The following is a 57,671-nucleotide window of genomic DNA, read 5'->3' on the forward strand; positions in this document are numbered from 1 at the left end:
AGATCATGTTGCTCCAACTTGCAAGAACAAGTGGCAGATGCTGATCTTTCTTTCGGACTGTCCGGCCCGTGCGACCCGCTCTCGCGTTTCGCTCCGTTGGCCTGACGAGTGATTACATTACGCAGAGACCCTGCGGCACACAACTCGGGGTACATCCCGGGCGTGTCGACCTCTCCGGCCCGCTGCCTGGCGGGCCACCGGCACTGGTGTCACCCTGCGTAGACCCGCCGCGCGCCGCCGTCGAACTTCTCGAGTGCGCCTGTCTCGCCGGCCCGGACCGCGCGACCGCCGAGCCAGAGCGCGTAGACGAGGTAGAGCGCAAGCGCGGCAGCCCCGATCCCGATCTTCACCGGCCACGGCCAGTCCTGCCTCGTCACGAACCCCTCGACCAGGCCGGAGATGAACAGGAAGATCGTCGTGCCGATCGCCACGACGATGAGCGCACGTCCATCGTCAGCCAGAGACTGCATGCGCGTCTTCGCGCCAGGGGCGACCCACGCCCAGAAGATGCGAAGCCCAGCGCCCGCCGCAACGAACACCATCGTCAGTTCAAGCAGTCCGTGAGGCGCGATCCAGAGGAAGAACACATCGAGGTGCCCGTGCGCGCCGAGCACCGCGGCGCTCTGGCCGAGCCCGAGCGCATTCTGCACGAGAACGACCGGCACCCACAGGCCGGTGATGCCGAATGCGATGCACTGCGCGGCGATCCATGCGTTGTTCGTGAAGACCCTCGCCGCGAAGCTGGATTCCGAGAACTGCGAGTAGTAGCCGACGAAGTCCTCTTCCGCGTACTGCTCCAGCGCGGCCTCGGAGCCGAGGAATCCGAGGATCTCCGGGTTCGCCGTGATCCACCAGTAGCTGAGCACGCCCACGAGCAACGTGAACACCGCTGCACCGAGCGTCCACCACCGAACGCGGTAGAGCGCAGCGGGCAGGGCAAGAGTGAAGAACGTGCCGAGGACCAGCAGGATGTTGCGCCCTGCCCCAGTGAACCTGCCCCGCGCCCGCGACAGCTGCACGGAGAGGAACTCTCCCTCGCGGGTCTCGCCGTAGCTCGTTCGGAGGGCCGAGAGCTCGGTCGACGAGTCCTGGTATCGCGTGATGAGCTCGTCGATCTCGGCGCCGGTCAGATTCCGGTGCCGAGCCAGCGCCCCCAGGCGCCGCCAATCCGCCGAACGGGCGGTTGTGAGAGCTTCAAGATCCATCTGTTTCAATACTGCCATGGCCACTCAGACGAGACCACGGGAACGCCTGAGCGTCAGCGACGAACAGCTTGTCGCCGGCGAAGGCGTGCATCTCGACGTCCGGCCAGCGGGGTTCGCGCTCCGCGCGGCATCGGCCGCCCTCGATGCGCTGGTCTACATGGTCGGATACGTCGGCCTCCTCATCCTGACCATGACGGTCCTCTCGAGCGACGACTTCCCGTTCGCCATCGACGAGGCGCTCATGAGCGCCATCGCCCTCTCGCTTCTCGTCGTCTGCCTCGTCATCGCTCCGTGCGTCGTCGAGACCCTCTCGCACGGCCGATCGGTGGGGAAGCTCGCCACCGGGCTGCGCATCGTTCGCGACGACGGGGGCGCGTCAGGGTTCCGGCAGGCGCTCATCCGCTCCCTGCTCGGATTCATCGAGCTGTACGGCACCTTCGGCGGCATCGCCATCATCACCGGCCTCGTCAACGGCAGGGCCAAGCGGCTCGGCGACATCCTGGCGGGCACCACCTGCCAGCGCGAACGTGCCCCGAAGCTCAGAAGCCACCTCGGGCCGATGCCCCAGCAGCTCATCGCCTGGGCCGGGATCGCCGACGCCGGGAGGCTGCCGGACCGAACCGCTCGCCGCATCCTGGACTACCTCGACCAGGCTGAGCACCTCACGCCCGCGCACCGGGACCGAGCTGCCGGCGAGATCGCGCGCGAGACACTCCCCCACGTGCACCCGATCCCCGACGTCGACGCCGACACCTACCTGCGAGGCCTCGCCGTGCTGCGCCGCGATCGAGAGCTCGCCGCGCTCTCCGCCATCGGCCGTCGGGAGACGGCGCTGGCCCCGACGCTCAACGGCATGCCCCACTCGTTCCCGGACCGAGGCTGAGCCGCGGGTCAGAGCTCGGTTCCCGGGCGGGCCGTGTTGGGACCCAACGGCGCACTGCAGCGCGAACAGCCGCAGCCCGCCAGGGTTCTCCCCTGTCGGGCTGCGGATTGTCGCGTGCCTGCCGATGCGCGGCGGGCGAGATTCAGTACCGGTAGTGGTCGACCTTGTACGGGCCGTCGACGGCGACGCCGATGTAGTCGGCCTGCTCGGGGGTCAGCTCGGTGAGCTTCACGCCGAGGGCATCCAGGTGAAGACGCGCGACCTGCTCGTCCAGGTGCTTCGGCAGCACGTGAACACCGAGCGGGTAGGCGTCGAGGCGCTGCCAGAGCTCGAGCTGCGCCAGCACCTGGTTCGTGAAGGAACTGCTCATGACGAAGGAGGGGTGACCGGTCGCGTTGCCGAGGTTCAGCAGCCGCCCCTCGGACAGCACCAGCAGCGAGCGCGAGTTCGGGAGGCGCCACTCGTGCACCTGCGCCTTGATCTCCACGCGAGTCGCACCGGCGAGGCCCTCGAGCCCGGCCATGTCGATCTCGTTGTCGAAGTGCCCGACGTTGCCGACGATCGCCATGTGCTTCATGCCGAGCATGTGCTCGAGCGTCAGCACGCTCTTGTTGCCCGTGCACGTGATCCAGATGTCCACCTGGTCGAGGACGTCCTCGACCTTGGCGACCTGGAAGCCGTCCATCGCGGCCTGCCACGCGCAGATCGGGTCGACCTCGCTGACGATGACCCGAGCGCCCTGACCGCGAAGGGCTTCGGCCGCACCCTTGCCGACATCCCCGTAGCCGACCACGAAGGCGGTCTTGCCGCCGATGAGCACATCGGTCGCGCGGTTCAGCCCGTCGGGCAGCGAGTGGCGGATGCCGTACGTGTTGTCGAACTTCGACTTCGTCACCGAGTCGTTGACGTTGATGGCCGTGAACTGCAGCTCGCCCCGCTCGGCGAGCTCGTACAGGCGGTGCACGCCCGTCGTCGTCTCCTCCGTGACGCCGCGCACCTCGTCTGCGATGCGGCTGAAGTGGCCGGCGTCGACGGCGAGCGAGGCACGGATGGTGTCGAGGACAACCCGCATCTCGACGCTGTCGGCGTCGCTCGCGTCACGGACGGCTCCGGCGATCTCGGCCTCCCGGCCGAGGTGCACGAGCATCGTCGCGTCGCCGCCGTCATCGAGGATGAGGTTGGGGCCGACGGCACCCTCTGCGCTCCAGTCGAAGATGCGCGAGGTGCACCACCAGTACTCCTCGAGCGTCTCGCCCTTCCAGGCGAACACGGGGATGCCCTTCGGCTCCTCGACCGTGCCGTCGGGTCCGACAGCGACGGCAGCAGCGGCTTCATCCTGCGTGGAGAAGATGTTGCAGCTGGCCCAGCGCACCTCGGCACCGAGGTCGGTGAGGGTCTCGATGAGCACCGCGGTCTGCACCGTCATGTGCAGCGAGCCGGCGATGCGTGCGCCGGCGAGCGGGTTCTGTCCCGCGTACTGGGCCCGCAGCGCCATGAGCCCAGGCATCTCGATCTCTGCCAGACGGATCTGGTGGCGCCCCGCCGGCGCGAGCGCCAGATCTGCGACGACGAACGGACGTTCGGTGGAGAGCTCGATACCTGACGTTGGTGCCATGACTGCTGCTTCCTTGCTACGGGTGTGGTGGATGCTGCGGGCCTGCTACTCGGCCCGGATGAGGCCGAGCACCTGGTCGCGCAGCGACTGCAGGCGCGCCTCGTCCTTCGCCTCGGCGTTCAGGCGCAGGAGCGGCTCGGTGTTGGAGGCTCGCACGTTGAACCACCAGAAGCCGGTCTCGTCGGAGCCGCGGACCGTGAGGCCGTCGAATTCCTCGAACTCCGCGGTGCTCGCGAAGGTGTCGACGATGCGCGCGAGCGCCGCAGGCACGTCGGCGACCGTCGAGTTGATCTCACCGGAGGCGAAGTAGGGGTTCTCGAGCCCGCCGATCTCCGAGAGCTGCTTGTCGGAGCCGCCCACGGCTGCGAGCACGTGCATCGCCGCGAGCATGCCGTTGTCGGCACTCCAGAAGTCGCGGAAGTAGTAGTGCGCGGAGTGCTCTCCGCCGAAGACCGCATTCGTGGCAGCCATCTGCGCCTTGATGAGCGAGTGACCGACCTTCGTCTGGACGGCCTTCGCGCCCTCCTGCCTGATTGCCTCCGGAACGTGACGCGAGACGATGAGGTTGTGCAGGATGGTCGGCTCGGTCTCGCCGGCTGCACGGACACGCGCGATCTCGCGGCGCGCGACGATGGCGGTCACGGCGCTCGGCGAGACGGGCTCACCCAGCTCATCGATGAGGAAGCAGCGGTCCGCATCGCCGTCGAAGGCGAGGCCGAGATCGGCGCCATGCTCGATGACGGCCGCCTGCAGGTCGACGAGGTTCTTGGGGTCGAGCGGGTTGGCCTCGTGGTTCGGGAACGTGCCGTCGAGCTCGAAGTACATGGGGATGATCTCGAGTGGCAGGGCTCCGAGGCCGGCCGCCTCGCCGAGCACGGCGGGGACCGTGAGGCCGCCCATCCCGTTGCCGGCGTCGACGACGATCTTGAGCTGGCGGATGCCCGAGAGGTCGACCAGTTCGCGCAGGTAGGCCGCGTAGTCGGCGAGCACGTCGATGCGCTGCTCCTCGCCCGGCTGCTCGACGGCGGCGATGCCCTCATCGAGGAAGGCTGCCGCGCGATCGCGGATCGCGGAGAGGCCCGTGTCGAAGCTCAGCGCCTTCGCGCCGGCGAGCGACAGCTTGATGCCGTTGTAGGCGGCAGGGTTGTGGCTGGCGGTGAACATCGCGGCGGCCGCGTCGTACCGGCCGGACGCGAAGTAGTCCTCGTCGGTCGAGCAGAGCCCGATATGCGTGACGTTCGCGCCCCTCGCGGTCGCGCCGCGAGCGAAGGCCGCCGCGAAGCCCGGAGAGGAGTCGCGCATGTCGTGGCCGACGACGACCGTCTGGCCGGACAGCGCGAATTCGTCGACGAAGCCGGCGCCGAGCGCCGTCACGAGCGTCTCGGTGAGCTCGCTGCCGACGAGCCCCCGAACGTCGTAGCTCTTCACGACACCAGAGAGAGAACCCCGCTCGTCACTCGACGCGGGTGCGATTGCCACAGAAGTCATGAACCCAAAACTACCGGACGCATCATGCTCCAGCCCTGCGGTGGCGTCGAGCGCTCCGCGTGGCGCGCGCACAGGTCGTAGCTGTGGGGTTCGGCAGCGAGCGCAAGCGGGCCGATGACGGCGAGCTTGTCCTCGTAGTCGAAGGTCAGCGTGTACTCCGCCTTGCGGGTGCACGCGACTCGTGAGCATGGTCGATTGGACATCGGCGCAAGTCTACGCCGGGCGTAAACTCGCAGGCATGCCACGTCGCCGCCGGGAGAAGAAGTCCGAGAACGCCAGGAGGCAGGCCCGCCCTGAGCGGGGCCTTGCCCGCGGCAGGCACGGCAGGGGCATCCGCTCGAGTGTCGCCGGACCGTACCTGCCGATGCTCACGGGTCGGGTGGTCCGGTTCGAGAACCACGTGGCCGATGCGATGAACTACCTGCGCGCAGCCAACCCCGAGCGGCTCGCGAATGTGCAGGTGGACATCGCGAACGTGCCGAAGACCCTGCAGCATGCGGATGGCATGGATCGTTGGCACGTCGAGTCGCCGAACCGCATCATCCTGTACCGGGTCGCGATAGATCGCCTCGCACGACTGCATTGCGAGGACCCGGTCCACTACCGGATGCTCGTGGAGCGGTGCGTGCTGCAGGCCGTCGCCGAGCTGCTCGGCTCCGACCCGTGGGACATCGCGCCGGAGCGCTTCGGCGACGAGTAGCTCCCCGCCGCCTGCCTGCCTCAGCGGTAGACGGTGATGACCTCGGCGAGCGGGTTTCCCGCGTAGCTCGGGATGGCCGCGAGCTGACCGTCGCCCGCGTAGGCGAGCTGGACCGAGACCCGGTCGAGCCCCTCGAGCCGGTACTCGCGCGAGGCCTCGACGTCGATGGACGTCGTGCCGTTGGCCGGAATCGTGACGGCTGTCTCCGTGCCGTCCTCCGCGATGAGCGTCGCGGTCTTCTCGACCCCGTCGGCGTCGGCGAGCTGCAGCTTGGGAGACGGGCCGTTCGGCACGGCGACGACCTGGCTGTCGCTCAGGACGGGGACCGGCAGGTACCAGGCCAGGTCCGATGCTGTGGCGGTGGCGGTGGTCTGAACGGCAGCGACGACGGGGTTGCTCGCTTCGATCCCGAGCGTGTACTGGCCGATCGGATACCCCGTCAGCGGGATCTCCGTGGTCCGTCCGCCCTCGATGGTGAGCGAGATCGGCTCCAGGGCGGTGCCGGCCGCGTCGCGCACGTCGACGGTGAGCTCCGTCTGCTCGTCTCCGGGCGCGAGGACTCGCAGCGTCGCGCCGCGCTCGAGCACCAGCGTGCCCTCGGCTTCCGACGCAGTGCTCGTCGAGGGGACGCCGACGATCGCGAGCGAGGTGCTCGGCGCATCCTGGGCCCCGATGATCTCGATGCCGCTCGGCGTCGCGCCTGAGGTGCGGGTCTGGTGCAGCGTCGAGATGATGCTTCCGGAGACGGCTTCCACGTGCACGACCAGATCGCCTCGATCGGGCGCGACCCCCTCGAGGCTCACGACCTCCCTGCTGCTCGCAGGCACGACGATCTCGCGGATCGTCGGAGCCTGCACGACGCCGTCTGCCGTCGAGACCGTGACGCGCACGTCGGCGGCCTGGTCTGCGGAGTTCACCATCACGAGCTGCGTGCTGCTGCCCTCCGCCGTGCTGCCACCGACCAGCCACTGCTCTGCGGATGGCATCCGGCAGGCCGTGGCTGCGAAGCCCCCGGCCGAGGGCTGCGCGAGCTCGAGCGTCTGGGCCGCAGCGAACGCCGTCGGCGACCCGTCCTCGGTCAGGCCGGGCACCGTGAAGCGCACGGGCGCGAGCGCCTGCTGCTGGTCGGCCGCAGGCGTGGAGGCGACGACCGGCTCGACCTCGAGCCCGCCTTCGTCGCCCGCGAGTCGGATGCTCGTGGTGCCGAGCGTCGCGGGGAGCGTCGGGTCGTCGGTCGCGAGCCCGAGCAGCGTGAGGGGGCCGGGGCACACGCGATCCTGCGCGCTCGCGACAGGGCTCACGAGGACGGAGTTCGCGGAGGCGACGACGACGCCCTCCGGCGCGAGCTGCACGGCCGCGACGACGCCCCCGACCGCGACGATGGCGGCGCCGACGCTCAGGGCGCGCCAGACCGGCCGCCGTGCGTGCCGCTTTCCGGGCACCTTGCGGGCTGCGTCGTCTGCGGCACGCGCCTCGGCGATCACCTTCGACTCATCGAGCGTCATGGTCGCCTCCCCGTGCACCTGTGCCGAGCACGTCATCGTCGTCGTCGAAATCGTCGACCGTCAGCGCGGTGACATCGCGCCGCAGCATCCGCTCGTCGCCGTCCGTGTCACCGTCGAGGTCGTACCACGGGCGCCCGCTGGTCTTCTCCCGGCGGCGCACATCGGCGGCGCGGGCGCTGAGCCCTCCGGTCGGGAGGGCGGCGAGGAGCGTCAGGGCAAGGAGCACACCCTGCACGATGAGCATCGACCGACCGAGCGTGGTTCCGGTGTTCGCGGTATCGAGCGGACCGGAGACACTCGGGTCGGTCGGCTCCAGCGTGGGGCCGACGACCTGCCAGAGGGTGCCGAACTCCGTTGCCCCGGCCGGGCGCAGCCCGAAGTTCGCGTCGAGGGAGGAGACGAGGCGCCCCTCCATGGTCGCGGCGTCGCTCCCGCCCTCCGGGACGAGCAGGTAGCTGATGCCGAGCGCGTGCAGCTCCTCGGTCGGGCGGTACGAGGAATCCGAGGCGAAGTTCACGGCCAGCTCCGCCAGGCGCTGGTCGCCCGCGGAGAAGCCGACGCTCGTGGTGCGCAGCGTCGACTGCGAGTCCAGGCTGTCGCCGGTGCCGCGCTCGAGACGCACCTCGACGGCGCCGCTCGCGAGCGGCGCGATCACGAGGGTGCCGACCTCGTCAGAGGCACGGCCCTGAGCATCCACGATGGCGGGCAGCGATCGGCCGTCGCCGGCACCGACCAGCGCGTCGCCGCGCAGCAGTGCCGTCGCGGGAAGAGCAGCCAGGAGCACGATGCCGACCAGCGTGACACCGGCGAAGACCTGCGAAAGCCGGGGGCGGAGCGCGCCGAGCGTTGCCGCGGCCGAGATCAGGGCACCCAGCCACATGAGCGACTGCGCGCTGCCGGGCCACAGCGAGATGCTCTCGACCCCGACGTGCGAGAAGCCGAAGCGGCTCGCCGCCGCCGCGGTCACGAAGCCGAGCAGCAGCAGCTGCAGGCCGAAGAGCGACGCGCGCCAGTTTCGGCTGCCGGGGGCGAGCAGCGCCAGGAGGAAGAGCGGAGCCACCAGGGCCGCGGCGACGATGGGGACCGCAGGGGAACCCTCGAGCAGCCCGCCAGCCCAGCTCGGGTCGTCGAGCAGGGACCCGGGGAAGCCGAGGAGCATCTGCCACGCATCAGGAGCAGTGCTCGCGAGCGGGACTCCAGGGTCCGCGAACAGCGCGAGCGGGCGCCCCCGGTTCCACTGCGCGACGGCGAGTGGCGCGAACAGCACCAGGGTCGGCACCGCGGTCAGCAGGCGCTGGACGAAGCCCCGCCCGCCGATGACGAGCCATACGAGCCACACGATGGCGATGGGCAGTGCCAGGATCGGGGCGGCCGCGATCGCGATCGCCGCGAGCAGCCCCGTCGCAGCCGCGCGCGACCAGTTCCTCGACGCGCTCAGCGCGGAGAAGATGAGCCATGGGAGCACGAGGTGCGCGATGACGGCGGCGATGCGCCCTTCCGCGAGCGCGACGACGAGCGGTGGCGCGAGCATCCAGGCGAAGGCGGCGAACGCCCGCAGCCCGGCCCGGTTGGTGAGGCGCGCCACGAGGAGCCATGCCCCCATCGCGGCGAGCGGGAGCGCGAACAGCCACAGCAGCACGATGCTGAGGCTCGGGTGCCAGAAGGTGAGGGTGCCGAGCACCGCGAGCACGTAGGTGAAGGGATCGGCGACGCCGAACGCGCCGTCCCCGACATCTCGGACCCCGTACCCGGTGCGCCCCCAGAGCGTGCCGATGGAATCGGCCAGCGGCAGGAGGCCACCGCCGGAGAGCGTCGACTGGCCGATGAGGGACAGGCCAAGGCCGAGGCCCAGGACGGTCGAGACGAGCAGCACCCAGAGTCCTCCGGAGCCGACGAGCGAGTACCGCTCACGCTCCTCGTGCGTGAGGGCACGCAGCTCCTCGCGCTGCAGACCGAGCGTCTTCTGGTTCTCCTCGGCGCTCACGAGCAGCGGCTCGATGACGGTCCACGGCTCGGTGCGCGTCTTCGCGAACTGCGCCCTCGAGCGGGCGGCCCCGGTCTTGCCGAACGTCACGCGCGACGCGGAGCGGAGCTCGGCGAGGATACGGCGCGGACGCTTCCGCACGAGGTGCCAGATGCCCTTGAGCAGAGCGATCGGGATGAGCAGCAGCCGCAGGACGCCGAACGCCGCTGCTGGGGTCTTCGTCAGACTGCGGTGCACCCTGGCGGTGTCTCTGGCAGCTTCCACCGCCGAGGCGCTCATCCCGGGGTTCATCGCGGCCGTCCCCGGCGCTTCGGGGTCGCAGGCGACTCGCGCTGAGGGGGTCAGCAGCACGCGGCCGCCGGCAAGCCACACCCGCGTGCAGAAGTCGAGCGCGTCATCGACGGCGGGAAGGCCAGGATCGAAGCCCTCGAGCGCGAGCCACGGCTCGCGACGAACCAGCATGCCGCCGGCCGCGACGCCGAGGACGTCCGAGTCCTGGTCGAACTGACCCTGGTCCAGCTCGTCTTCGCGGAGTCGCAGGCTCTCGCCGTTCTGCAGCATCGACTGGCCGAACTCGACGAGCGTCGCGGCGTCGTCGCTGCGGACGAGCTTGGGGCCGGTCACCTCGAGCGAGGGGTTCCGCTCGGCGGTGTCGAGGAGCTGCTCGAGCGCATCGTGCTCTGGAGCGTTGTCGGCGCTGAGCAGCCAGAGCCAGTCGCCCTCCGACTGCAGCCCCTGCTCCTCGAGGACGGCCACCGCCTCGGCGAGCGCGGCACCGAACGTCGTCTCGGTCTCCAGCGTCAGCAGGATGTCGGGTTCGGCCGCGCGCATGACCTCGAGCGTCGAGTCCGTCGACGCGAGATTCACCATCACGACGCGGTCCGGGATGCGCGACGATCCCTCGAGCGCGGCGATGGTGCGCTCGAGCGAGCGCGACGCATCTCGCGCGACAAGGATTGCGGTGACTCCGGGACGCATTGAACGAATGGTATTCGGCTCCCCCGAGCGATGCCGCATTGCGAGCGGCAAGCCGCGAACACGCGCACCCCGGTGTCACCGCCAGCGGACGCACGAAGGGCCCCGCACGACCGAAGTCGTCACGGGGCCCATCAACGTGGCCTGCTCGGTCACGCGGACCGAGCTCTCGGCGGTTACGCGAGCTTGCGCAGCTTGCGCCGCTCGCGCTCGCTCAGCCCACCCCAGATGCCGAAGCGCTCGTCGTTGGACAGCGCGTACTCGAGGCAGTCGCTCCGGACCTCGCAGGAGTCGCAGATCCGCTTCGCGTCACGCGTCGACCCACCCTTCTCCGGAAAGAAGGCCTCTGGGTCGACCTGCGCGCACAGCGCGTCAGCCTGCCATGCGAGCGGGTTGTCGTCGCCGACATTCCTTCGAACTCCTGGGACGCCGAGGTTGACCGGGTCGACATACCAGTCCTCCGGAACCGAGGGGTTCCTCCCTGGAATTGCCATATCACGTTCTCCCCACGTTACTTGCGGGCACCTGCCCGCGCGTCGGAATCATTACATCGTTGTAATTCACCCCGCGTCAAGTCGAAAGCCCTCAACACTAAGCCCGGTCTTGAGACTTTTCGGAGAAGCCGCGCGCGATTCGCGGCGGCGTGTCGCCGAGGATCCCCCGCGAGGTGGCGGGCTGGACCACCCCGGGGGCTCGCAGACCCCCGCGACGAAGATTCTCAGCTAGTCGGCGTGTCGCATCGGCACCGTGTCGCGACGGTCGAGCCCCGGCCCGGCCGCGAAGAGGTCGACGGAGCCGATGACGCGCACGGGCAGCTCATCGGGCGTCACGAACACGGACTCGCCAGCGCTGATCTTCGCCGTCGACTTCGCTCCCTCGAGACGCGCCTCCCCCTCGAGGCACAAGAGCATCGTCGGGCCGTCGAGGTGGATGGTCTTCACCGCTTCATCCGGGCCGGGAACGACCCGCACGAGCCGGAAGTCGGGAATCTCGGGCCGGTACTCCTCCACGCCCTCCTGGATGCGCGTCGCGGCGATGTAGGGCGGCGGCACCGGGGCGAAGTCGAGCCGCGCGAGCAGCTCCGGGATGTCGATGTGCTTCGGCGTGAGCCCGCCACGCAGCACGTTGTCGGACGCCGCCATGATCTCGATGCCGAGGCCCCGGACGTAGGCGTGCATGTTGCCGGCGGGGAGGAAGATCGCCTCTCCCCTCCTGATCGTGATGTGGTTGAGCAGCAGCGCTAGCGCGATGCCGGGGTCACCCGGGTACATGCGCGCCAGCGTGGCGATGATGCCCCGCTCCCGAGCGAAGCGCTCGGACTGGTCTCCGGACTCGTCACCCGCGAGCGCTACTCCGGAGACCGCCGCCACGAGATCGCCGACGGCGTCGCCACCCTCGAGGAGCCAGGTCACGAGGGACTGCAGCTCCTCCCCCGTGGAGAGCGACACGACCCGAGCTTCGAAGTCCGCGAGCGCGGCGCGTCCTGCGGGCGGCTGCTCGGCGTCCGACTCCGCGCGGCGCGCGAAGTCGCCGACAACCGCGGCGACCTCGGCGAAGTCGCGGAACCCGGCAAGCGCATCCATCGTCTCGCTGAGTGCGAGGAGCATCTCGGGCTTGTGCAGCGGGTCCTTGTAGTTGCGCTCCGGCGCGCTGAGGGGAATGCCGGCCTGGTTCTCGCGCTCGAACCCGAGACGCGCGTCCGTGAGCGTCGGGTGCACCTGCAGCGACAGCGGGGTCGCGGCAGAGAGCACTTTCAAGAGGTACGGCAGCCGTGGGCCGTCACCCTCGCGCAGCCCCATGGCGTAGCGGCCGAGCGCGGCCACCGGAGCCTGCTCGATCCAGGCGTCGAGGGTGGCGGCGCCGCCCGCGAGCTCGGGGTCGACGATGCGGCTCGGGGCACCGGGATGCGCGCCCAACCACAGCTCGGCCTGGGGCACTCCCTCCCAATCGGCGTCGTCGAGGGTGCAGGCGCCGGTCGTGCCGAGCAGCTGCGAGATCGATCCTGGCGCACCCCAGGCGTAGTCACGGGGGGCATTCTTCAGTGGCAGAAACATCACGCGAAGGCTACCGAATCTCACCGCCTCTGTGGGAGCGGTGCGGCGAACTGCAGGGCAGACACAAGAGCCCGACCCCGAATCGCGACCAACTTCGCGGATTCCGCCAAGGCGCTGGCGTGAGCATGGTGACGCTTCGTAGGCTCGCGGAGCGCTCGCTTCGCCGCCGCAGCCGGTGCCGCCGGTCCGACGATCGCGGAGCGCCTTCCACCCGCGCGACTCGGAACAGGACGGTCATGGACGACAACGAACTGCAACTTCTGCCTGGCGACTTCACGGGGCTCGAGGCCGAGCTCTCGGCCGAGGAGAGGGGTCTCATCGCCAAGCTTCGCGAGTACCTCGAGCGTGACGTGCGACCCGTCATCGACGAGCACTGGGAGGCCGCGACGTTCCCCACCGAGATCGTCAAGGGTCTCGCTGAGGCCGGCGTGGTCGGCCTCGCCTTCGAGGAGACGCGCCCGTTCCCGAACTCCGCCGTCTTCCGCGGGTGGACGGCCCTCGAGCTCGCCCGGGTCGACGCCAGCGTCGCCACCTATGTTGGCGTGCAGAACGGCCTCGCGCTCGGGGCCATCGGACTGTGCGGTTCCGACGCCCAGCGTGAGCGATGGCTTCCGGCACTCGCCTCCGGCGAGCTCATCGGAGCCTTCGGCCTGACCGAGCCGGGCTCAGGCAGCGACTCGGCCAGGGGCCTCACCACCACGGCGGAGCGAGTCGGCGACGAGTGGGTGCTGAACGGCGCGAAGCGATGGATCGGGAACGCGACGTTCGCCGACATCGTCGTCATCTGGGCCAAGGACATCGCAGACGGTCAGGTCAAGGGCTTCGTCGTCGACACCTCGCTCCCCGGGTTCACCGCCACCACGATCGAGCGCAAGGTGTCGCTGCGCATCGTGCAGAACGCCGACATCACGCTCGACGGCGTCCGGGTCCCGGCCGACGCGAAGCTGGAGCACGCCAACTCGTTCAAGGACACCGCCACCGTGCTGCGTCAGACCCGGGCCGAGGTCGCCTGGCTCGCGACCGGCATCGCGGTCGGCGCCTACGAGGCCGCCCTCGCGTACGCGAAGGAGCGGATCCAGTTCGGCGCTCCCATCGCCGCCAGGCAGCTCATCCAAGAGCGACTCGTCGACGCGCTCGGCCTCATCACGTCCAGCATCACGCTCTGCGTGCGCATCTCGCAGCTCGGCGATGCCGACGCGCAGAAGGACGAGCACTCGGCGCTCGCGAAGGCCGTCGCGACGGGCAACATGCGCAAGGTCGTCGCCCTGGCCCGCGAGGTGTGCGGCGGCAACGGCATCGTCGCCGACTACGGGGTCGGCCGGTTCTTCGCCGATGCTGAAGCCATCTACTCGTACGAGGGGACCAGGGAGATGAACACTCTCATCGTGGGCAGGTCGATCACCGGCCACGCAGCCTTCGTGTGAGCACCCCTCCTGCACGCATCGGGGGCTGCATGCGGGGCAGAGGACCCGGGGCGTCCGCAAGTGCGCGAGAATAGGCCGGTGAGCTCCACCCGAACCCCCGCTGAATCTGCCGCGACTGAGCGCGCCCCCTGGCGCCGATTCTTCGCGCAGGTCCCGGGCAGCCCCGGCCTCACCGCGTTCGCGACCTTCACGTTCTTCACAGCGTTCGCGGGTGACTTCTGGCGGAACCTCGTGACCTGGTACGGCTTCGGGGTCATCGTCCTCGTCATCATCGGAATCTCCATCTGGCTGCTCGCGAGCAAGAAGCCGCTGCCGAAGATCATGCACTTGCCCTCGGCGCTCATCGCCTTCGTCGCCTGGTGCGCGCTGTCCATCATCTGGTCGATCTACCGCCCCGAGTCGCTCCTCGGCTTCGGCATCCAGCTCGTGACCGTCATCGTGGCACTTGCCATGGCCGTCTCCCTCACGAAGCCGCAGTTCCTGCGGGCGTTCAGCGCGGCGATGCGGTGGATCCTCGGCCTCTCCCTGGCCTTCGAGGTCGTCGTCGCCCTCTTCTTCCCCGGCGGGGTGCTCCCCCTGGCGCTGCTCATCCCCGGCGAGCTCGAACGCGTGACCGGCATCCCGGGAGCAACCGCCGAGACCGTCCCGGCCGCCTTCCTCTGGAGCCAGGGCCACATCTTCGCCGGAAGCGCCATCCAGGGCATCCTCGGCAATCGCAACCTGCTCGCCATGGCCGCCCTCCTCTGCGTCATCGCCGTCGCCGTGCAGTGGTACGCGAAGCAGATGCGGCGCTGGCCCGCCCTCACCTGGATCGCCCTCGGCCTCATCGCCATCCTGCTGTGCAAATCGGCGACCGTCTTCGTCGGCTGCGCCGTCGTGCTGCTCGCCGTCGCGCTCGTCTTCGTGGCGAGACCGCTGAGCAACGCGCAGCGGTGGGGCATGTACGGCGCCGTCTTCGCGATCATGCTCATCATCGGCTGGGTCGTGCTGCAGTTCAACACGCAGCTGTTCGGCCTCATCAACCGCTCGAGCGACATGTCGGGACGCGGCGACATCTGGGCGGAGGTCGGACGCCTCGGCAGCGAGCATTGGCTGACGGGCATGGGCTGGATCAGCTACTGGGCACCATGGGTCGAACCCTTCAAGGGGCTCCTCGTCGTCGACGGAGTGCACTTCCTGCAAGCCCACAACGCCTACCTCGACGTCTGGATGCAGACGGGCCTCATCGGAGCGTTCTTCTTCGTCGGCATCGTGCTCTCGACCCTCATCCGCACCTGGTGGCTCGCCGTCGATCGGCCGCAGACCGACGCGAGCGGCCCGCGGGACTTCCCGCCGACGGCCATGCTCGCGTTCCTCCTCATGGTGGCGCTCACCGTGCAGTCGCTGACCGAGTCGAGGCTGCTCGTCGAGGGCAACTGGCTGCTGCTCTGCTATCTGGCGATCTACTCGAAGCTGCGCATCCAGGACCTCCCGGCGCTGCCGAGGCGCACCATCTCGACCAAGACCGGACCGCTGCCGATCATCGAACGCAATCGACTCGAGGGCATTGACTGACGCTGTGACTTCTCTTCACCACACGACGGAACCCATGCGCGGACGCAAGACGTGGATGGACCTCCTGCGGGGGTCTGCGATCCTGCTCGTGATCCTGTTCCACGCCTCGGCGCTGCCGGTGATCCTGATCTTCGTGCCGCCCACTGAGTTCGTCGCCGACCTCAACACGTTCTTCGGCCCGTACCGCATGAGCATGCTGCTCGTGCTCTCCGGCATGCTGCTCGGGCGGTCGCTCTCGAAGCCGGCAGGCGTCTACTACGTCAGCAAGGTGCGGACCATCGTGTGGCCGTACCTCGTGTGGGCCGTGATCTACTGGCTTGTCTCCGGGCAGGAAGAGTGGATGGATCCGAGCGCCTGGATCGCGACGAGCTGGCTCTGGTTCCTGTTCTTCCTTGCGATCTACTACGCGGCAGCTCCCCTCCTCGCACGCGTCCGCGGGCCCCTGTTCGCGATCGTCCCCGTCGTGCTGTGGAGCTTGAGCGTGCTGCTCCCCGACGGGGACCTGACGAACCTCGCCTACTACGGCGGGTTCTTCTTCGCGGGGCACTTCGTCGCGACGTGGCGGGCGACCTTCACGCGATTCGAGACGATTCCGTGGATGCTCGGCCTCCTCGCCATCGCCGTGACCTTCAGCCTGCTGCTCGTGGCTCAGGACCACGCCTACTACTTCGGCCTCGGCGGCCACCTCGGCGTCTCCCCTGGGGGTCCTGGCGAGCTCGTCGATGCGCTCGACGGCCCCACCATAGACAACCCGACCGGCGAGGTCGCAGGTGCCGACAACGGCACCGTGATCGATCGGCTGTCCGTGCTGTGGATCCCGGTCGTCCTCGCGGGCATCGCTGGCATCATCATGTGGGTCCGCCGAGTCACGGGTGCTCTCGAGGGGCGCGGCGCTGACGCCGCCAAGTGGCTGCAGTACATCGGCCGCAACTCCGTGGTGTTCTACGTCGTCCACTACCCGACGCAGATCTGGATCACCTTCCGAATGGGTGAGGCCGGCGTCGTCGACTCGAACACGACCTTCTGGGCGTGCACGCTCGGCGCGCTCGGGATGAGCTACCTCGCCTGCTGGCTGCGCCGCTTCCGACTCTTCGATGCGTTCTTCGTCTTCCCGAAGCTTCGCAGCACCACCCCTGCTCAGCAGCCCAGGGTGACCAGCAGCCCCTAGGTGCCTGGCTGCTGCAGAACGTCGGAGCAGCGGATATCGAATTTGCGGAACTCGGGCGCCGTCTCGAACTGGTAGATCGCGGCCGGGTTCGCCTCGCAGACGGTGAGCGCCTGGCGCCATTGCGGGGTCCACGCCGCGCCTTCGTCGCGAGCGTTGTCGACCTCCGGCCACTGCATGGCGATGTAGGCGAAGAACAGCAGGGTGACCCCGAGGGCTGCGACGCGACTGAAGACGGGCAGCTTCGGACTCACTCTCGAGACGAACGCCGAGGCTGCGAAGGGAAGGCACGCAAGCGCGAACATGCCGGCTGATGCGCCGTAGCGGAGGTTGAGCAGCACCAGGAGCCAGACCTCCCCTTCGATGTCCGCGAATCTGAAGAACCAGAACGGGTTGACGATCAGGGACCCGCCGAACGTCGCGCCGGAGACCAGCAGGAGCGTGACCAGCGCGAAGCGCTCCGGATTCTTGCCGCATACCAGGGCGATGACCGCTGCGAGCGCGAAGGGGATGAGCCCGAGCCACAGGAACCAGGTGCCGTTCTCTGCGAGGTACACGGCGTTGGCCTCGACGTCCCCGTTCCAGATAGGGAGAATCGCGTTGGCGAGCCAGCCGATGATGACGTCCGCGATCTCCACGACCTCGTCAGACTCTGTCCCTCTCGGGTAGTTCAGCCAGGTGAAGACCTGCGCGCCGGCGCCCACGAGGGCGCCCACGGAGACGATGATGTGGGAGAACGTCCTGTTCCAGATGAGCCTCAGCAGCATGAAGGGCACCACGACGACCGCCTGGAACTCCGACAGCGCGCACGCCAGCGCGATGACGGCCCAGAAGATGCCCTCGCGCCTCGAGTTGATCTGGGCTACCGCGATCCACGCGACGAGCCAGAGGCAGTAGGTGTGGATGTTCGCGAGATCGCCGATGATCTCGCGGCTCAGGAGGGGGACCATCACCGGGACGATCGCCATGAGGAATCTCGCCGGCAGCCAGCGCAGGATCCCGCGCGTGAGTCGGAAGGTGCCGGCGCCCACGAAGCCGGCGAACAGCACGCAGAGGATGAAGACGCCCCTGTCGAAGTGCTCGATCGGCACGAATTCGACGAGGCCCGCCGCGAAGAGGCGCGGCAGGAAGTGCTGGTAGCCGGCGTAGGGCTGCAGGAGGGACGCGAACGTGCCGTTCTCGAGCTGCTGCCGCAGGAAGACCGGTCCGTCCTCGGCCCACAGCGCCTGCTGCTCGGCCGGGGCGATGCGAAGCCAGGTCGTGATGGTGACGACGACGAAGACCACGGCGGTCCAGAGCAGCTCGTTCCTGGTCCAGCTCGGTAGGCGACTCAGCCCCTGCTCGACCCTGCTCAGCTTCACAGCCTCTACTGCCTCTACAGCCAACGGACCCCCCCAATTATCGCGCGCACCCGTCCGACGGCAGGCCCGTTCGAGCACCGAGCCTACTGGTGCGCGTGTCCGCACTCACGAGGACGTGCCGGGGCACGTGCGCACTCCGCTCTGGACGAATGGAGCGCGTGCGCACGCAGCGCACGCGTCCCCGCCGCGCGCGGCAGGATCACGTCAGTGCGGGCAGCGGGTTCGAGCCCCCGTCAGCCCGGAGAGCCCGTCAGTGCCCGGAGAGCCCGTCAGCGCTGATCTGTGCCCTGGACCCCGGCAGCGTCCTTGGCCATGAGCTCCCGAATCACCGTGGCGTCACCGTAGATCTCGCGAGAGTCGTACGGTCGGTCGGGGAAAGCGCCGTACTGCAGCGCGATGCCGAGATCATTGTCTCGGATGAACTGCTCGACCTGCTCGCCAAGCGACACGGACGTTCCAGAGCCCACGTTGATGATCCCCGTGACCTCTTCCTGCGAGGCAACGGCTGCGATCTGGCGCCCGAGTTCGGCGACATGGATGAAGTCGAAGCGCGCGGCCCCCGAGGTGAAGGGGAACTCTCTCTTGCCATCTGCGGCGGCTTCGAGGAGCTTCGTGAAGATCGACTTGTTGTTGCGGTCGTCTCCGAAGATGTAGTACGCACGCAGCCACTGCAGGGCCACCCGGTCGCCGAAAGCGAGGGTCGAGGACTTCCGGAGCGCGTCCTTCGCGATGCCGTAGAGCGAGAGCGGGTTCGTGGGCGTCTCAGCCGAGACCATGCCCTCGTAGAAGCCGATCTCGTGCATGGACCCGAGGACCGCGAGCCGCTGCACGCCAGCCTCGGTCGCCGCTTCCAGGAACCTGAAGTGGTCGGAGAGCTTCTGCATGTGGACCGGGGCGTTGTGCGCGAATCCCGCTTCCCAGGCAAGGTGCACGACGGCCGTCGGAGCTGGCTCGAGCAGGACGGAGAAATCTGCGGATGGTGCCAGCAGATCGAACTCGACGACTCGAGCCTCGCTGTTGATCGTGGCGGCGCTCCCTGGACGGACAACGGCGGTCACCTCTTGGCCCCGTGCAACCAGTGCGTCGACCACGTGCCTGCCGATGTAACCACCGGCCCCGGTCACGAGAACCCGTTCGCTTTGCGTCATCTTCGTCCCTTCACAAGAACGGCCAGTCTAGCCGAGGCCTCAGCTCGTCCTCGTCTGACTCGGCGCTCGGGGGAAAGGCGAAGAGCCCGCCCCCCCTCACCCGGTTGGGGTGGAGGAGCGGGCTCTCGGACGCGCGCGCCCTGGCCTACTCGGCGACTGGTGCTCCGAGGCCCATGATCGAGAACAACTCGACCGAGAGGCGGAACGTCGTCGGCGGTGTGGCCTCCGGCGTGCCCTCCGTGGTCGGCGCCTCGTCGACGGTCGGAGCGGGCGACTCAGCGGCCGGTGCCTCCGAAGCCGTCTCGGTCGGCGCTGCAGACTCGGTCGGGGCAGCCGTCTCCGTCGGTGTTGCGTCCGGGTCCGTGGTCGCGGTCTCGGTTGCCTCGGCCGGGGTGGTCTCGGCTGGCGCCGTCTCGGACGGCGTAGCCGTCGGCTCCGCGAGACTCGGGTCGATGAGCGAGAGCTTGCCGCCGATCACGCGGTAGAAGCTGTCGTCAGGACCCTGCACCACCGAGCCGATGGGCTCAGCGTCGGTTGCCACGCTCAGCTTCACCCCGACTTCCGGCGCGAGTGGTGTGAACACGAGGCCGAAGGCCTCCGCATCGGCAGGGCTCGCGAACGGCACGAGCTGTCCGTCGACGCCGATGTAGGGAACGTCTCCGAGCAGAACCGCAGACGTGTACAGCGGAGCTGTGGCGCCGGTGAAGGCATCGAAGTTCGCGGCTGGGACGACCTGTGCGTTCTCGATGTCGAGGCCGATCTGAGCTGCGACATCGCGTGAGCCGAGCTGCAGCAGCTTCTCGCCGTTGACGATCCACACGCCGGTGCCCGCCTTGTTGGTGATGACATCACCGGACTCGAGTGGAACCGCAGGCTCTGCGGTCTCCGTGGGCGTCGGAGTCGCGGTCTCGCTCGGCGTCGCCGTGGCCGTCGCTGACGGCGTCTCGGTCGGCGCGGAGGTCGATGTCGCGGTCGGCTCAGGTGTGGCGGTCCCGCTCGGCTGAGGCGTGACCGTCGCCGTGGGCTCCGGCGTCGCCGACTCGGTCGGCTCGGGCGTTGCGGTCGGCTCGGGTGTCGCCGTGGGCTCGGGCGTCGCGGTGTCGTCGGGCAGAGGCCAGCCGGCCGGAGCCCCGAGGAGGGTCGATCCCGTCGGGAACGAGTCCGCGACGCTGTCGACGACCTGAAGCGAGCCGCGCTCGGGCATGCCCATGGCCACGCCGATCTCAGGCCAGCCGATGAGGCGCTTCTCGCCGTTGATGATGGCGTACCAGGCACCCTTGGCCGTCGTGATGAACTCGGTTGCAGGCTGCTGCGAGATCGGGATGACACCGCACAGCTGCGGGCTCAAGGTCTCGCTCTCGAGACCATAGGCGGCCTGGAGCTCAGCGCTGCGGTAGGGGTGCGCCTGTCCCTCGGCGGCGAGCAGCGTCTGATCGTTGCAGACGAACTGGGCGCTGTCGATGGTGTAGTCGCGCTTGGGGATGCCGTCGAACGACGCCTGCGTCATGACCTGCGCGGTGCCACCGAAGCCATAGGCCTCAGCGAGCTGCGCATTCGCGATCTTGACCAGGTGAGCGCCGTCGAGCACGTAGAGGTCGTCACTGCTCGGCGTCTTGAGCAGTGCGCCGTTGGTGATGCCGTTCCCGGTCGGGATGTCCGAGAGGGTCCCGTTCGCGACGGTGTAGACGACCTCGTCGCTTCCACGCCTCGCGGCTTCCTTCTTCGCGTCGTCCTCGCTGCCGAACTCGACACGCTCGCCGCCGACGACCAGGTTGACCTTGGATCCGTCGACTTCCTTGACCAGGTGCGCCCCCGGCGTCGAGCCGAGCTTGCTGAGACCGGAGAGGGCATCCGCTGGGACCGGCGTGAATCGACCGACGCCGTAGGCCGACGTCGCGACCTGCAAGAGGCCAGCGTCCGTGATCAGGTAGGACTTGCTGCCGTCCGAGACGAGCGACGAGTCGAGGGAACCCGAGTTCGTCACCTGCGCGAAGGCGTCGCCGAGCTTGCCCGTCACGTTGAATTCGCTGAGCTTGCGGAGCTCAGACGACACCGCGTAGCCGCGGCCCTCGTCGCCGAGGAGCATGGTCTGCGACCCGTCAAGCGGCGTCACGACGGCGCCACGGGAGAGGACCGGCTCACCGGTGGGGAGGAAGTCGAGCGCGCCGTCCTTGAGGTTGGTCACGGCGGTGTACAGACCGAAGTCGCGCAGCGCTGTGAGGCTCGAGACCTCGCGCTTGGTCTGGTTCTGCACGAGGAACACCTGGCCGTTGTCGGTCTTCACGAACGACTCGAGCGTCCAGCCGCCCTCGAACTTCTCGAGCTGCTCCTTGGTGATCTTGGCAACCTGGCCCTGCTGGAAGCCGTAGCTGGCAGCGGTCGCCCAGCCGCGGAGCTTCCACCACTTGCCGTCACTGATGTAGACCGGGCCGTCTGGGCCCTCGAGGATCTCGCCGACCCAGGTTCCCCACGGGATCCAGGACATCTCCTGGGCAGGAATCGTCTCGACTGCGCCGAGCGCCTCGGTGAAGCCCGCCACACGATCGGCCGTCAGGTGGTACCGGGTTCCGTCGGAGAGGAAGTAGACGTCGCTCGTCCCCTCAGCCTGGATCAGCGATGGCCGCTCTGCGGTGCCCTGGGCGTCTCCGAACCAGTCGGTGTACATGCGCCAGAAGTTGCGGTTGCCGTACGCGGAGCATCCATCGCCCTCGCCGTACATGTTCGAGAGCGCTGCCTGGTTCGGCTGGTACGGCGTGTAGTTGTAGAGGCCGGCCGTCGCGTAGTTGGAGATGTAGACGGCGGACGAGCCACACGCGAAGTTGGGGTTGTAGAGCACATTGTTCGTTGCGAACGGGATGTGGTTGAAGCTGTACGGGTTCGCCTTGTAGTACTGGAACTGTCGTGCCGCGTTGTAGACCTGGTAGAAGAATCCGCCGTAGCTCGCGTCGCACGGCGCCGTGTCCGGGCAGCCGAAGCCGGTGGCCGCCGCGAGGCGCCCCAGCGTCGGGCTCGACATCGAGACCAGGCTCTGCTCCTTCTCCAGGAGGACGAGCATGGCCTTGGCGCTGAAGTTGCACGCCTGGCCGACCTTGGCGATGATGTTCGCCGCCGACTCTCCCCCGGGGGCACCCGGGTACGCGCTGCAGTAGGAGGTGGCTGGCATCGACGGCGTCGACTGCGTGTAGTTGCGCAGGGCGGTCGAGGAGCTCGAGCCGTTCTTCGAGACGAGGAACTGCTGCACCTCGGCTGCGGTCATCGCGGAACCGTCGTAGAAGTTCTCATCGCTGATGATGTTGCCGGGGTCGAACGACGACCCAGCAGCGGACGCCGTCTCAGCGCCGAACTCCTGAGGTGCTACCGCTTGGAAGGCAAGCAGGCCCGCAGCGGCTGCTGCCGCCGTGGCCACAATGGCAATTGTTCTGCGAAACATGAGTTCCCTACGCGTCGAAAACCGAGGAGCCGGTCGGGTCGTAGTGAGACGACACGCTCAGCAGTTTCCAAGTATGCACACATGGGCCACAAAAGACCACAGCCGTCGCTCCTTTCACATGAGTCACATATGTCACACCTGACCCAGGAAAACAGGACGCGAAGCCCGGCAATCCGCGGAACTCGCCGCGCACGAGGTCGCCACGCCCGCGGCGACACGCCGAGCAAGAAATCCGGGCAATTTCTGCAACATGCACTATGGCGGCCTTCCGCGAAGGCCGACAGGACCGAACAGCGAGACGCGGCCCCGCTCCCCCGGATGAATCCGAGCAAGCGGGGCCGCGTCCGAGCACCCGGGCTTCGACCTACGTTCGGTCGTCCGCCACACGATGCGCGGCGAGCGTTTCGGGGGGTCCGGAGACCTCGCCGGAGTCGACCACATGCGCGCCGAACTTCGAGTCGAGCGTCATCAGCCCACCGGATTCGAACGGAGTCCCGGGCCCGACGTTGAACGTGACCGCACGCTGCCACGCATCGAAGGTCTGCACGCAGTCGTAGTCCTGAATAGATGCACTCAGCTGAAAGGCGCCAGGCCTCATCGTGATGCGTGGGATCTCGATATCGATCGACCCGGTGCCAGGCCCGATCGAGTCAGGCACGAAGCCGCCGTCGAGGCCGTGGTTGCCCCAGACGAAGACGCCCTCGACGTGGTCGATGGAAGCTCCGAACACTGGCCGGGGGATGCGCTCCTCGGCCTTGTAGTGGAGGCGGATCACTGCCCGGTCACCCGTGCGGAAGCTCCGAGTGTCACCCCGATCGTCCGACAGCATCTCCATCTTCGTGATCTGCGCCTCACCCGTCCCGAAGCGAGTGCCGCCCTGCTCGACGTCGACGGCCCCGTGCTCGCGGTTCGAGTACTCGTCGATGATGTCGCGCGCGACCCCGACCGCCTGCAACTCGCCATGGCTCAGCCACGCGGCCTCGTCACAGAACGTGCGCATCTGCTCGAGCCCATGCGAGACGACGACAACCGTGCGTCCCTCGCGCTTGAGCTCCGCGAACTTCTCCATGCACTTCTCCTGGAACTGCATGTCGCCGACGGCGAGCACCTCGTCCACGAGCAGCACATCCGGCTCGACGTGGATCGAGACGGCGAAGCCGAGACGCACGTACATGCCGGAGGAGTAGTTCTTCACCGGCTGATCGATGAACTGCTCGACCCCGGAGAAGTCGACGATGGAATCGAACTTCCGATCGATCTCCTGCTTGTTCATGCCGAGGATCGATCCGTTGAGATACACGTTCTCGCGTCCGGAGAGCTCCGGGTGGAATCCAGACCCCACCTCGAGCATCGCAGCGAGACGCCCGCGCGTCTCGATCTTGCCCTGGTTCGGCGCGAGGATCTTGGCGATGCACTTCAGCAGCGTCGACTTGCCTGAGCCGTTGTTCCCGAGCAGCCCGAAGGTCTTGCCTTCGGGAATCTCGAGTGAGACATCGCGCAGAGCCCAGAAGTCCTCGTACTTGGAACGGTAGCCCTGCAGCACGGTGGCCTTGAGCGACTGGTTGCGGTCGTGATGCACGCGGAACGTCTTCGAGACGTTGTCGACGCGCACTGCCGGAAGTCCGGTCATCAGAGCTCCTCCACGATTCGGTTCTGCTTCGCTCGGAAGACGAAGATGCCCGCGAGCAGCATGATCGCCGCCCATGCGGTGATGGTCAGCCATGTGCCGACAGACGGCACCGCGAAGTCGTACAGCACGGAGCGATACGCCTCGAGGAACTGGTGGGCCGGGTTGAGCTCGAAGACCGCCATGAGCGGGACCGGCTGCCCGAAGATGTTCCAGCCATCTGTCGTGAGCTTGTCCTGCGCCTGCTGGACCAGCGACGCCGGGAAGACGACACCGCTTGCGTAGAACCACACCTGGTTGAAGATCGTCCAGAGGTACTGCACGTCGCGGAAGTAGACGACCGCGACGGACAGCATCAGGCCGATGCCCAGCACGAACATGGCCGTGAGCGCCACGATGGGGATGAGCAGGAGCACGACGATGAGCAGCTTCGGGCCACCCGCGATGCCCATCAGCAGTGCAAGCACCAGGAGTTCGATCGCGAACGTCGTCGTGAGCGAGAGCACGCTCGAGGTGACGAGCACGTGCCGCGGGAAGTAGACCTTGGTGAGCAGCCCGATGTTGGCCATGAGCGCGCTCATCGCGCCCATGATGCCGCCCGAGATGAAGGTCCACGGGATGATGCCGCAGGCCACCCAGAGCGCGTAGTTCTGCAGGCCGGAGTTGGTCCCGACGTGCGGCTCGGCGACGAAGAGCAACCCGAACACGACAGAGAAGATCGCGATCTGCGCGAGCGGGTTCACCAGCGACCAGATGCGCCCGAGCGCCGTCCGGTTGTACTGCGAGCGGATCTCGCGCAGGGTGAGGTTCAGCAGCAGCCCCATAGTGGGGTACCTTGCGCCGAAGCGAGCGACCAGGTTCGGTCGCTCTCTGAGCTGGGTCTCTGCTATTTCTGCACCTCTTGATCGATCCACTGACATAACTCGACAACTCCAGCATCCACCATGGTCGACGGCGCCCAGTCGAGGGCGGCCTTCGCCGAGTCGATCTCGCACGACGCGTGCCGCACGTCCCCGTTCCGGTACCTGCCGTTGATGGCAGGAGAGGGGGCTCCGTAGTGCGCTGCGATGAGCTCGGCGAGGCGCAGGATCGACGTGCCCTCCCCCGACCCGATGTCGTACGGCGCCGAAGCCGAGGCGCTCGCCTGCTCGGCGGGCACGAGGACGCCACGCACGAGCGCGCTCGCCACGTCGTCGATGAACACGAAGTCCCTGACGATCTCACCGTCCTCATACACGGGGATCACCTCGTGCGCCTTCGCGCGCTGCGCGAAGAACGAGACGATGCCGGTGTACGGGTTGATGAGCGACTGCCCCGGACCGTAGACGTTCTGCAGGCGGAAGAGCACCGGAGCGACCCCCATGGCAAGGCACCACGAGGTCAGGATGTGCTCCTGCGCCAGCTTTGTCGCCCCGTAGACGCTGGTCGGGTTCGGCGTCACGCGAGACGAGACGAACGGAAGCGGTGTGAGCCCCGGGAAGTCCCACTGGCCGGCGGCGAGCATCGCGTCGCTGCGCTGTCCGGGGTAGGAGATCTCACCTGCCGCGTCGCTCCACGCGCCTTCTCCGTACACGGCGCGACTGGAGGTGAGGACGATTCGCTCGGGGAGCTTGTCGGCGCGAACGAACGCGTCGAGCATCTCCGTGGTGCCGACGACGTTGGTCGCCGCGTGCCTTGTCGCCTCGGTGAGGGACTGGCCCGTGCCGGTCTCGGCGGCGAGGTGGATGACCACGTCGGGTGCCGCGTCTGCGACGAGCGCATCCCACATCGCGGCGTCCGTGACATCCCCGTGCACGAACTCGACCCGTTCGTCGAGTGCGGCGGGACGAGTCGGGTGCGGATGCACCTGCGGGTGGAGGCTGTCGACCGCGATCACGCGCTCGAAGTGCGCCGGCAGGAGCGCCGAGAGCGCCGTGCCGATGAAGCCTGCACCTCCCGTGACCAGGCAAGTGCCCATTTTCACGTCTCTTTCTGTCGCTGAAGCGCCAGCCTAGCTGGCCGCAGTCCGGGACCAAGGATAACGACAGGGCCGCGCCCCGCCCTGAGCGGACCGCCTACTCGGGAAGCACGGGAACGAAGTTCAGGTGCCGCTCCGTGATCTCGTAGATGACCACGTCGGGTTGGAACTCAGCCGCCTCGCCGAGCACGTCGACTCTCGCGTTCGGGTCGTCGAAGGAATGGCGGATCTGCTTCGTGCTCGCGAACCCCGCCTGCCAGCCGGCAGCGATGTTGCTCCCCTGACTGTCCCTGAGCACGAGGGCCTTCAGATCGCTCTGCGGACTCTCCGTCACCGTGGTGGCCGGAAGCAGGAGCATGTCGAGCCCCACATTCGTCGTCATCTCCTCGGTCGAGCCATCGGCGAACGACACGCTCATGGGAGAGGCAGAGGCCTCGAGCGACGGGATCATCGTCGGCACGTCGAGCGAGGGAAGACCGAACGCCTCGAATTCGCTCGAGACGACCACTGGCTCGAGCTCGGAGAAGTCGAGAGGCGCAAGCGGCTCGTACTTGGCGTCCACGGAGCCGAGGCAGTCGGCGAGCGTCGCCCACCCGACGGCGCCGCCGAACGGGGTCCAGTGGCTGTTGCGCTTCGCGTAGACGTCTCCATCGACGGCCGCGTCTCGCAGCGGCTGACGCGTGTCCATGATCGGCAGATCGGGATAGGCGTCATGCAGGTGGTCGAGGTTCGTCGGGCCGCGCAGCTCCTGCGCCCAGCCCGGCAGCTCCTCCGGCAGGACGGCCCAGTCAGCTGGCACGACCTGGATGATGAGGTCCGTTCCCTGCTGGGCCAGCTGAGCCTGCACGGTCCGGAAGTAGCTCGCCCACTCCTCGGCCTCCTCCTGACCCAGGTAGCTGCGCCCGAGAGCCTGGGAGAAGTTGTTGGCCTGCTCGTCTCCCCAGAACACCCAATCGTCGTTGCCCTCGACATAGGAGTGACCGCCGGCCGGCAGGGCGCCCATGTTCTCTTCGAATGCCGCCTCGCTCGCATCCGCGTTCTCCGCAGACCACGGATCCCCCGTGACGGGGTTCGCCAGGGTGGGCGCGCAGGTCTCCTGGGGCAGCGCGAACGCGGCCGATGCCGGCCCCTGCTCGGGCGGCAGGGCATCCGCCGCAGCAAGCGTCTGCTGGGTGATGCGTCCGCTGATGACGGCGATCAACGCGCAGACGAGGAGGAGTATGAAGGGAATCAGCCGAACCCTGTGCCACCGCTGGGCCCAGGTGACGCGCCCCTGCTTCGACGGCGGCTCCTCGAAGCCGCTCTCCGGCCTCAGACTCCCGGGCCCCGTGCTCGTCATGCTTCGCTCCTGACCTGCTCTGCGCGCTCAGCGCGCACGCGCTTCGCGAAGTTGCTCGACGAGTAGTCGACGTTCACGAGTCGCGCCTTGACCCGGTCGAGCGGGGGCCTGCAACGATCCATGACCCACGTGAGCCAGCGAGGAGTCCAGTTCTTGAGGCTCATCGCCGGGCTCTCGATGACGTGCCAGGAGATGTACGCGCAGACGTGGGCGCCGATCGCGATGACGAGGTGATAGACGAGCCAGCCCGCATTCTGCAGGCCGAAGTAGGCGCCGAACTGCATGAGCGGCCAGGCGAAGATGTAGATCCCGTACGAGAAGTCGCCGTGCTTCTCCCAGTTGTTGAGCTTCGGGGTGCGGATCGCGAACCACATGAGGAAGTACATGAGGAAGTACTGCCCCCACATGTTCCACCCGCCGTAGTTGTAGGCGAAGAACGCGACTCCGATCGCGAAGACCGCGAGCCGATCGTCGATCACGATCTTGTCGCCGAAGAAGGCGAAGAGCATCCCGAAGGCGAACGGCGCGAAGAACATCGCGTTGAAGGGGTTCGTCATGAACGGGCTGATCGACAGCATGTCGACCCACCCGCTCCAGGTCAGCGCGTTCACGAGGATGAGGGCCAGGGCGATCAGTCCGCCGACGATGCGGTTCGACAGGACCCCGAACAGGCCGAGGAAGCCGATCATGATGTACGCCCGGAATTCGTACATGAGGGTCCACGCCGACCCGTTCCAGTCGTAGCCCCCGAGCGTCGCGAACGGCAGGCTTCCGCCCATCTCCGCGATGTTGCGCTGACCGAGGTTCAACCACATGTTGTTGATGAAGTACGTGAACGGCGACTCCGTCGATGCGTCCCAGAAGCCGGCCATGCTCCCGGTCTCCCGGTGCCACGCGATCGGGGCGAGAATGAACGCCGTCGTCAGCAGGGCGAGCCAGAAGGCGGGGAAGATGCGCAGGACGCGGCGCCAGAAGAAGCGGAAGATCGTCGACTTTCCCTGACGGCTCTTCGTGATCAGGAATCCGGAGAAGAAGAAGAAACCCGCGACAGCCACGCCACCCAGCGACTGCTCTGTGGAGAGCTGGGACCCGAGGTCGTGACCACCGTAGAAGCCCCCCAGGGGACCAGCGTGAGCGAAGATGACGGCGAAGGCCAGGAACCAACGGAGGAAGCCGATGCTGTTCGCGCGCGGGTCGAACGCCTGTTGAAGCGTGAGCGGCATAAGTGCTTTCGAGGTCAGATCCCAGGACGGGTGCTACGGATGATGACATTGATAGTAGCTGGCCCGCATTCTGGACGGCACCAACCAGCACCGCATCAGGAGGGGCGTCCACCGCCCGCCGAGCGCACCTGCGCGTACACCTTCCGGGCCACAGCGTACGCAGGGCGCAGTGCTCGCGCCGAAGCCGGGTTCTGCTCAGCCACGTATCGCTTCAACGCGCCGAGCGGAGAGGGCGCGACACCTGGACCGCCACCGAGCACGTCGGAAAGATACGGGACCTGCTCGATCGCGTGACCGTACGGCACGAACGACGCGAGCTCCTGCAGCTTGTACTCGAGGAACGTGTGGCTGATGGCCGCCATCCTGGTGTTCATGACGGTCCGCGTGTGGAAGCCCTCACCGTGCGCGGCGTAGCTCACGATGCGCTCGAGCACATGCGCGAGGGTGCCGTCCTGGTACCCGCTCTCACCGGGGAAGTCATCCCAGGTGAAGCCCGCGTCCACGATGGGCCGCAGTGCTTCTCGGCGCGCGATGAACATCGAGCCGTACGGCGAGACGGGGGTGGAGTCGTCGAGTGGCGTCGAGACGCCCAACTGCCTGAGCAGCTTCCCGGCGGGGCCCTTGTTGAGGAACCAGGCGTGTCCGAGCGTCGGATAGCCCATGTGGATGACCGGAGGGAAGACCATTCCGAGCGTGCCGTGTTTCTGGAACAGCGCGAAGAGGTTCGCAGCGTACCCCTCGCTCGGAAGGAGGTTCTCCAGCAGGTGGCGCTTGAACCACTGCCCGGCATTCCATCCGTCCTGGACGCTCTTCTTGCCGTGGATCTTGACGATGAACTCGTACCGCTCGTCGCGCAGCACATCCGCGCAGCCGACGAAGAACGCCGAGATGTCGCGGCCCCGGTTCGACTCGACGAGGCGGACGTCGCTCCGGTCCCCCCAGCCGCGACGCGCGACGGCCTCGCGGATGGCGGCCCGCTTCGTCTCGTCCGTGGTCGTCACGTACAGGTCGACCTCCCCGGGCACACGAGCGGCGTGATCGACGATCTCGTCGATGAGCTCGTCGTAGTAGAGGTGCGCGACCACGGCGGTCCGCCCGAGCTGCGTGCGCTCGAGGAGCTCCCGCCCCGTGGCGTCGCGCTCCTCCAGATCGGGGAGGATCTCAAGCAGGGAGAAGTTCGTGTGCAGCACGCGCGGCTTCGCGCTGCGCACCACGTTCGACCAGATGAGGTCCATCGGGAAGCCCGCGCGCTCCAGACGATCCGTGACGTCGCGACCGATGATCGCCTGCCTGTCCAGGTAGTCCGGGTCGTGGAAGAAGATGCGTCGCTTCAGGATCGGCAGACGGTCGTCGAGCATGAGCGAGATGTTGTCGAAGATCGGGTGCTGAGACGGGTAGTCCTCCGAGGGGAAGGCCAGCTCGTAGACGAAGCCCAGGCTCGCGAAATAGCTCGTGAACCGGCCCTCGTGACGGTCGATGGAGTCGAAGTACGACGTGATCATCGGCATGTCCGCCCAGTACTCGCGGTACTCGTCCGACAGGAACATGTCTCGTCGCACGGCGATCCAGTGCGACTGGATGTGCCCGGCCATGCTGCCGACGCCGTGGTGCGGGTGGGGGGTCACGGCCTCGTGGCTCGTGATACCCCAGAAGTCGACGTCCTGGGCATCCATTCGGTCGAACATCTCACCGAACGGGAAGATGGGCCCGAAGAACGTGTAGTTGAGGAGGATGAGCTCGTCGTATTCCGCGAGTCGATCCCATCCGAAGTGCTCCTGCGCCTCCTTGTACCCCCACACGTCGAAGCCCTTGTTCTCACGCTCGAGAACCGTGTCCGCGACCGTGGCGAGCCGCGCCTTGCCCTCGTCCGAGATGGGCGAGTTCGAGACGACGAAGATGTGCTCGACGTGCTCACGAAGCGCCGTCAGCTTGTGGAGGACGTAGTCGTCGACCTGCCCCTCCGGGTCGAAGAAGAGGTAGAACGCCACGCGCCTCGGCGTCTTGCCCTGCAGCCGCGCATCTTCGCGAGGCCGACCGGCGGCGACGAGCGGCATGGGCGTGTTCACGATCTCCGGACGAATGCTGACAACCCCAGCCTCGTGCACGGCTGCCCCGTCCCCGGCGCCTGCGCCCCGACGGCTCTTGAGCGCGACCCTTGCGCCGGCCCTCACGAGGGAGCCGATGCCCGAGGCGACCTTCTTCCCGGCACGGACGGTCTTGGCGACTGGGCGCGCTGCTCGCCGCGCACCATTGACGACGGGCAGCGCGACCTCGGCGACCGTGTGCAGCACGTCGAGCGACTGGAGCACATCCCGCTGCTGCTGCTCGAGCTTCGCGATCTCGAGGAGGAGAGCGACCTTCGTCACCTCCAGTGCCTCGGCCTGCTTGAGCTGAGAGACCTGCGAGAACTCGCTCGCCTGTCGCCTCGACTCCGCAGACGAGCGCTCCATATCCTCGAAGAGGCTCGTCACGAGCAGCGAAGGGCCGATCCCCCCGCCCCCGTCGAGCGCCTTGCGCAGGTAGCGGTCTCGGATGATCGTGCCGTAGTCGGAGTGCTCGTCGGCAGCGATGACGACGCTGTTCCCGTCAGGGCCGAGCGACGCGAGCCGCTGATGCCAGAACGCGAGCGGCTCGCCGCTGATGAAGCCGACGGTGTGCCTGGTCAGAAGCCTGAGCAGGAAATCCCAGTCCGCGAGCACGGGCAGCGAACCGTCGAACTCGCCGACCTCGAGGTAGGCGCTCCTCCGGAACAGGAACGAGATCGGCGGCACCGTGCTGCGTCGCATGGTGCCGATGAGCGTGACCGCGTGAGCGTCGTCGGCGAGCACCTCGCGCGACTCCTCGATGACCGTGTCGCCCTCGACACGCTCGAAGACGACCTCAGTGCGCGTCGCGACTCCGGCGTCCTCGGCGTGCGCGTCGAGGTAGTCCACCGTCTTCTGCAGGAAGTCGGGAGCCCAGCTGTCGTCGTCGTCGTGCAGCACCAGGTAGTCGGCATCCGAGTCCCGGAACCCGTCGTTCATGGCCGCCTCGCGACCGTTCGAGACGACGTTGGTGACCACGCGAAGACGTCCCGCCGCGCGCTCCAGGAACGGCTCGAGCAGCGCATCGAGCGCCTCGGCATCGCCGGCATCGTTGACGACGACGAGCTCGAAGTCAGCGAACGTCTGCGAGAGCACGCTGTCGAGGGCCCGACGCAGCAGGAGCGGACGGTTCTTCGTGCGGGTGGCGACGGTGACGCGAGCTGTCATGAGCATTCCCCTTTGGTAGCGGCCACCGATCAGATTAGCTGCAGCTCGCCGATCCGATGGCCGACCGGGAGCCCGCCGCACCACGAGCTCGGAGTCAGGTGACGGTGACCGTCATCGGAGCGCTCACGCCACTCCCAGCTGGACCCTCGTACTGCATGACCGCTTCCCAATCACCGGGGGTGATCGACTCGTCGCGGAGGTTCACGATGCAGCTCGAGGCATCGGTGCCGGCCGAGGTCGGAGCGGCCGCCGACGCCGTCGCGACGAACGTCACCGGCCCGTTCTTCAAGACGAGCGTGCAGGTCCCGCCCGGTTCCGTGGCGGACACGAGCGCTGCAGCTGAGATCACGCGCTGGTCCGGGACCCAGTAGGCACGACTCAGCGACACCTGAACCGCGGACGCCTCGGCGTCCGGGTCTGGGGCCGCGGTCTCGGTCACCGTGACCGTCGGGCCAGGGGTGGCCGTGACGATGAGCGTCTCCGGGACCGCCACCTCGGTCGCCTGGGGCAACGTCGTGACGGGGGCAGTGTTGTCTGGTGGGGCCTGCTGCCCGAGCGGGTTCATGAGCACGAACACGATCGCGGCGATCGCCACGGCCGCCGCGATGAGGAGGCCGATGATCAGCCCTCGCCCGGTGCCACGGCGCTCGGCCTGGCTCTCCAGCTCTTCGAGCTCGTCAGGGTCGTACTGCCCGCCGAGCGGCGTCTCGCCGTTGCTCATCTGCCACCTCCAGTCGCAGACACGGTACCCCGCCGGAGGCCGGGGCCTCCTGATGCCGCGCCGCGGGGCGCGGTCAGCGCAGGCGCGCCAGCAGACCCTTGGCGTCAGCGGCGAGGCGTCGGAGCGGCTCCTCGAGCGCGGGCAGACGACGGAACACGGCTGCGGCGACCCGCGTGAGGCCGCTGCCGCCGGGCCGGCGAGCGCGCGCAAGACGGTGCGGTGCTCGCACGTCCGAGCCGAACTCGGCCACGAGATCCTCGTACTTCGCGGCGAGCAGCGCGTAGTCGCTCGCGAGGCCATCGGCGGTCTCCGCCTCGGAGACCGCGAACCCGGCGTCGAACACGAGGCGGCTCGCGACCAGGTCGAGGAGCGTCGCGAGCTCCCCCTCCGGGAAGCGCGCCTCGAGCGGCGCGTAGCCGAGCGAGCCGAGGGCTCCCGCGAGCGGTCGGAGCGCATCCACCCGATACGCCGCGAACCCCGCGTACGGAGCGATCGGAGCGTTCGGATCGAGCGGTGCATCCGCACCGAGCGTCGCGGCGAGCAGAGCGGCCCTCGTGCGGGTGCCGCGCCAGCCGTCACCGAGCAGTCCGGTCCCGATGGGCGGCGCCACCGGCACCACCATCCCCAGGCTGGCATGGTCGGCGAACTCCCACGCGAGCGGTTCCGCTCGCTCGAAGATGACCCTCCTGCCCCGCTGGCGGGCCAGCATCGAGGCGCTCGCCGGAGCCGAGCGCACCGAGTCCGCGGCCGCCGACTCGACCAGCAGCAGGTCGGCGTCCAGCAGCCGCTCGTCGCCGCCGGCGAGCCTGCGCCAGAAGTCGCCGCGGACGATGCGCACGTGCAGACCCGAGATCGTCGCCGACTCGTCGCCGCTCGCCGCGTCTCGAAGCCACTCGTGCGTGAGCGCGGTCGATGCGCGCCGCAGCACCCGAGGGCCAGCCCCGACGCCGCCGGCGAGCACCCGACTCGGCGCGAACCGCGCCGTCCCCTCGACGAGCACGTCGACGGGGAAGCCCCGTCGCTCGAGATCGAGGGCGACGTCCCGAGCCGAGACCCCGCGGTGGTCGAGCTCGACGGGGTCGTGGAAGAACACGCGGCGCTTCACGAGGGGCGACCCCGCCTCGAGCAGCAGCAGCGGGGTCTCGAGGCTGGCATTGGCGACGGGTGTCCCGTCCACCCGGAAGTTGCTTGCCGGGAACTGCGCGCCGACCGAGAAGCCGCGCTCCGCGAAGAACGGGGAGAAGCGCGCCTCGTGGTGCCGCACCGAGTCGTCGTACGACCGGATCTCGGGCATCGACGCCCAGTACTCGGCCCACGCGTCGCTCACCACGACGTCCCTCCGCACGGCGATCCAATGGGACTGCAGGTGCGATGGCAGGGTGCCGCGTCGCGTGTACGGGTCCGGGGTGAGCTCCCCGTGCTCCGTCACACCCCACACGTCGTGCCCCGCGGCATCCGCCCACGCGAACGTCTCGGCGAAGTCGACGACGGGCCCGAAGAAGGTGTAGTTCGCGAGCACGACTTCGTCGAACGCCGCGAGCCGCTCCGGACCGATCTCCTCGAGCGCAGCGCGATAGCCGCCGACATCGAAGCCCTCGTTCGGCCGCTCGAAGACCCTGTCGGCGACGGAGGCCAGCGACTCGCGCGAAGCGTCGGTCACCGAGCCGTTCACGACGACGAAGAGCTCGCTGGCGTGCCCGCGCAGGCCCCGCAGCGCCCGGAGCACACCCGCGTCGGCGAGACCAGCCCGGTCGAAGAGCAGGTAGATGACAAGTCGATTCATAGTCTCGGGCGGCCGCTGCGGCCGACTCCTCCCCTGAGCGCGTGCAGACTCGTGCCAAGCTAGCACCACAGCGCACCGAGACAGAGGAGAGCAGATGCCAGCTTCGCGACTCGTCGCCGAACGCCGCCAGGAGGATGCCCGCGAGCAGCGACTCGGAGACGCCCCCGTCACCGCGGTCGTGTGCACCCACAACGGCGAGCAGTTCCTCGAGCAGCAGCTGCAGAGCATCCTCTCGCAGAGCCACCCCGTCGCCGAGGTCATCGTCTCCGACGACGCCTCGAGCGACGGAACGCTCGAGATCGCGCGCCGCGTGCTGGAAGCCTCCGACCGCGCATTCCGCATCTACACCCGCGACGAGCCGCTGCGGGTGAGCGCGAACTTCGCATTCGCGCTCGGCGAGGCCCGCACCGAGTACCTCGCCACCAGCGACCAGGACGACGTGTGGCACCCCAAGAAGGTCGAGCACCTCCTCGCCGCCCTCGTCGGCGACGACCAGGCCCTGCTCGCGCACTCCGACGCACTCCTCGTCGACGAGGACGGCGAGCCCATCGGCGGCACTCTCCTCGAATCGCTCGAGATCACCGACGCCGAATGGCGCGACTACGAGAACGGGCGGCAGCTCGAGGCGCTCACCGCCCGCAACTTCGTGACCGGCGCCACCATGATGCTGCGCGCCTCCCTCGTCTTCCGAGCCGGCAACGCGCCAGAGCCGTGGATCCATGACGAGTGGCTCGCGACGACGGCGGCCCTCGTGAACGGACTCCGCGTCGTGCGAGAGCCCCTCATCGACTACCGGCAGCACATCGGCAACCAGATCGGGCAGACCGCACCCACCCTGCGGGTGAAGATCGCGCAGGCCACCAAGGACGGCTCCGCCGACCAGCTGCGCCGCTACCGCCGCGCCGTGGCGCTCCTGCGTCGCGTCAGCGAGCTCGGCGGCACCCCGGAGCAGGAGGCGCACGTGCGGCGCAAGGTCGCGCACGAACGACAGCGGCTCGAGCTGCCGGCTTCGCGCATCCGTCGGCTCCCCCGCGTCCTCAGGTGGACCCTGCGGGGTCGCTACGCGAACTACTCGCGCGGGAGCTACGACATCGCCCGCGACCTCTTCCAGTCGTTGCGGGAGCGCGACGAGCGCTGACCGCGAGCGTCACGCGAATGCCGAGCGTGGCGCCAACGACGAAGGCCGTGACCCCGAGGGGCCACGGCCTTCACCGGCAAGCGGGGCTCGCTACGCGAGGAGCCCCTGCATGTAGCGTCCGTATCCGCTCTTCTGCAGCGGCTTCGCGAGCTCCGCGAACTCCGCGTCGTCGATCCAGCCGGCGCGCCACGCGATCTCCTCGATGCAGCCGATCTTGAAGCCCTGACGGTCCTCGATCACGCGAACGTACTCGCTCGCCTGCATCATCGACTCGAACGTGCCGGTGTCCAGCCACGCCGTGCCACGGTCGAGCACCTGCACCTGCAGCTTGCCCGCATCCAGGTACGCCGAGTTGACGCTCGAGATCTCGAGCTCGCCCCGCGCGGAAGGCTCCACGTTCTTCGCGATCTCGACCACGTCGTTGTCGTAGAAGTAGAGGCCGGGCACCGCGTAGTTCGACTTCGGCACCTCCGGCTTCTCCTCGATCGACACGGCCTTGTTGTGCTCATCGAACTCGACGACGCCATACGCGACCGGGTTCGACACGTGATAGGCGAAGATCAGGCCGCCGTCGAGCACGTTGTTGCCGCGCAGCGACGAGCCGAGTCCAGAGCCGTGGAAGATGTTGTCGCCGAGCACCAGCGCGACCGAGTCGTCGCCGATGAACTCCTCGCCGATGATGAACGCCTGCGCGAGCCCATCCGGCGATGGCTGCACGGCGTACTCGATGCGCATCCCGAGCTGCGAGCCGTCACCCAGCAGGGCGCGGAACTGCTCGTTGTACTCGGGCGTCGTGATGATCAGCACCTCGCGGATGTCCGCCATCATGAGCGTCGACAGCGGGTAGTAGATCATCGGCTTGTCGTAGATGGGCATGAGCTGCTTCGAGATGCCCTTGGTGATCGGCCACAGACGCGTGCCGGAGCCGCCGGCCAGGATGATTCCCTTCATGGCTACGCACCCGCCTTCGCGCTGAGCTCCGCGTAGTAGGCGCGGGCCTCTTCCCAGCTGGGGAGGAGACCGGACGCGGCCGCCTCGGCAAGCGAGGGGGCATCCGTGTCCTTCGGGGAGAGCAGCAGCTCGCCGGCCTCCTCCGGGAAGCGGAGGTCGACGTCCTTGTCGAGCGGGTTGATGCCGTGCTCGCGCTCCGCGTGGTAGGTGTCGGTGACGAGGTAGCTGACCGTCGCGTCATCCGTGAGTGCCACGAACGCGTGGCCGAGACCCTCGGACAGGTAGATGGCCTTGCGGTCGACGTCGTCGAGACGCACCGAGTCCCACTCGCCGAACTTCGGCGAACCCGTGCGGATGTCGATGACGAAGTCGAGCACGGCTCCGCGCGTGCACGTCACGTACTTGGACTGGCTCGGCGGAATGTCCGCGAAGTGGATGCCACGGACCACACCCCGCGTCGACACCGAGGTGTTCGCCTGCTTGAGGTCGATCGAGTGCCCGACAGCTTCTGCGAGCTTGTCGAAGCGGTACCACTCCAGGAACACGCCGCGGTCGTCGCCGAACTGCTTCGGCGTGATCTCGTAGCTGTCTGGGATGCTGAGTTCGCGAATCTCCATGCCGAGGAGTCTAGTGCGGCACGGAATGCGAATGCTCGCCGACCCACTCGGCCATACTTGAACGCTGGAGAACCGCCGCGGTAGAACGCGTATAGAGAAGAGGAATACGGGATGCACACCAACGCCGAGCCGCGCACGCCGCCGCGCGTCGCCGTCCTCCTCGCGACCCACATGGGGAAGCCCTACCTCGACGAGCAGCTCGACTCGATCCTCGACCAGGCCGGCGCCGACCTCCACGTATACGTGTCCGACGACGGATCGACGGACGGCACCCTCGAGCTCCTCGCGGAGCGCGCCGCCGCCGACCCCCGCATCACGATCCTCTCCCCCGAGACCTTCGGCGCCCCCGCACCCAACTTCTTCCGCCTGCTCACCACGATCCCCATCGAGGAGTACGACTACGTCGGCTTCGCGGACCAGGACGACGTGTGGATGCCCGCCAAGCTCGAGCGCCACATCCGGCTCCTCGGCGAGGGCCGCGCGGACGGCATCTCCTCCAACGTCACCGCATTCACCGAGGACGGCACGCGCATCCTCATCAAGAAGGACTACCCGCAGCGCCTCGCGGACCACCTCTTCGAGACGCCCGGCCCCGGATCGACGTTCCTCCTCACCGAGCGATTCGCGCGGCTCGTCGCAGACCAGCTCGACAACGCGGACTCCCCAGCGCGCACGGCCTTCGCCCACGACTGGCTCATCTACGCGCTCGCCAGATCGGCCGGGCTCCGCTGGATCATCGACGGCGAGTCGACCGTCGACTACCGCCAGCACGTCGCCAACGCGGTCGGCGCCAACACCGGCCTCTCGCAGGCGTGGAAGCGCCTCAGACTCACCTCGAACCGCTGGCACCGCGGGCAGGTGCAGCTGACGGTCGAGGCGTGCATCCACGTCGCCTCCCCCGAGGAGCTGCCGAGACTGCAATGGCTGCACGAGATCCTCGCCGAGTTCACGTATCGGGACGCGCTGCGGCTCGTGCGACGCTGGCGGCAGCTGCGACGCCGGCCACGGGACCGCGCGGCACTCGCCACCCTCATCACGACGGGACTGTGGTAGCTCGACGAAGGGCCGCGCTAGAGTAGCTCCGACTGCGCGCGGGTCGCACTGCGCCAGTCGAACCGCACAACCATCGGCAAATTTCCATCGGCACAGCCCGGCCGACGATTGAACAGGACAGGTATGAAACTTCTCGTGACCGGCGGGGCCGGCTTCATCGGCTCGAACTTCGTGCGCCGCGCGCTGCAGGACCAGTACGAGGGTCTGGAGGGTGTCGAGGTCGTCGTGCTGGACAAGCTGACCTACTCCGGCAACCTCGAGAATCTCGCACCCGTCTCCGACTCCGAGCGGTTCGCGTTCGTCGAGGGCGACATCACCGACGACGTCGTGCTCGACGAGTGGATCCCGAAGGTGGATGCGGTTGTCCACTTCGCCGCAGAGTCGCACGTCGACCGCTCCGTGCGCGACGCCTCCGTGTTCATCGAGACCAACGTCGTCGGCACGCAGAAGCTGCTCGACGCAGCCCTGCGCCACGAGCTGCCCCGCTTCGTGCACGTCTCCACCGACGAGGTCTACGGCTCCATCGAAGAGGGAAGCTGGAGCGAGACGTTCCCGCTCGAACCCAACTCGCCCTACTCGGCATCCAAGGCGTCCTCCGACCTCATCGCGCGCTCGTACCACCGCACGCACGGCCTGAACGTGTCGATCACGCGGTGCTCGAACAACTACGGCCCGTACCACTTCCCCGAGAAGGTCATCCCGCTCTTCGTCACGAACCTCATCGACGACAAGCACGTTCCGCTCTACGGCGAGGGCAACAACATCCGCGACTGGCTGCACGTGGACGACCACTGCCGCGGTATCGCGATGGTGCTCGTCGGCGGAAAGGCCGGCGAGATCTACAACATCGGCGGCGGCACCGAGCTCACCAACAAGGAGCTCACGCAGCTCCTCCTCGACGCGACCGGCAAGGACTGGTCCTACGTGGACCGCGTGCAGGACCGCCTCGGCCACGACCTGCGCTACTCGGTCGACATCTCCAAGATCCAGCGCGAGCTGGGTTACGAGCCCAAGGTTCCGTTCGAGCAGGGCCTGGCTGACGTGGTGCAGTGGTACCGCGACAACCGCACCTGGTGGGAGCCGCTGAAGGAGCGCGCTGCCCTGTGACCGATTCGACGTCTGTCCCCGCCACGGCATCCGCACCTGCGGTTGCCGCACGGTTCCTGATCACGGGTGCATCCGGGATGCTCGGCCGTGACCTCCAGCGCGCCCTCGCGGGCCGCGAGGTCACGGCTCTGGATCGCGCCGCGCTCGACATCACCGACCCCGCAGCGGTCGAGGCCGCTGTGGCGGGGCATGACGTCGTCATCAACGCCGCCGCCTACACGAACGTGGACGGAGCGGAGACCGACGAGGCGACCGCCTTCGCGGTCAACGCGACGGGCCCCGGTGTGCTCGCGGCTGCCGCCGCGAAGCACGGCGCGCGGCTCGTGCACGTCTCCACCGACTACGTCTTCCGCGGCGACGCCGCGTCCCCGTATGCGGAAGGCGCCGAACACGACCCGATCTCCGCCTACGGTCGCACCAAGGCCGCCGGCGAGAAGGCCGTCCGCGACGCACTGCCGGACGCCTCCTACATCGTGCGCACGGCCTGGCTCTACGGGGCAGACGGCCCGAACTTCGCGAAGACGATGGCCCGCCTCGCGGCGACCAAGCCCGAGGTCTCCGTCGTCTCCGACCAGCTCGGACAGCCCACGTATTCGGCGGACCTCGCGGCGCAGATCGTCGCGCTCGTCGACTCGGGCGCTCCTGCCGGCACCTACCACGGGACAAACGCCGGCATCGCCTCCTGGTACGACTTCGCGAAGGAGATCTTCCGCCTCGCGGGCTTCGACCCCGAGAACGTCAAGGAGACGGACAGCAGCGCGTTCGTCCGTCCCGCCCCTCGCCCCGCGTACTCCGTCCTCGGCCATGACGCCTGGGCGAACGCGGGAGTTCCACCCATGCGGCCCTGGCTCGACGCGCTCGAGGACGCTGCCGCGCAAGGAGTCCTCAGAGCCTGATGGTTACCCTTCGTGTTCTCCTCGACCGCGCCGCCGATGAGCGTCCAGGCGGCACCCGCCGCTACAGCGAAGAGCTCGGACGCCAGCTCATCACGCGTGCGCCCCGCGGCTGCGACGTCGAGGCGATCATTCCCCGGCGCACCCGCGACGAGGTCGCGCTCCTCGAGGAGCGGGTCCCCGGCCTGACGAGCGTCGTCCAGGCCCCTCTGCGCCCGGAACGCCTCGAGTCCTCCTGGTCACGCGGGCTCCTGACGAACACCGTCGGCGGCGGCTTCATCCACAGCTTCACTCCCCTCGCGCCCATGCGCGACATCTCGCTCAGCCAGGGCATCGACCAGACGGTCGTCACCTGGCACGACATGACCGCGTTCACCCATCCGGAGCTCATCAGCTCGCACACCGTGAAGCACCAAAAGGCGCTCCTGCGTCGTGCGTTCCGCTACGCCAGCGGCATCGTCGTGCCGACGAACGCCGTCGCCGACCAGGTCATCGAGCACTTCGACTTCGGTGACCGCGTGCGCGTCATGAGCCCGGCCGCAGCTGCGAGCATCCGCCTCCCCGAGTCCGAGGGAGCTGGGGACGCGATCGCCGACACGCTCGGATTGCCGGACGAGTACGTGCTGACCCTGGCATCGCTGCACAAGCGCCACGGCCTCGCCCAGCTCATCAAGGCCCTGGACGACAAGGAACTCGCCGGCGTCACGCTTGTCGTCGTCGGTCCGACAGAGCGCGGAGAGGTCACGCTCGACGGCCTCGTCAGCGCCTCCGGCGTGGCCCCCGAGCGCGTCGTCTCCGTCGGCGTCATCAGCGACGAGCAGCTCGCCGTCGCCCTCCAGCGCGCCAGCGCCCTGGTCGTGCCCAGTCTCAGCGCAGGGTTCGGACTGCCCATCATCGAGGCCTTCAAGTTCGGCACCCCCGTCATCACCTCCGACGACCCAGCGCTCGTCGAGGTCGGCCTCGACGCCACCCTCGTCGTGGAACGCGGCGACGGACTCGCTGACAGCGGCTACCCCGAGCGCCTCGCCGGTGCCATCGCGGGAGTGCTCGGCGACAGCGACCTCGAACGACGACTCCGCCTCGCCGGCAAGGACCGCGGCGGCATGTTCTCGTGGGAGATCGCCGCCGACCAGGTCTGGAACTTCCACGCAGACCTCTAGGCGCGACGCCGCTCCCTCGGCACGGTAGGTCTCTCGCGCCAGCACCCCTCGGCACAGCAACGTCTCCGGATGACAACGTCTCGGGATGGGTTTCACGCCCGCGGATGGCTTGCAAGCCATCGGGAGGCGTGAAACCCATCCCGAGCCTGCAGCGGCGACGACCGGCGATCGCGCGCGCCAACATCTCGGCACAGCAACGCCTCGGGATGGGTTTCACGCCCGCGGATGGTTTGCAAGCCATCGGGAGGCGTCAAACCCATCCCGAGTCTGCAGCAGTCTGCAGCGGCGACCACCGGCGATCGCGCGCGCGATGCGATCGCCGCCGGCAGGAAGCGGTCGGGCGACATCGCCCCGAGGTCCCGGCCTGTGGAGAGACGGAAAGCGAAACGGGACGGGACCCTACTCTCGCGAACATGGAATCGCAGTTCTTCGAAAGCCCCGCCCGTGCCTTCTCCACACGTCAAGCTCAGCTCGAGGGCATCAGTGCTCGCGAACTGTACGGCGGCGATTATGGCCGGCCGCACCGGGGCGTGTTCACGACACATCCGGTCGAAACCCCAGTCGACTACGCTCGTGCCTTCGCGCCGAGGATGCGCGACTGGCACGCCCTGGGAGACCTCACCGCGGCCCACTTCTGGGGCCTTCCGGTTCCCCGGCGATTCGATTCCGAGAAGACCGTGCACATCGTCGTCCCGTCTGGCAGAAACAAGCCACGGGGATCGGGTATCCGGGCGAGGAGCATCCAGCTGTCGAACTGGACGCGAACGCTGGAGTTCGGCGTCTCCCTCGCGACACCCACCCTCACCTGGGCACTCGCCGCACGCGTCCTGACGTCCAGAGAGCTGATCACTCTTGGCGATGCTCTCGTCACGACCTCCCGGAGCTACCGTGGGATCAACCGCCCATCCGATCCATCGGTATCCGAGGATCCCCGTGCTCCTGTTCCCGCACTCGCGGAGCTGTCAGAGCTCCAAGCCCTCACGGATTCCTGGGGGCGCACAGTAGGCGCAACGCGGATGCGCGCCGCCCTCGCCGTGATCCGCCCCGGCGTCGAATCCCCTATGGAGTCCCTCACCCGGCTCTTGCTGCTCGATGCAGGGTTCGACGAACCGCTCGTGGGGCACCGAGTGCTCAGCCAGGGAACCTTCGTGGGGCGCGTCGATCTTGCCTATCCAGACGCGAAGGTCGCCGTCGAGTACGACGGCGAGTACCACTGGGAGAAGAAGCAGGCGATGAACGACCTGCGCAGGATCAACCGCCTCCAGGAAGCCGGGTGGGTCGTGATCCGGGTCACGAATCGGGATCTCGCGACTCCGACGGCCTTCTTGTCGCAGCTGCGCGCGGCGCTCCGTCGCGGCACACGCTCGATGGGCACCACGATCGATCTCGCTGCATCCCGTTGAGTCGTTCCCAGCGTCGACTCCAGATGGCCTTCGCGCTTCCGGATGGGATGCACACCATCCGCAAGCGCGAAAGCCATCCCGAAGCATCCGGAAGCGCAAAGCCATCCCGAAACAACCACACGGCGCCCGCAGAACACCCACGGACTCCAGATGGGACGCGCACTTCGGGATGGAATACACACCACCCGCAAGCGCGACAGCCATCCCGAAACAACCACACGGCGCCCGCAGAACACCCACGGACTCCAGATGGGACGCGCACTTCGGGATGGGATGCACACCATCCGCAAGCGCGACAGCCATCCCGAAACAACCACACGGCGCCCGCAGAACACCCACGGACTCCAGATGGGACGCGCACTTCGGGATGGAATGCACACCATCCGGAAGCGCGAAAGCCATCCCGAGAGCGCGGCGAAGGCAAGCGCGAAAGCCATCCCGAGAGCGCGGCGAAGGCAAGCACGAGCACAAGGCCGAGAAGGCCGGCGCTACTCGGTGGGCGCGTTCTCCTCGGGTGGAGGCGTCGCCTCGGGCGGATCCGAGGCGATCGCGTCCTGGACGGCGGCGTGGATCGCGGGGATGTCGGGGTTGCCCTGGTCGAAGTTGGGCGGCACGATGTCGAGTCGCACGCTGTTGCCGCTGCGCGATTTCAGGAGAAGATCGCCCACGTAGCCGATCATGCCCTCCGGGATGTCGGTCTGCACGACCTTCTCGAGCGCATCCGTCACCGGCCCGATCTTGCCGAGCAGGTTGGTGGGTGTCATCGTCGCCACCATCGCCTCCTGGAGCTGCCGCTGGCGCTCCATGCGGGCGAAGTCGGTCGTCTCGTAGCGGGAGCGGGCGTACCAGAGGGCCGTCGAGCCGTCCATGTGCTGCTGCCCGACCTCGATGAACTCGGTGGCGGGCGCCCAGCCTGGTGACCCGTCGTCGTTGATGCCGATGCCCACGCGCTCGGTGACGTTGATGTCGACGCCGCCGAGGGCGTCGATGAGCTCCGTGAAGCCGGCCATGTCGACGAGCACGTAGTACTGGATGCTCAGCCCCGTGATGCCCTCGACCGCGTCCCGCATCGCCTCGATGCCGGGCTCCGAGCCATGCTCGGCGGCGTCGGCGTAGCCGCCGTCCTCGGCGATCGTCGCCTCGGTGTAGACGGAGTTGAGGTAGCAGACGTCGACCGCGCAGCCCTCGTAGAGGTCCGGGTACAGGTCGTGCATGTGCCCCTCGGAGAAGGGGAAGCTCTCCATCGCCCGCGGGAGGCCGATCGTGGTGAGCTTGCCGGTGAAGGCGTTGAAGCTCATGACGCTGATCGAGTCGGGGCGAAGGCCTTCGCGGTCGGCGCCGCGGTCGCCGCCGAGCATCATGATGTTGATCTGGCCGTCGGCCGGCAGCTGCAGGCCGTTCGACGCGCCGCCGAAGAGCCCCTCGATGGCGGACTTCCCCTGGTTCGCGACCTGCGACGTGACGGCGGCGAAGACGAGCGGCACGGTGACGAGGACGACGCCGACGATGGCGATGAGCGGCCGAGCGACCTGCTCGAGCTTGATGATGCGCACGAGGCGGAGCGCATCCAGCCCGCTCACGACCCACATGGCCACGTAGAGCATGAGCACGAGGTGCACCGCGGTGATGCCGAGCGTGGTGGAGAACACGAACAGCAGTGGCCCGCGCAGCACGAGCGCCATGAGCAGGACCACGAGCACGGCCGCGATGCCGCCGAGCCAGATCGAGAGCATGAAGCGCCCGAACTTCCGATTCCCGGCGAGGATCTGCGCGGTTCCCGGGAGGAAGAAGTTCGCGAGGAGCAGCCACCAGGCGCGCCTGGTCATGAGCTGCGGCGAGCTGGCGTCCGGGTACCGGAGCGGGAGGGTGAGTGTCATGTGGTCCTGCGGTCGAGGAGCAAGGGGTGGCGACGGCGGCCGAGGGGGTGGGCTAGAGCGACTGCTTGAGGGCGTCGTTCTTGGCTTCTACGGCGTCGCGCAGTCCGTTACTGTAGTCGGCGAGTCTGGCTGCCAGCGCTTCGTCAGCTGTGCCGAGGATGCGGGCGGCGAGGATTCCGGCGTTCTTGGCTCCGCCGATGGAGACCGTCGCGACGGGGATGCCTGCAGGCATCTGCACGATCGAGAGCAGGGAGTCCATGCCGTCGAGGTACTTGAGCGGGACCGGCACGCCGACGACGGGGAGCGTCGTGAGCGAGGCGACCATGCCGGGGAGGTGGGCCGCGCCTCCCGCTCCGGCGATGATGACGCGGATGCCGCGTTCGCTCGCTCCGCGGCTGTAGCTGACGAGCTTCTCGGGGGTGCGGTGGGCGGAGACGACCTCGACCTCGGTGGGGATGCCGAACTCGGCGAGCACGTCGCGAGCTTCGTGCATGACACGCCAGTCGCTGTCGCTTCCCATGATGATGCCGACGAGGGGAGCCTGCTGCGGGGCGTCGTCTGCGGGCGCGGACGATGCGGTGGGGTGGTCGCTCATGCGTGCAAGCGTAGACGCGGGTGCGCGCGGCTCCGCTGAGGCTGGCCGGTGACGGCTCGCCTCAGGCCGAGCGCAGCCTCACGGCCTCGCGTCAGGATGCGGCGTCGTCGTCGAACGCGGCTGCCGCAGCCCTGGCCCGGTAGGCGACCTCGTCGAGCTCTGGACCGGCGACGGTCACGTGCCCCACCTTCCGCCCGGGGCGCGCGGACTTGCCGTAGCTGTGGATCTTCGCGTCGGGATGCGCGTGCATGGCCTTCTCGTACCGGTCGCCGTAGCTGCCCTCCTGCGGGCCGCCGAGCACGTTGACCATGACGGCGTGGGGTGCCGTCATGCCGGTGTCGCCGAGGGGGAGGTCGAGGACGGCGCGGAGGTGCTGCTCGAACTGGCTCGTGGTGGAGCCGTCGATGGTCCAGTGCCCGGAGTTGTGCGGGCGCATCGCGAGCTCGTTGACGAGGATGCGCTGATCGGTGGTCTCGAAGAGCTCGACGGCCAGCACGCCGGTGACGTCGAGCCCGAGGGCGACCGACTGGGCGATGGTGGCGGCGACGTAGCCGAGGCGGTCGTCCGCTCCTTCGGCGCCGGGGGCGGGGGCGAGCACCTCGGCGCAGACGCCGTCGCGCTGCACGGTCTCGACGATCGGCCAGAGGGCGATCTCACCGGAGGGGCGACGAGCGACGAGCTGCGCGAGCTCGCGGCGGAAGTCGACGCGTTCCTCGACGAGCAGGGGCTCCCCCGCAGCGAACCAGTCGGCGCCGTCGGCGCCGGCGCGGACGATGCGGACGCCCTTGCCGTCGTAGCCGCCTCGTGGCGTCTTGAGCACGGCGACGCCGCCGTTCGCGTCGATGAACGCCTGCAGCTCCGCCTCGTCGCGCACTTCGGCCCAGTTGGGGATCGGGATGCCGAGCTCCGCGAGGCGGCGGCGCATGAGGAGCTTGTCCTGGGCGTACTGCAGCGCGTGCGGCCCTGGGCGCACGGCGACGCCAGCGTCGACGAGGCCCCTGAGCACGTCCTGCGGAACGTGCTCGTGGTCGAAGGTGACCACATCCACTCCGCGCGCGAAGTCGAGCACCTCAGCGAGGACGTGCATGTCGCCGACGGCGGTGACGGCGCGGTCTGCGCTCTCGCCGCGACCTGCCGCGAAGACCCGCAGGTCGACGTCGAGCTCGATGGCGGGTGGGAGCATCATTCGTGCGAGCTGCCCGGCTCCGATGACGCCGACGACCTGACCCATGGTTCGCTCCGTTCGAGAGTGCTGCTGGCAGTCCTGCCGTGAGGGAGTCTGTGCGCTCGCATCGAATTCGACGGCCGGGGAGTTCTCCCCGCCTGCGTTGCAGTGGCAGTGACGTGCCTTTTGCTCTGACGTGTCTATACTCCGACGAGGGTCACAACTCCCCAACAGTTTATCCTGCTTGCGGCGGCATCATCCACGCAAGTGCCCCACGATGGAGGTCGAGCGCTTGACCAATCGCTCCCGCAAGCACGCAGAGCCGCATCACTCTGAGCCTGAGGATTTCGTCGGCTTCGTCGCCGCGGAGACTGCCGAGTTCGATCTGCCTGCGCAGCGGACCTCGCGGAGCCTCTGGGGCCGCATCGTCAACGTGTTCCGACGCATCGCGGCGTCGAAGGGCATGATGGCGCAGCTCATCAACTTCGGCCTCGTCGGCGGGGTCGGCTTCGTCGTCGACACCGGCCTGTTCAACATCCTCATGCTGACGGTGCTCAACCCCACCGAGGTCGCGCATGGCGCGCTGTGGGCGAAGGTCATCTCGACGTGCGCGGCGATCGTGACGAATTGGATCGGCAACCGCATCTGGACGTTCCGCCAGCACAAGCGCCAGGACAACTTCCGGGAGGCGATCGAGTTCTTCGGCGTGAGCCTCGTGGGGCTCGGCATCGGCCTGCTCCCGATCTGGTTCACGAATGCCGTGCTCGACAACCACTCGTGGATCGCCTACAACATCGCGAACCTCGTCGGAATCGGCCTCGGCGCGATCTTCCGCTTCATCCTGTACCGCTTCTGGGTGTTCTCCCCCAAGCGCGTCGCGGAGATGCAGCAGAAGGACGGCACCGCAGTAGAGGCCAGCTGACCTCGTCGGCCGAGCGATCGGCGGGCTGCCAAGAGCCGCGGGCACTCCTGCCCGCGGCTCTTCGCGTCTGCGGCCCTCGGCGAGCCCGTGTCGGGGAGCGGCGGGTCTCGGCACTCGGGGCGGCTACGGCCCGCTGAGTTCCCGGATGCAGGCGGCAACGGTGTTGGCGCTCGGCACGTCGATGAGTCTGAGGCGGTGGCCGGAGACCGAGGTGATGACGATCGTCCCCGAGCGGAACATCGCCTGCCAGAGGTTGCGCCGGACCGTGACGTCGACGATCGCGTTCATGTAGATCTCGCGGGTCTCGCTCGTCAGGGTGCCCTGCGAGAGCACGATGCGGTGCGTGGTGATCCTGTTGCGTGCCTGGAGCCAGACCACGATGGGCACGATGCCGAGGAGGACGATCGCGGCGAGCGAGATGAGCAGCCACGCGTGGCGGGCCCCGATCGTCGTCTCCTGCAGGGCACCGAGGTTGTAGCTGGCGGCCGCGAAGCCGATGATGAGGACGATCGAGGGCAGCAGCAGACGGCGTCCGTGCCTGCGCACTCGCATGATCGTCCGCTCGGGCAGCCGCATGCCGAGCGGCTCGTAGTACCGCTGCTGGGGGCTCTCCGGCTGAGCGGGGAACTGCTGACCGTACTGCTGTCCGGAGTGGAACTGGTGCCGGTCTGGCGCGGCTCGCTGCTGGACCTGCGCGTACTCGTGGTGCGTCGGTGCCGCCTGCTGTCGAGGCGCGTGGTTGACGGCATGCTGCGCACCCTGGGGCGGTGCGCCGGACTGCTGCGCGCCGGACTGCTGCGCGTCGGGAGCGCCGAAGATCTGGTCCCAGGACTGCTCGCTCGGATGCGGTGGACGGCCGCGCATCAGGCCCCGTTCTCTGGGCGGACCCGCTCGACGTCCCCGGCCGCGACGGACCTGGTCTCCCCGTCATCGCCTCTGATCACGAGGTGCCCTTCCGGCGTGAGCTCGGTCGCGAAGCCGTGCAGGACCTCGCCGGACGGCAGCGTGGCTGCGACGCGGGCGCGGAGGGTCGAGCAGACGTCGCTCAGCTCGCCGTGGGCTCCGCTCGCGATGGCATCGCCGCGAGTCTCGCGCAGCGCTTCGAGCCTCGCCACGAACTCGGAGAGGTACGCGGGGAGGAGCTCCGCCGGGTGCGGCGGGAGCATTCCCGCCAGCGCGAGCGAGGTGGCGTGAGGTGTGGGCAGCTCTTCGGCCTGCAGGGTGATGTTGACGCCGGTGCCGACGACGCAGGACAGCTCACCGTCGCGCGTTCCGAGGACACGCCCCAGGATGCCGGCGACCTTGCGTCCGTCGATCTGGACATCGTTCGGCCACTTGATCTCGACGCGACCGGAGTGCTCGTCCGGTCGGAAGCCAGGGGCCGGTGGCGACAGCTCGAGGATGGCACTGCGGAGTGCGAGTCCCGCGATGAGGGGCAGCCAGCCCAGGATGCGGGGGGCTGCCTCGTCGTCGGCGAGGCGCACGAGGGTCGACGCTGCGAGGCACTTGCCGCGCGGGGAGATCCACTCGCGGCCGTGGCGGCCGACACCCGCGGTCTGGGCGTAGGTGACGAGGGTGCTGAGGGCCGGGTTCTGGCTGGCCTCTCCCCCGGTGCGCTCCCAGATGTCCGCGAGCACGTCGTTGGTCGACGTGGCTTCTGGTACCGAGATGAGGCGCAGCTCGGTGCCAGCGGCTCGCCCTCCGAGGAGGAGCTGGGTGATGGCAGGGGTGCTCACTGCGCGCCCGCGATCGCCGAGCCGATGAACGACAGGTACACGAAGGTCATCACGACCGAGGCGAGGACGGCGACGAAGAGGGTGACGAGGGCGATGATCGCGAGCACCTTCGAGCGACGCTTCTGCCAGAGCGCGACGATCGCGAGCACGAAGGCGACGGCCGCGATGGAGAGCGCGAGCGCGATGTTGAGCACGGGAACCGGGATGAACGCGAGGACGAGGGAGAGCGCCGCGACGCCGAGCGCCCACCTGCCCCAGAGGCTCCGTCGCGAGAGTTCGGGCGCGGCGCTCGCCTCGCCTCGGATGCTCGCGTCGTACGGCGCCATGGGCGCGCTCGACGGCAGCAGGCACTGCTGCGCCTGGGCATCCGGTGCCAGCGGTACGACCTCGGCGCCTGCCCTGGGCGCGGCCCCGTTCGGTGCGCCAGTCCCCTGAGTCATGCCGCCAACCTCTCAAATGTCGTGCGTCGTGCGTCTCTCTTGCACTTCACCGGGGAATCAGGCTAACCCGTGCGGCCGAATATGAGCCGCCGCCCGGTAAAGTGACGCGGGTGAACTCCGCACCACTTGACTCCTCAGCGTCCGGTCCGACCCCTACGAGCACGGCTGACAAGATCGCCGACCTCAGGGCCCGCCATGCGGAAGCAGTGACGCAGGCGGAGGAGGTCTCTGCGAAGAAGCAGCACGCGAAGGGCAAGAAGACCGCACGGGAGCGCATCCTCGAGCTGCTCGACCCGGGCTCCTTCGTGGAGCTCGACGAGTACGTCCGGCACCGGACGACGGCGTTCGGCATGGATGCCCGCCGCCCGTACGGCGACGCGGTCATCACGGGAACGGGCACGATCCACGGCCGCGGTGTCGCCGTCTACTCGCAGGACTTCACGACGTTCGGCGGCTCGCTCGGCGAGGTCGCGGGCGAGAAGATCATCAAGATCATGGACCACGCCATGAAGGTGGGGGTGCCGATCATCGGCATGCTCGACTCGGGCGGCGCGCGCATCCAGGAGGGTGTCGTCGCGCTCGGGAAGTACGGCGAGATCTTCCGGCGCAACACGCAGGCCTCCGGTGTGATCCCGCAGATCTCCATCGTCATGGGCCCCGCAGCCGGCGGCGCCGTGTACTCCCCTGCGCTCACCGACTTCGTCATCATGGTCGACAAGACGAGCCACATGTTCGTGACGGGACCTGACGTCATCAAGACGGTCACCGGCGAGGAGGTGGGCTTCGAGGAGCTCGGCGGCGCGCTCGCGCACAACCGCACCTCTGGCGTCTCCCACTACCTAGCCGCGGATGAGGACGACGCCCTCGACTACGCGCGCCAGCTCCTCTCGTTCCTGCCGGACAACAACCAGGCCGAGCTGCCGAGCTACGACATCGAGACGGAGCTCGAGATCACGGATCTCGACAAGAAGCTCAACACGGTCATCCCCGACTCCCCGAACCAGCCGTACGACGTGAAGCAGGTCATCGAGCTCATCGTCGACGACGGCGACTTCCTCGAGGTCCAGCCGCTCTTCGCCCCCAACATCATCATCGGCTTCGCGCGCGTCGACGGCACCTCCGTCGGCATCGTCGCGAACCAGCCGAGCGCGATGGCGGGCACGTTGAACATCGAGGCCGGCGAGAAGGCGTCCCGCTTCGTGCGCTTCTGCGACGCGTTCTCGATCCCGATCCTCACACTCGTGGACGTGCCTGGCTACCTGCCCGGCACCGACCAGGAGTGGTCCGGGGTCATCCGCCGCGGCGCGAAGCTGCTGTACGCGTACGCGGAGGCCACAGTGCCGCTCGTGACCGTCATCCTGCGCAAGGCGTACGGCGGCGCGTACATCGTCATGGGCTCGAAGCAGCTCGGCGCCGACCTGAACTTCGCGTGGCCGACCGCCGAGATCGCCGTCATGGGCGGCCAGGGTGCCGTGAACATCCTGTACCGCGGCGAGATCAAGCGCGCCGAGGAGGCGGGCGAGGACGTCGCCGCCGTGCGCACGCGCCTCGCGAACGAGTACACGTACAACGTCGCGTCTCCCTTCCTGGCTGCCGAGCGCGGCGAGCTCGACTCGGTCATCGAACCCGCGTCGACCCGAGTCATCGTCGCGAAGGCGCTGCGCACGCTGCGCACGAAGCGCGCATCGCTGCCCCCCAAGAAGCACGGGAACATCCCACTGTGAGCCAGGAGCAGATCCCCTCGCACGTCGGCCTCGAGCACATCGTGCGCACCGTCAGCGGCAACCCCACCGAGGACGAGCTCGCGGCGGTCACGCTTGTGCTCGCCTCGATGATCGAGTCAGCACAGGACCTCGACCGGCCCCGCGACATCGTCAAGCGCCGCACGGCGTGGCAGCTCTCGCAGCGCAGCATGCGCGGCGGCGGCTCCGCGAGCGATCCGTTCGGCGGCTCCTACCAGAGCTGATCGCAGCCGCATGCGAACCGAGCGGTCCTCTGGCGGGTTCATGTTCGCCCTCGTCGCCCTGCTTGCAGTGGCGCTGGTGTTCGCGACCCCCGCTGGTGTGCCCTCGAACGACGAGGGTGGCGCGCCTGCGGCAGAGCCGTGGAGCGCTGACGGCGTCCGCGAGTGGTTCGAGGTCAACGTCTTCGGCACGCAGAGCCGTTTCGAGCCGGTCGTCGTCCCGCCGGAGGATGCGCAGAGCGCCTCGCTGAGCTACCCGCCACTCGTCACGGCCCCCATCGGCCCGTGGCCAGAGGGAGAGGCTGGCATCGACGCCTTCATCGCGGCATCCGGTGTTCCTGCGACCTGGGCTGCCGACGGCCAGACGGCCTGCCCGGAAGACGCGCAGGCCTGCACGAAGCAGTCCTGGTGCGAGGGCGGCGGTTGCCCGGCCGAGCCGCCGACCGCCAGCATCCATCTGCGGGCGGATGATGCGACGCTGTTCCCGACGATCACCGATGCGGGCGCGTCGGTCCTGATCCACGAGCTGGGCCACGCGCAGCAGGCCTACGTCTTCCCGAACCCGGACGAGATGGTCCGCGTGCTGGAAGAGGAGGGCTACGGGCAGTTCTCCGGCTGGGACGGCAACGCTGTACCCGCGGTCGAGGGGCATGCTGAGTGCTACACGCAGGCGCTCATCGCCAGCTCAGCGTATTTCGCAGACTGCCCAGTCGATCGCAAGGAGCGCGCCGTCGCGCTGCTGCTCGAGAAGCGGTCCTGAATCGCCCACTTTGTCGCTACAGTGAGCGAAAACCACCGAACTTCCAGGAGAGATCATGGCGAAGACCACCGTCACATCAGCGTTCGCGATCGGAGCCCTCGTGCTCCTCGGGTTCGGCCTCACCGGCTGCTCCGCGGCCCAGGAGATCGCGGAATCGGTCGAGGGCGAGATGTCCGGCGGCGAGAGCGAGGTCCGCGACGGCGAGACACAGGAGGTCACCGAGTCGGGTGACCTCGACGTCTTCAAGCTCGCCGTGGGTGACTGCTTCAACGACGCCGGCAGCACCACGGTCAGCGAGATCCCGGTCGTGCCGTGCTCCGACCCACACGACTACGAGGTGTACTTCGAGGTCGAGATGCCCGGGGGCGAGTACCCCGGAGACGAAGCCATCAGCGCGCAGGCGGACACCGACTGCACGGCGCAGTTCGCGACCTTCGTCGGGCTTTCCTACGAGGAGAGCTCGCTGAACTTCAGCTACCTCACTCCCACACAGCAGAGCTGGGATGGCGCCGATGACCGTCTCATCCAGTGCATCATCATCGACGATGCTGCGCAGACGACGGGCAGCCTCGCCGGCGCCGCTCGCTAGGACGCCCTGGTCTCTCTGCTCGACGGAGACCGTGCGACGAACGCCGGGCCCCTCGCTCCTGCGAGTGCCCGGCGTTCGTCGCGTCCGAGGCGGTCGTTCCGGTCAGGCGCGCACGAAGCGGGCGACCGTCTCGAAGTGGTGCGTGTTCGGGAAGAGGTCGTAGGCGCGCATCCAGTCGAGCGTGTAGCCGTGGCCGAGGAGGAGACCGGTGTCGCGGGCGAGCGCGACCGGGTCGCAGGCGACGTAGACGAGCTGAGCCGGCCCGAAGCCCGCGAGACGGTCGATGACGTCCTTGCCGGCGCCGGAGCGCGGCGGGTCGAGGATGACGCTTCCGCGGCGGATCCCGTCGCGGTCGAGGTGCGTCGCATCGCGCTCGAGGTTCGCGAGGTACTGGTCGACGCGTGCCGTGACGGCGCTCGCGCCGCGCCACTCCGCGAGGTTCGCGGTGGCGTGGCCGGTTGCAGCCGCGTTCGACTCGACGGTCTCGATGAAGGCCCCTGGTCCGGCTTCCTGCGCGAACGCCGCCGCGAGCAGGCCGACTCCGCCGTACAGGTCGAGGTTGACCGCCTCGGCGTCGACGAGGGCGGGATCGAGGGCGTCGGCGACGGCGTTCGAGAGCGTCTCGGCGGCGAGCCTGTGCACTTGCCAGAACCCGTCCTCGTCGACCCGGTACTCGCGCCCGTTGACGACCTCGGTGACCACGGCCGGCTTGCGTCCGTGGGCGCCGTCGAGGATGGTCCGCATGCGGGTGTCGAGCTCCGCGGGTGCCACGAGCTCGATGCGGCCGGAACCGGCGAGGCGTTGACCGAGCGGAGCGAGCTCCTCGATGTCGCCGTGCGCGAGCGGCAGGGTCTCGGTCTCGATGACGCGGTGCGAGCGTGCGGCGTACGGGCCGACGCGCCCTTCCTTGTCGACGTGGAGCGTGACGCGGGTGCGCCAGCGCGTTCCACCGTTCTCGTCGTCGCCGAGAAGGGGCTCGACGACACCCTGCCAGTCGTGGCCGGCGAAGCGCGCCATGGATTCTCGCAGGACCTGGGCCTTCAGCTCACGCTGTCGGGCCAGGCGGATGTGTCCGAGCTCGGCTCCCCCGGCGCGTTCCTCCGGCGTCCGCTCGATCCCGGCTTCCTGCCAGACGTGCGCCTGGCGGTCATCGGATGAACGGAGCACGTCGGTGGCGACGGCACGCGCGAAGGACTTCCGCACCTCGGTCACCCGAGCCTGTACGAGCTCGCCGGGCACGGCATCCGCGACGAACACGACTCTGCCCTGGTGACGGGCGACGAAGATGCCGCCGTGCGCGATGTCGCCGACCTCGAGCTCGATCACGTCTCCTGGAGTGATCTCCGCTGAAAGGTCTGGGGTCGTGCCGTCGTGGGTCATGCGCTCGAGCCTAGCCGTGCGCGCCCACCGAGCCTGGCGGCCTCGGTTCAGAGCCGCGTGAAGAGGCCGGGGTAGCTGAGCACGAAGCTCTGCTCGTCGGTCGCGATCTCGCGTTCGAACGAGCCGTCGGCCGCCTGGAAGAGGTAGCGGGTGCGGCTCAGGCGGCGGTACCGCTGACGGTCGAGGAACACGGCGAACGTCTCCGTGTCGATGTAGGCGACCTCGATCTCGCGTTCTTCGCCGACCTCGAGTCCCAGCCTGCGCATGGGAAGCGTGTTGGTGAGGGGAGTCGCCCGGATGTCCACGTCGAGCGCACCGCTGAGCTCGGGGGCTGGGCGGTCGCCGACGCGCCAGTCGCCGCGGCCGTTGGAGGTGACGGTGAGGTGCTCACCGGTCTTCGGGCGGCGCAGCGAGACGAGCCGCGTCCGCAGGACCGGGTCGGTCTCGAGCAGGTACTCGAGGTGTGGGCCCCCGCCCTCGCCCTGCTCGGCCGAGACCGGCGCGGAGATGCGCGAGTTCGCGGTGATCGCGCCGACCGCGTCCTCGACGACGCTCGCCGCCTCGACGTCACCGCTCGCCTCGGCGACCCACGCGAGTGCGGAGGGGGCCGAGACGGCTTCGACGCCCGGCGCATCCCACACCACAGACGAGCGGGAGAACCTGGTCTGCTTCGGCGCGCGGTACCTCGACTCGATGCGGGTCACCCGACGCCCTCCCCTTCGGAATCTGGGCGCTGGGCCGAACTGTGGAGCCTGATGAGCATGCGAGAGATCGTATGCAAACGGCCTTGGCGCACTCTGGCAGGAGGTCGCGCGTTGGCTGACCGCGCCCTGACCGTAGCGGCCCCACCGCCCCGGAAGGCCTGCTCCGCGCAGCGAGGGCACCGTCCCGGTACCCTCGCCTCATGCGCCTGTACCTCGCCTCGACGTCGCCCGCCCGCCTCATGCTGCTGCGCCAGGCGGGCATCGAGCCCGTCGTCATCCCGTCGAGCGTCGACGAGGACGCCGTGATCGAGGCGCGTCTCGCCGAGGGTCCTCTCGAACCGAGCGAGTACGTGCAGCTGCTCGCTCGGGCCAAGGCACTCGCGGTCGCGGATGCGCCTGACCCGCGAACCGGGGAGCCGCTCGACGGCCTCGTCCTCGGGGGCGACTCGATGTTCGAGATCGGCGGCCGGATGCTCGGCAAGCCCCACGAGCCGCACGTCGCGCGCGAGCGCTGGCTCGCGCAGCGGGGCCAGACGGGCACGCTGTGGTCTGGGCACTGGCTCGTCGACCGCCGTGGTGGCTCGGATGCTTCCGGGGACGGCGTCGGCAGCACCGCGAGCGCCAGCGTGACCTTCGCCGACGATCTCGACGACGTCGAGATCGACGCCTACGTCGCCTCGGGTGAGCCCCTGCACGTCGCCGGCGCGTTCACGATCGACTCGCTCGGGGCTCCCTTCATCGACCGCATCGAAGGCGACCCGTCGACGGTCGTGGGACTCTCGCTTCCCGCCCTGCGCCGACTCGTGCGCGGCTTCGGAGTGGGGTGGCCCGAGCTGTGGAACCGCGCCTGATGCGCCCCTCGGCGGCCTCAGCAGCAGGCCAGAAGCGGCGCCCGGCTACGAATTGAACACGGTGCCAGCTCGCATCTGGTGAATGCCGACGGTCGGGCGTAACGTCGCGATCCAGGCGTCAACGAGGACGCCTCGCGAGGGAGGTCCGACCATGCCCGCACATTCGTCAGGAGACTCGGGGCCAGCAGCCCAGATCGTCAGCCAGCTCGGCGGCGCGGGGAACATCGAGAACCTCACCCACTGCGCGACACGGCTGCGCTTCCAGCTGCACGACGCATCCGGTATCGACCAGGCCGCCGTCGAGGCGATCCCAGGCGTCATGGGGGTCGTGCCGCAATCGGGCGAGCGCTACCAGGTTGTCATCGGCGGTGGCGTGCAGAACGTCTACAACGACATCCAGGCGCTCCCCTCGATGGCGGGCGGTGGCTCCCCCGCCGACCCGGAAGACGCGGCCTCGATCAAGGCCGCGGCCCGCGCGAAGGGGCCGCGCGGCAAGTTCGCGTGGCTCGACAGCGTCTTCGAGTTCCTGTCCGACTCGTTCCGGCCGATCCTCGGCGCCTTGCTGGGTGCGTCCCTCTTCATCACGTTCATGGCGCTCATGAGCACGCTCGGCGTCATCCCCAACTGGGCCGACCCGCGCACCGACCTCCCGCCGTCGTGGCGCTTCCTCAACCTCTGCTGGCAGGCGGTCTTCGTCTTCCTGCCCCTGTACATCGCGTACAACGCGTCGAAGCGCGTGGGGGCCGACCCTTGGATCGGCTTCGCCATCATGGGCGTCGTCATGCTGCCCGGCTTCACGAAGCTCGCCGACGGCATCGACCCCATCGAGGTCTTCGGCTCCGAGGTCTCCGTCGTGCCGATCTTCGGCCTCCCGCTCACGGTCTTCGACTACAGCTCGCAGGTGTTCCCTCCGCTGCTGATGGCCGCGCTGCTCGGCCCCCTGTACAAGGGCCTCAAGAAGCTCATCCCCGAGGACCTCCACCTCATCTTCGTGCCCTTCCTGAGCATGCTGATCATGATCCCGCTCACGGCGTTCCTCATCGGCCCCATCGGCGTCTACACGGGCGCCGGCCTCGCCAACCTGCTCCGCGGCATCAACGACTTCTCGCCGCTCATCTTCGCCATCGTGATCCCGCTCGCCTACCCCTTCATGGTGCCGCTCGGCCTGCACTGGCCGATCAACGCGATCATGCTGCTCAACATCCAGACGCTCGGTTACGACTACATCCAGGGGCCGATGGGCGCATGGAACTTTGCGTGCTTCGGTGCGACCGCCGGCGTGCTGTACCTCTCCATCCGCGAGAAGGACACGCAGATGCGCCAGACCTCGACGGGCGCCCTCGCGGCCGGCCTGCTCGGCGGCATCTCAGAGCCGTCGCTGTACGGCATCCACCTGCGCTTCAAGCGCATCTACGGGCGGATGCTCGTGGGCTGTCTCGTCGGCGGGGTCATCATCGGCATCGGCGGCGGCGTGAAGACGAGCGCGTTCGTCTTCACGTCCCTGCTCACCATCCCGGCGTTCGACAACATCCCGCTCTACGCAGGCGCGGTCGGTGCCGCGTTCCTCGTCTCGATGTTCCTCGTCATCTTCTCCGGCTACCGCAGCCCCGAGCAGCAGGCGGCGTTCGAGGCGGCCCGGGTTCCGGTCGCCGACCTGGAGACGGCGAAGAAGGGAGAGAGCACGGAGGACGTGATCGCCGCCTCCGCCGCTCGAGAGCGCGAGTCGGCCCCGCGCACCGTCGAGGTCCTGTCACCGCTCGAGGGCGAGATCGTCCCGCTGTCGGAGGTCCCCGACGCCGTCTTCAGCCAGGGCATCATGGGCCCGGGCGCCGCTATCAGACCGAGCGGCACCGTCGTCTACGCTCCGGGAACGGGCACGGTCGCCGTCGCCCAGGCGACCGGGCACGCGTTCGGCCTGCAGCTCGACAACGGGCTCGAGGTGCTCATCCACGTCGGCATCGACACGGTCGAGCTC

46 protein-coding genes and 2 pseudogenes (1 of these 48 running past the window's edge) are annotated in these 57,671 nt (G+C 68.4%); 18 read left to right on the forward strand and 30 right to left on the reverse strand.

What is annotated here, in order from left to right; genetic code table 11:
- Positions 1–209: 209 nt before the first annotated feature.
- A complete protein-coding gene (locus C5E07_RS12210; protein WP_104299641.1) occupies positions 210–1,205 on the reverse strand; it encodes a stage II sporulation protein M in 996 nt (331 codons plus the stop codon).
- Between the two features lie 16 nt (positions 1,206–1,221).
- Between C5E07_RS12210 and C5E07_RS12215 the strand changes: the two genes are divergently transcribed.
- On the forward strand, positions 1,222–2,088 hold the full coding sequence (locus C5E07_RS12215; protein WP_104242943.1) for an RDD family protein: 867 nt from the start codon (positions 1,222–1,224) through the stop codon (positions 2,086–2,088).
- A gap of 142 nt (positions 2,089–2,230) precedes the next feature.
- Here C5E07_RS12215 and ahcY read toward each other — a convergent pair whose 3' ends face one another.
- Genes ahcY through C5E07_RS12230 form a run of 3 tightly spaced genes read right to left on the reverse strand, consistent with a single transcriptional unit; the run spans position 2,231 to position 5,394 of the window.
- Positions 2,231–3,703 (reverse strand): adenosylhomocysteinase, encoded by a 1,473-nt coding sequence (gene ahcY, locus C5E07_RS12220; RefSeq protein WP_104242945.1) that lies wholly within the window; start codon positions 3,701–3,703, stop codon positions 2,231–2,233.
- A gap of 45 nt (positions 3,704–3,748) precedes the next feature.
- A complete protein-coding gene (locus C5E07_RS12225) occupies positions 3,749–5,191 on the reverse strand; it encodes a phosphomannomutase/phosphoglucomutase (RefSeq protein WP_104299642.1) in 1,443 nt (480 codons plus the stop codon).
- Positions 5,188–5,394, reverse strand: a complete 207-nt coding sequence (locus C5E07_RS12230) for a DUF3499 family protein (RefSeq protein ID WP_104242949.1) — start codon at positions 5,392–5,394, stop codon at positions 5,188–5,190. Before C5E07_RS12230 ends, C5E07_RS12225 begins: the two co-directional genes overlap by 4 nt.
- 35 nt (positions 5,395–5,429) lie before the next feature.
- Between C5E07_RS12230 and C5E07_RS12235 the strand changes: the two genes are divergently transcribed.
- The gene (locus C5E07_RS12235; protein WP_181057986.1) at positions 5,430–5,891 is read left to right on the forward strand and encodes a hypothetical protein; all 462 of its coding nucleotides are present in this window, start codon (positions 5,430–5,432) and stop codon (positions 5,889–5,891) included.
- A gap of 20 nt (positions 5,892–5,911) precedes the next feature.
- Here C5E07_RS12235 and C5E07_RS12240 read toward each other — a convergent pair whose 3' ends face one another.
- The 4 genes from C5E07_RS12240 to manA form a co-directional block, all read right to left on the reverse strand.
- Positions 5,912–7,396, reverse strand: coding sequence for a DUF5719 family protein (locus C5E07_RS12240; protein ID WP_146080588.1), 1,485 nt, complete (start codon positions 7,394–7,396; stop codon positions 5,912–5,914).
- A complete protein-coding gene (locus C5E07_RS12245) occupies positions 7,383–10,358 on the reverse strand; it encodes a glycosyltransferase family 2 protein (RefSeq protein ID WP_181057988.1) in 2,976 nt (991 codons plus the stop codon). The genes C5E07_RS12240 and C5E07_RS12245 overlap by 14 nt, the downstream gene beginning before the upstream one ends.
- 173 nt (positions 10,359–10,531) lie before the next feature.
- A complete protein-coding gene (locus C5E07_RS12250; protein WP_104242955.1) occupies positions 10,532–10,849 on the reverse strand; it encodes a WhiB family transcriptional regulator in 318 nt (105 codons plus the stop codon).
- Positions 10,850–11,077: 228 nt separating this feature from the next.
- Positions 11,078–12,409: a mannose-6-phosphate isomerase, class I gene (manA, locus tag C5E07_RS12255; RefSeq protein ID WP_258063927.1), complete on the reverse strand. Its 1,332-nt coding sequence runs from the start codon at positions 12,407–12,409 to the stop codon at positions 11,078–11,080.
- Positions 12,410–12,645: 236 nt separating this feature from the next.
- Between manA and C5E07_RS12260 the strand changes: the two genes are divergently transcribed.
- The 3 genes from C5E07_RS12260 (at position 12,646) to C5E07_RS12270 (ending at position 16,555) form a co-directional block, all read left to right on the forward strand.
- Complete coding sequence (locus C5E07_RS12260) at positions 12,646–13,833, forward strand: acyl-CoA dehydrogenase family protein (protein WP_104299645.1); 1,188 nt, start codon at positions 12,646–12,648, stop codon at positions 13,831–13,833.
- Between the two features lie 78 nt (positions 13,834–13,911).
- Positions 13,912–15,387, forward strand: coding sequence for an O-antigen ligase (locus C5E07_RS12265; RefSeq protein ID WP_104242959.1), 1,476 nt, complete (start codon positions 13,912–13,914; stop codon positions 15,385–15,387).
- Positions 15,388–15,391: 4 nt separating this feature from the next.
- Entirely contained in the window at positions 15,392–16,555 is a 1,164-nt protein-coding gene (locus tag C5E07_RS12270) for an acyltransferase (protein WP_146080589.1), read from the forward strand.
- Here the strand turns inward: C5E07_RS12270 and C5E07_RS12275 are convergent.
- The 11 genes from C5E07_RS12275 to C5E07_RS19215 form a co-directional block, all read right to left on the reverse strand.
- Positions 16,552–17,913, reverse strand: a complete 1,362-nt coding sequence (locus C5E07_RS12275; protein WP_104299647.1) for a hypothetical protein — start codon at positions 17,911–17,913, stop codon at positions 16,552–16,554. The two genes, C5E07_RS12270 and C5E07_RS12275, sit on opposite strands and share 4 nt — an antisense overlap.
- Before the next feature lie 269 nt (positions 17,914–18,182).
- Positions 18,183–19,061 carry an NAD(P)-dependent oxidoreductase gene (locus C5E07_RS12280; RefSeq protein WP_104242966.1) on the reverse strand — a complete coding sequence of 293 codons (879 nt, stop codon included), beginning with the start codon at positions 19,059–19,061 and terminating at the stop codon, positions 18,183–18,185.
- A gap of 145 nt (positions 19,062–19,206) precedes the next feature.
- Complete coding sequence (locus C5E07_RS12285) at positions 19,207–22,467, reverse strand: hypothetical protein (protein ID WP_104299648.1); 3,261 nt, start codon at positions 22,465–22,467, stop codon at positions 19,207–19,209.
- A gap of 388 nt (positions 22,468–22,855) precedes the next feature.
- Complete coding sequence (locus C5E07_RS12290) at positions 22,856–24,121, reverse strand: ABC transporter ATP-binding protein (RefSeq protein ID WP_104242969.1); 1,266 nt, start codon at positions 24,119–24,121, stop codon at positions 22,856–22,858.
- A complete protein-coding gene (locus C5E07_RS12295; RefSeq protein WP_104242971.1) occupies positions 24,121–24,942 on the reverse strand; it encodes an ABC transporter permease in 822 nt (273 codons plus the stop codon). The genes C5E07_RS12290 and C5E07_RS12295 overlap by 1 nt, the downstream gene beginning before the upstream one ends.
- Positions 24,943–25,004: 62 nt before the next feature.
- Positions 25,005–26,075: an NAD(P)-dependent oxidoreductase gene (locus C5E07_RS12300; RefSeq protein WP_104299649.1), complete on the reverse strand. Its 1,071-nt coding sequence runs from the start codon at positions 26,073–26,075 to the stop codon at positions 25,005–25,007.
- Between the two features lie 97 nt (positions 26,076–26,172).
- Positions 26,173–27,414: a hypothetical protein gene (locus C5E07_RS12305; RefSeq protein ID WP_104299650.1), complete on the reverse strand. Its 1,242-nt coding sequence runs from the start codon at positions 27,412–27,414 to the stop codon at positions 26,173–26,175.
- Entirely contained in the window at positions 27,411–28,637 is a 1,227-nt protein-coding gene (locus C5E07_RS12310) for an acyltransferase (RefSeq protein WP_104299651.1), read from the reverse strand. Before C5E07_RS12310 ends, C5E07_RS12305 begins: the two co-directional genes overlap by 4 nt.
- 95 nt (positions 28,638–28,732) lie before the next feature.
- Positions 28,733–31,888: a rhamnan synthesis F family protein gene (locus tag C5E07_RS12315; RefSeq protein ID WP_181057992.1), complete on the reverse strand. Its 3,156-nt coding sequence runs from the start codon at positions 31,886–31,888 to the stop codon at positions 28,733–28,735.
- 94 nt (positions 31,889–31,982) lie between these two features.
- Positions 31,983–32,609 carry a hypothetical protein gene (locus tag C5E07_RS12320; protein WP_104242981.1) on the reverse strand — a complete coding sequence of 209 codons (627 nt, stop codon included), beginning with the start codon at positions 32,607–32,609 and terminating at the stop codon, positions 31,983–31,985.
- Positions 32,610–32,682: 73 nt separating this feature from the next.
- Positions 32,683–34,392 carry a rhamnan synthesis F family protein gene (locus tag C5E07_RS19215; RefSeq protein ID WP_181057994.1) on the reverse strand — a complete coding sequence of 570 codons (1,710 nt, stop codon included), beginning with the start codon at positions 34,390–34,392 and terminating at the stop codon, positions 32,683–32,685.
- A gap of 94 nt (positions 34,393–34,486) precedes the next feature.
- Between C5E07_RS19215 and C5E07_RS12330 the strand changes: the two genes are divergently transcribed.
- Positions 34,487–35,530: a glycosyltransferase gene (locus C5E07_RS12330; RefSeq protein ID WP_104299653.1), complete on the forward strand. Its 1,044-nt coding sequence runs from the start codon at positions 34,487–34,489 to the stop codon at positions 35,528–35,530.
- Positions 35,531–35,620: 90 nt separating this feature from the next.
- Here the strand turns inward: C5E07_RS12330 and rfbA are convergent, their stop codons facing one another.
- The gene (gene rfbA / locus C5E07_RS12335; protein WP_104242985.1) at positions 35,621–36,481 is read right to left on the reverse strand and encodes a glucose-1-phosphate thymidylyltransferase RfbA; all 861 of its coding nucleotides are present in this window, start codon (positions 36,479–36,481) and stop codon (positions 35,621–35,623) included.
- 2 nt (positions 36,482–36,483) lie between these two features.
- Positions 36,484–37,098, reverse strand: coding sequence for a dTDP-4-dehydrorhamnose 3,5-epimerase family protein (locus C5E07_RS12340; RefSeq protein WP_068479667.1), 615 nt, complete (start codon positions 37,096–37,098; stop codon positions 36,484–36,486).
- A gap of 111 nt (positions 37,099–37,209) precedes the next feature.
- Here C5E07_RS12340 and C5E07_RS12345 point away from each other — a divergent pair, with 111 nt between their 5' ends.
- The 5 genes from C5E07_RS12345 (at position 37,210) to C5E07_RS12365 (ending at position 42,714) form a co-directional block, all read left to right on the forward strand.
- Positions 37,210–38,151, forward strand: a complete 942-nt coding sequence (locus C5E07_RS12345; RefSeq protein WP_104299654.1) for a glycosyltransferase — start codon at positions 37,210–37,212, stop codon at positions 38,149–38,151.
- A gap of 123 nt (positions 38,152–38,274) precedes the next feature.
- Positions 38,275–39,258 (forward strand): dTDP-glucose 4,6-dehydratase, encoded by a 984-nt coding sequence (gene rfbB, locus C5E07_RS12350; RefSeq protein WP_104299655.1) that lies wholly within the window; start codon positions 38,275–38,277, stop codon positions 39,256–39,258.
- Complete coding sequence (gene rfbD, locus C5E07_RS12355; protein ID WP_258063366.1) at positions 39,255–40,154, forward strand: dTDP-4-dehydrorhamnose reductase; 900 nt, start codon at positions 39,255–39,257, stop codon at positions 40,152–40,154. The genes rfbB and rfbD overlap by 4 nt, the downstream gene beginning before the upstream one ends.
- The gene (locus tag C5E07_RS12360; protein WP_104299656.1) at positions 40,154–41,311 is read left to right on the forward strand and encodes a glycosyltransferase family 1 protein; all 1,158 of its coding nucleotides are present in this window, start codon (positions 40,154–40,156) and stop codon (positions 41,309–41,311) included. The genes rfbD and C5E07_RS12360 overlap by 1 nt, the downstream gene beginning before the upstream one ends.
- 413 nt (positions 41,312–41,724) lie before the next feature.
- Positions 41,725–42,714 carry a DUF559 domain-containing protein gene (locus C5E07_RS12365; RefSeq protein ID WP_181057995.1) on the forward strand — a complete coding sequence of 330 codons (990 nt, stop codon included), beginning with the start codon at positions 41,725–41,727 and terminating at the stop codon, positions 42,712–42,714.
- Positions 42,715–43,202: 488 nt separating this feature from the next.
- On the opposite strand, the gene C5E07_RS12370 is transcribed toward C5E07_RS12365, so the two are convergent.
- The 3 genes and pseudogenes from C5E07_RS12370 to C5E07_RS12380 all read right to left on the reverse strand — a co-directional run.
- Positions 43,203–44,591: an LCP family protein gene (locus C5E07_RS12370; protein ID WP_104299658.1), complete on the reverse strand. Its 1,389-nt coding sequence runs from the start codon at positions 44,589–44,591 to the stop codon at positions 43,203–43,205.
- Positions 44,592–44,643: 52 nt separating this feature from the next.
- On the reverse strand, positions 44,644–45,186 hold the full coding sequence (gene purE, locus C5E07_RS12375; RefSeq protein ID WP_104299659.1) for a 5-(carboxyamino)imidazole ribonucleotide mutase: 543 nt from the start codon (positions 45,184–45,186) through the stop codon (positions 44,644–44,646).
- Positions 45,187–45,277: 91 nt separating this feature from the next.
- Positions 45,278–46,471: pseudogene (locus C5E07_RS12380) on the reverse strand (5-(carboxyamino)imidazole ribonucleotide synthase); the annotation flags it as partial.
- A gap of 172 nt (positions 46,472–46,643) precedes the next feature.
- Here C5E07_RS12380 and C5E07_RS12385 point away from each other — a divergent pair.
- The gene (locus C5E07_RS12385) at positions 46,644–47,273 is read left to right on the forward strand and encodes a GtrA family protein (RefSeq protein WP_181057997.1); all 630 of its coding nucleotides are present in this window, start codon (positions 46,644–46,646) and stop codon (positions 47,271–47,273) included.
- Between the two features lie 123 nt (positions 47,274–47,396).
- Here C5E07_RS12385 and C5E07_RS12390 read toward each other — a convergent pair whose 3' ends face one another.
- The 3 genes from C5E07_RS12390 to C5E07_RS19530 are packed head-to-tail and all read right to left on the reverse strand — an operon-like array spanning position 47,397 to position 49,449.
- Complete coding sequence (locus tag C5E07_RS12390; protein WP_104299662.1) at positions 47,397–48,137, reverse strand: PH domain-containing protein; 741 nt, start codon at positions 48,135–48,137, stop codon at positions 47,397–47,399.
- Complete coding sequence (locus tag C5E07_RS12395) at positions 48,137–49,009, reverse strand: biotin--[acetyl-CoA-carboxylase] ligase (RefSeq protein ID WP_181057998.1); 873 nt, start codon at positions 49,007–49,009, stop codon at positions 48,137–48,139. The genes C5E07_RS12390 and C5E07_RS12395 overlap by 1 nt, the downstream gene beginning before the upstream one ends.
- The gene (locus C5E07_RS19530; RefSeq protein ID WP_181058000.1) at positions 49,006–49,449 is read right to left on the reverse strand and encodes a hypothetical protein; all 444 of its coding nucleotides are present in this window, start codon (positions 49,447–49,449) and stop codon (positions 49,006–49,008) included. Before C5E07_RS19530 ends, C5E07_RS12395 begins: the two co-directional genes overlap by 4 nt.
- A gap of 110 nt (positions 49,450–49,559) precedes the next feature.
- On the opposite strand from C5E07_RS19530, the gene C5E07_RS12405 reads away from it, so the two are divergent.
- From C5E07_RS12405 to C5E07_RS12420, 4 genes are read left to right on the forward strand one after another with little or no spacing between them, the layout of a single operon-like run.
- Positions 49,560–51,173, forward strand: a complete 1,614-nt coding sequence (locus C5E07_RS12405; protein WP_104243005.1) for an acyl-CoA carboxylase subunit beta — start codon at positions 49,560–49,562, stop codon at positions 51,171–51,173.
- The gene (locus tag C5E07_RS19220; RefSeq protein ID WP_181058001.1) at positions 51,170–51,415 is read left to right on the forward strand and encodes an acyl-CoA carboxylase subunit epsilon; all 246 of its coding nucleotides are present in this window, start codon (positions 51,170–51,172) and stop codon (positions 51,413–51,415) included. The genes C5E07_RS12405 and C5E07_RS19220 overlap by 4 nt, the downstream gene beginning before the upstream one ends.
- 10 nt (positions 51,416–51,425) lie before the next feature.
- A complete protein-coding gene (locus tag C5E07_RS12415) occupies positions 51,426–52,172 on the forward strand; it encodes a hypothetical protein (protein WP_104308690.1) in 747 nt (248 codons plus the stop codon).
- A 55-nt stretch (positions 52,173–52,227) separates the two neighbouring features.
- Positions 52,228–52,761: a septum formation family protein gene (locus C5E07_RS12420; protein ID WP_104299667.1), complete on the forward strand. Its 534-nt coding sequence runs from the start codon at positions 52,228–52,230 to the stop codon at positions 52,759–52,761.
- A 102-nt stretch (positions 52,762–52,863) separates the two neighbouring features.
- Here C5E07_RS12420 and C5E07_RS12425 read toward each other — a convergent pair whose 3' ends face one another.
- From C5E07_RS12425 to C5E07_RS12430, 3 genes and pseudogenes are all read right to left on the reverse strand, one after another.
- Positions 52,864–54,141, reverse strand: coding sequence for a class I SAM-dependent RNA methyltransferase (locus C5E07_RS12425; RefSeq protein WP_181058003.1), 1,278 nt, complete (start codon positions 54,139–54,141; stop codon positions 52,864–52,866).
- A pseudogene (locus C5E07_RS20000) lies at positions 54,127–54,201 on the reverse strand (hypothetical protein); the annotation flags it as partial. The pseudogene C5E07_RS20000 and the gene C5E07_RS12425, both read right to left, overlap by 15 nt.
- Positions 54,189–55,025 carry a putative glycolipid-binding domain-containing protein gene (locus tag C5E07_RS12430; protein WP_146080592.1) on the reverse strand — a complete coding sequence of 279 codons (837 nt, stop codon included), beginning with the start codon at positions 55,023–55,025 and terminating at the stop codon, positions 54,189–54,191. The gene C5E07_RS12430 and the pseudogene C5E07_RS20000, both read right to left, overlap by 13 nt.
- 20 nt (positions 55,026–55,045) lie before the next feature.
- Here C5E07_RS12430 and C5E07_RS12435 point away from each other — a divergent pair, with 20 nt between their 5' ends.
- A complete protein-coding gene (locus tag C5E07_RS12435) occupies positions 55,046–55,696 on the forward strand; it encodes a nucleoside triphosphate pyrophosphatase (protein ID WP_104299668.1) in 651 nt (216 codons plus the stop codon).
- 151 nt (positions 55,697–55,847) lie between these two features.
- Positions 55,848–57,671 carry the 5' portion of a glucose PTS transporter subunit IIA gene (locus C5E07_RS12440; protein WP_104299669.1) on the forward strand. The gene runs 237 nt beyond the window's last position, so only the first 1,824 of its 2,061 coding nucleotides appear in the window; its start codon is at positions 55,848–55,850; its stop codon lies beyond the right edge, outside the window.

The organism is Pseudoclavibacter sp. RFBJ3, from assembly GCF_002931375.1.
Lineage (GTDB): Bacteria > Actinomycetota > Actinomycetes > Actinomycetales > Microbacteriaceae > Pseudoclavibacter.

Excerpts from the sequence above, each read along its gene's own strand:
- C5E07_RS12210 (WP_104299641.1), bottom strand. The coding sequence starts at position 1,205 with ATGGATCTTGAAGCTCTCACAACCGCCCGTTCGGCGGATTGGCGGCGC.
- C5E07_RS12215 (WP_104242943.1), top strand. The coding sequence starts at position 1,222 with ATGGCCACTCAGACGAGACCACGGGAACGCCTGAGCGTCAGCGACGAA.
- ahcY (WP_104242945.1), bottom strand. The coding sequence starts at position 3,703 with ATGGCACCAACGTCAGGTATCGAGCTCTCCACCGAACGTCCGTTCGTC.
- C5E07_RS12225 (WP_104299642.1), bottom strand. The coding sequence starts at position 5,191 with ATGACTTCTGTGGCAATCGCACCCGCGTCGAGTGACGAGCGGGGTTCT.
- C5E07_RS12230 (WP_104242949.1), bottom strand. The coding sequence starts at position 5,394 with ATGTCCAATCGACCATGCTCACGAGTCGCGTGCACCCGCAAGGCGGAG.
- C5E07_RS12235 (WP_181057986.1), top strand. The coding sequence starts at position 5,430 with ATGCCACGTCGCCGCCGGGAGAAGAAGTCCGAGAACGCCAGGAGGCAG.
- C5E07_RS12240 (WP_146080588.1), bottom strand. The coding sequence starts at position 7,396 with ATGACGCTCGATGAGTCGAAGGTGATCGCCGAGGCGCGTGCCGCAGAC.
- C5E07_RS12245 (WP_181057988.1), bottom strand. The coding sequence starts at position 10,358 with ATGCGTCCCGGAGTCACCGCAATCCTTGTCGCGCGAGATGCGTCGCGC.
- C5E07_RS12250 (WP_104242955.1), bottom strand. The coding sequence starts at position 10,849 with ATGGCAATTCCAGGGAGGAACCCCTCGGTTCCGGAGGACTGGTATGTC.
- manA (WP_258063927.1), bottom strand. The coding sequence starts at position 12,409 with ATGTTTCTGCCACTGAAGAATGCCCCCCGTGACTACGCCTGGGGTGCG.
- C5E07_RS12260 (WP_104299645.1), top strand. The coding sequence starts at position 12,646 with ATGGACGACAACGAACTGCAACTTCTGCCTGGCGACTTCACGGGGCTC.
- C5E07_RS12280 (WP_104242966.1), bottom strand. The coding sequence starts at position 19,061 with ATGACGCAAAGCGAACGGGTTCTCGTGACCGGGGCCGGTGGTTACATC.
- C5E07_RS12290 (WP_104242969.1), bottom strand. The coding sequence starts at position 24,121 with ATGACCGGACTTCCGGCAGTGCGCGTCGACAACGTCTCGAAGACGTTC.
- C5E07_RS12295 (WP_104242971.1), bottom strand. The coding sequence starts at position 24,942 with ATGGGGCTGCTGCTGAACCTCACCCTGCGCGAGATCCGCTCGCAGTAC.
- C5E07_RS12300 (WP_104299649.1), bottom strand. The coding sequence starts at position 26,075 with ATGGGCACTTGCCTGGTCACGGGAGGTGCAGGCTTCATCGGCACGGCG.
- C5E07_RS12305 (WP_104299650.1), bottom strand. The coding sequence starts at position 27,414 with ATGACGAGCACGGGGCCCGGGAGTCTGAGGCCGGAGAGCGGCTTCGAG.
- C5E07_RS12310 (WP_104299651.1), bottom strand. The coding sequence starts at position 28,637 with ATGCCGCTCACGCTTCAACAGGCGTTCGACCCGCGCGCGAACAGCATC.
- C5E07_RS12315 (WP_181057992.1), bottom strand. The coding sequence starts at position 31,888 with ATGACAGCTCGCGTCACCGTCGCCACCCGCACGAAGAACCGTCCGCTC.
- C5E07_RS12320 (WP_104242981.1), bottom strand. The coding sequence starts at position 32,609 with ATGAGCAACGGCGAGACGCCGCTCGGCGGGCAGTACGACCCTGACGAG.
- C5E07_RS19215 (WP_181057994.1), bottom strand. The coding sequence starts at position 34,392 with ATGAATCGACTTGTCATCTACCTGCTCTTCGACCGGGCTGGTCTCGCC.
- C5E07_RS12330 (WP_104299653.1), top strand. The coding sequence starts at position 34,487 with ATGCCAGCTTCGCGACTCGTCGCCGAACGCCGCCAGGAGGATGCCCGC.
- rfbA (WP_104242985.1), bottom strand. The coding sequence starts at position 36,481 with ATGAAGGGAATCATCCTGGCCGGCGGCTCCGGCACGCGTCTGTGGCCG.
- C5E07_RS12340 (WP_068479667.1), bottom strand. The coding sequence starts at position 37,098 with ATGGAGATTCGCGAACTCAGCATCCCAGACAGCTACGAGATCACGCCG.
- C5E07_RS12345 (WP_104299654.1), top strand. The coding sequence starts at position 37,210 with ATGCACACCAACGCCGAGCCGCGCACGCCGCCGCGCGTCGCCGTCCTC.
- rfbB (WP_104299655.1), top strand. The coding sequence starts at position 38,275 with ATGAAACTTCTCGTGACCGGCGGGGCCGGCTTCATCGGCTCGAACTTC.
- C5E07_RS12360 (WP_104299656.1), top strand. The coding sequence starts at position 40,154 with ATGGTTACCCTTCGTGTTCTCCTCGACCGCGCCGCCGATGAGCGTCCA.
- C5E07_RS12365 (WP_181057995.1), top strand. The coding sequence starts at position 41,725 with ATGGAATCGCAGTTCTTCGAAAGCCCCGCCCGTGCCTTCTCCACACGT.
- C5E07_RS12370 (WP_104299658.1), bottom strand. The coding sequence starts at position 44,591 with ATGACACTCACCCTCCCGCTCCGGTACCCGGACGCCAGCTCGCCGCAG.
- purE (WP_104299659.1), bottom strand. The coding sequence starts at position 45,186 with ATGAGCGACCACCCCACCGCATCGTCCGCGCCCGCAGACGACGCCCCG.
- C5E07_RS12390 (WP_104299662.1), bottom strand. The coding sequence starts at position 48,137 with ATGCGCGGCCGTCCACCGCATCCGAGCGAGCAGTCCTGGGACCAGATC.
- C5E07_RS19530 (WP_181058000.1), bottom strand. The coding sequence starts at position 49,449 with ATGACTCAGGGGACTGGCGCACCGAACGGGGCCGCGCCCAGGGCAGGC.
- C5E07_RS12415 (WP_104308690.1), top strand. The coding sequence starts at position 51,426 with ATGCGAACCGAGCGGTCCTCTGGCGGGTTCATGTTCGCCCTCGTCGCC.
- C5E07_RS12420 (WP_104299667.1), top strand. The coding sequence starts at position 52,228 with ATGGCGAAGACCACCGTCACATCAGCGTTCGCGATCGGAGCCCTCGTG.
- C5E07_RS12425 (WP_181058003.1), bottom strand. The coding sequence starts at position 54,141 with ATGACCCACGACGGCACGACCCCAGACCTTTCAGCGGAGATCACTCCA.
- C5E07_RS12435 (WP_104299668.1), top strand. The coding sequence starts at position 55,046 with ATGCGCCTGTACCTCGCCTCGACGTCGCCCGCCCGCCTCATGCTGCTG.